Origin of the sequence: Psychrobacter sp. W2-37-MNA-CIBAN-0211, assembly GCF_040309405.1 — a bacterium.
Lineage (GTDB): Bacteria > Pseudomonadota > Gammaproteobacteria > Pseudomonadales > Moraxellaceae > Psychrobacter > Psychrobacter glaciei.
Genome location: NZ_JBEOOU010000002.1, coordinates 57672 through 115342 on the forward strand (window position 1 = coordinate 57672; position 57671 = coordinate 115342).

At 43.8% G+C, this 57671-nt stretch carries 45 protein-coding genes and 1 tRNA gene (2 of these 46 cut by a window edge); 35 read left to right on the forward strand and 11 right to left on the reverse strand.

The genetic code is table 11. The annotated features are described in order from the left end of the window. Positions 1-1259, reverse strand: partial view of an FAD-dependent oxidoreductase gene (locus AAEY72_RS03105; protein ID WP_352309411.1) — the 5' portion only. 409 nt of this gene lie to the left of the window's left edge; only the first 1259 of its 1668 coding nucleotides appear in the window; the start codon lies at positions 1257-1259; the stop codon falls past the left edge of the window. 719 nt (positions 1260-1978) lie between these two features. On the opposite strand from AAEY72_RS03105, the gene AAEY72_RS03110 reads away from it, so the two are divergent. After that, positions 1979-2413 carry a COG4315 family predicted lipoprotein gene (locus tag AAEY72_RS03110; RefSeq protein WP_010200644.1) on the forward strand — a complete coding sequence of 145 codons (435 nt, stop codon included), beginning with the start codon at positions 1979-1981 and terminating at the stop codon, positions 2411-2413. An 84-nt stretch (positions 2414-2497) separates the two neighbouring features. Here the strand turns inward: AAEY72_RS03110 and AAEY72_RS03115 are convergent, their stop codons facing one another. Beyond that, positions 2498-3103, reverse strand: a complete 606-nt coding sequence (locus AAEY72_RS03115; protein ID WP_352309412.1) for a YceI family protein — start codon at positions 3101-3103, stop codon at positions 2498-2500. Positions 3104-3865: 762 nt separating this feature from the next. Here AAEY72_RS03115 and AAEY72_RS03120 point away from each other — a divergent pair. Continuing rightward, a complete protein-coding gene (locus AAEY72_RS03120) occupies positions 3866-4165 on the forward strand; it encodes a type B 50S ribosomal protein L31 (protein ID WP_010200640.1) in 300 nt (99 codons plus the stop codon). Positions 4166-4331: 166 nt separating this feature from the next. On the opposite strand, the gene AAEY72_RS03125 is transcribed toward AAEY72_RS03120, so the two are convergent. The 4 genes from AAEY72_RS03125 to AAEY72_RS03140 all read right to left on the reverse strand — a co-directional run bounded on the left by AAEY72_RS03125 (position 4332) and on the right by AAEY72_RS03140 (position 9075). Continuing rightward, a complete protein-coding gene (locus AAEY72_RS03125) occupies positions 4332-5192 on the reverse strand; it encodes an SGNH/GDSL hydrolase family protein (protein ID WP_352309413.1) in 861 nt (286 codons plus the stop codon). A gap of 4 nt (positions 5193-5196) precedes the next feature. Next, positions 5197-6594 carry a nicotinate phosphoribosyltransferase gene (locus AAEY72_RS03130; RefSeq protein WP_352309414.1) on the reverse strand — a complete coding sequence of 466 codons (1398 nt, stop codon included), beginning with the start codon at positions 6592-6594 and terminating at the stop codon, positions 5197-5199. A gap of 299 nt (positions 6595-6893) precedes the next feature. Then, a complete protein-coding gene (locus AAEY72_RS03135) occupies positions 6894-7961 on the reverse strand; it encodes a bifunctional nicotinamide-nucleotide adenylyltransferase/Nudix hydroxylase (protein ID WP_352309415.1) in 1068 nt (355 codons plus the stop codon). A gap of 112 nt (positions 7962-8073) precedes the next feature. Next, entirely contained in the window at positions 8074-9075 is a 1002-nt protein-coding gene (locus AAEY72_RS03140) for an alpha/beta fold hydrolase (protein WP_352309416.1), read from the reverse strand. 493 nt (positions 9076-9568) lie between these two features. On the opposite strand from AAEY72_RS03140, the gene nfuA reads away from it, so the two are divergent. Continuing rightward, positions 9569-10249: a Fe-S biogenesis protein NfuA gene (gene nfuA, locus AAEY72_RS03145; protein ID WP_352309417.1), complete on the forward strand. Its 681-nt coding sequence runs from the start codon at positions 9569-9571 to the stop codon at positions 10247-10249. 228 nt (positions 10250-10477) lie between these two features. After that, positions 10478-11752 (forward strand): O-acetylhomoserine aminocarboxypropyltransferase/cysteine synthase family protein, encoded by a 1275-nt coding sequence (locus AAEY72_RS03150; RefSeq protein ID WP_352309607.1) that lies wholly within the window; start codon positions 10478-10480, stop codon positions 11750-11752. 112 nt (positions 11753-11864) lie between these two features. On the opposite strand, the gene AAEY72_RS03155 is transcribed toward AAEY72_RS03150, so the two are convergent. Further along, complete coding sequence (locus tag AAEY72_RS03155; protein WP_189586750.1) at positions 11865-12884, reverse strand: adenosine kinase; 1020 nt, start codon at positions 12882-12884, stop codon at positions 11865-11867. A 52-nt stretch (positions 12885-12936) separates the two neighbouring features. Then, positions 12937-13893, reverse strand: coding sequence for a 16S rRNA (cytidine(1402)-2'-O)-methyltransferase (gene rsmI, locus AAEY72_RS03160; protein WP_352309418.1), 957 nt, complete (start codon positions 13891-13893; stop codon positions 12937-12939). Between the two features lie 124 nt (positions 13894-14017). On the opposite strand from rsmI, the gene AAEY72_RS03165 reads away from it, so the two are divergent. The 8 genes from AAEY72_RS03165 (at position 14018) to hisC (ending at position 22343) form a co-directional block, all read left to right on the forward strand. After that, positions 14018-14542 carry a YraN family protein gene (locus AAEY72_RS03165; RefSeq protein WP_352309419.1) on the forward strand — a complete coding sequence of 175 codons (525 nt, stop codon included), beginning with the start codon at positions 14018-14020 and terminating at the stop codon, positions 14540-14542. Positions 14543-14806: 264 nt separating this feature from the next. Continuing rightward, a complete protein-coding gene (locus tag AAEY72_RS03170) occupies positions 14807-15661 on the forward strand; it encodes a BON domain-containing protein (RefSeq protein ID WP_352309420.1) in 855 nt (284 codons plus the stop codon). Between the two features lie 243 nt (positions 15662-15904). Continuing rightward, the gene (locus AAEY72_RS03175; protein ID WP_352309421.1) at positions 15905-16885 is read left to right on the forward strand and encodes an alpha/beta hydrolase; all 981 of its coding nucleotides are present in this window, start codon (positions 15905-15907) and stop codon (positions 16883-16885) included. A gap of 176 nt (positions 16886-17061) precedes the next feature. Further along, positions 17062-17313: a BolA family protein gene (locus AAEY72_RS03180; protein ID WP_010200621.1), complete on the forward strand. Its 252-nt coding sequence runs from the start codon at positions 17062-17064 to the stop codon at positions 17311-17313. Between the two features lie 117 nt (positions 17314-17430). Continuing rightward, the gene (murA, locus tag AAEY72_RS03185) at positions 17431-18699 is read left to right on the forward strand and encodes a UDP-N-acetylglucosamine 1-carboxyvinyltransferase (RefSeq protein WP_194621063.1); all 1269 of its coding nucleotides are present in this window, start codon (positions 17431-17433) and stop codon (positions 18697-18699) included. Positions 18700-18845: 146 nt separating this feature from the next. Then, complete coding sequence (hisG, locus tag AAEY72_RS03190) at positions 18846-19541, forward strand: ATP phosphoribosyltransferase (RefSeq protein ID WP_189586767.1); 696 nt, start codon at positions 18846-18848, stop codon at positions 19539-19541. A 285-nt stretch (positions 19542-19826) separates the two neighbouring features. Next, positions 19827-21122 (forward strand): histidinol dehydrogenase, encoded by a 1296-nt coding sequence (gene hisD, locus AAEY72_RS03195; protein WP_240216889.1) that lies wholly within the window; start codon positions 19827-19829, stop codon positions 21120-21122. 87 nt (positions 21123-21209) lie between these two features. Next, the gene (gene hisC, locus AAEY72_RS03200) at positions 21210-22343 is read left to right on the forward strand and encodes a histidinol-phosphate transaminase (protein WP_352309423.1); all 1134 of its coding nucleotides are present in this window, start codon (positions 21210-21212) and stop codon (positions 22341-22343) included. A gap of 100 nt (positions 22344-22443) precedes the next feature. Here the strand turns inward: hisC and AAEY72_RS03205 are convergent, their stop codons facing one another. Then, entirely contained in the window at positions 22444-24117 is a 1674-nt protein-coding gene (locus AAEY72_RS03205; protein ID WP_352309424.1) for an anthranilate synthase component I family protein, read from the reverse strand. Between the two features lie 3 nt (positions 24118-24120). Then, positions 24121-25356, reverse strand: a complete 1236-nt coding sequence (locus AAEY72_RS03210; protein WP_352309426.1) for a beta-ketoacyl-ACP synthase II — start codon at positions 25354-25356, stop codon at positions 24121-24123. Between the two features lie 594 nt (positions 25357-25950). Between AAEY72_RS03210 and AAEY72_RS03215 the strand changes: the two genes are divergently transcribed. The 15 genes from AAEY72_RS03215 (at position 25951) to AAEY72_RS03285 (ending at position 46827) form a co-directional block, all read left to right on the forward strand. Continuing rightward, positions 25951-27102 carry an EcsC family protein gene (locus AAEY72_RS03215; protein WP_352309427.1) on the forward strand — a complete coding sequence of 384 codons (1152 nt, stop codon included), beginning with the start codon at positions 25951-25953 and terminating at the stop codon, positions 27100-27102. A gap of 410 nt (positions 27103-27512) precedes the next feature. Next, complete coding sequence (rpsL, locus tag AAEY72_RS03220) at positions 27513-27887, forward strand: 30S ribosomal protein S12 (RefSeq protein WP_010200611.1); 375 nt, start codon at positions 27513-27515, stop codon at positions 27885-27887. 210 nt (positions 27888-28097) lie between these two features. Then, the gene (rpsG, locus tag AAEY72_RS03225) at positions 28098-28571 is read left to right on the forward strand and encodes a 30S ribosomal protein S7 (protein WP_010200608.1); all 474 of its coding nucleotides are present in this window, start codon (positions 28098-28100) and stop codon (positions 28569-28571) included. A gap of 363 nt (positions 28572-28934) precedes the next feature. Then, positions 28935-31061, forward strand: a complete 2127-nt coding sequence (fusA, locus tag AAEY72_RS03230) for an elongation factor G (RefSeq protein WP_010200606.1) — start codon at positions 28935-28937, stop codon at positions 31059-31061. 223 nt (positions 31062-31284) lie between these two features. After that, the gene (gene tuf, locus AAEY72_RS03235) at positions 31285-32475 is read left to right on the forward strand and encodes an elongation factor Tu (protein ID WP_352309428.1); all 1191 of its coding nucleotides are present in this window, start codon (positions 31285-31287) and stop codon (positions 32473-32475) included. A 312-nt stretch (positions 32476-32787) separates the two neighbouring features. Beyond that, positions 32788-32863, forward strand: a tRNA-Trp gene (locus AAEY72_RS03240). A 51-nt stretch (positions 32864-32914) separates the two neighbouring features. Continuing rightward, positions 32915-33403: a preprotein translocase subunit SecE gene (secE, locus tag AAEY72_RS03245; protein ID WP_194619557.1), complete on the forward strand. Its 489-nt coding sequence runs from the start codon at positions 32915-32917 to the stop codon at positions 33401-33403. Between the two features lie 57 nt (positions 33404-33460). Beyond that, the gene (nusG, locus tag AAEY72_RS03250) at positions 33461-33991 is read left to right on the forward strand and encodes a transcription termination/antitermination protein NusG (protein WP_010201718.1); all 531 of its coding nucleotides are present in this window, start codon (positions 33461-33463) and stop codon (positions 33989-33991) included. Between the two features lie 89 nt (positions 33992-34080). After that, positions 34081-34512 (forward strand): 50S ribosomal protein L11, encoded by a 432-nt coding sequence (rplK, locus tag AAEY72_RS03255; protein WP_010201717.1) that lies wholly within the window; start codon positions 34081-34083, stop codon positions 34510-34512. After that, positions 34513-35214: a 50S ribosomal protein L1 gene (rplA, locus tag AAEY72_RS03260; RefSeq protein ID WP_010201716.1), complete on the forward strand. Its 702-nt coding sequence runs from the start codon at positions 34513-34515 to the stop codon at positions 35212-35214. A 432-nt stretch (positions 35215-35646) separates the two neighbouring features. Next, a complete protein-coding gene (rplJ, locus tag AAEY72_RS03265) occupies positions 35647-36174 on the forward strand; it encodes a 50S ribosomal protein L10 (protein WP_010201715.1) in 528 nt (175 codons plus the stop codon). 126 nt (positions 36175-36300) lie between these two features. Then, positions 36301-36672, forward strand: coding sequence for a 50S ribosomal protein L7/L12 (rplL, locus tag AAEY72_RS03270; RefSeq protein ID WP_010201714.1), 372 nt, complete (start codon positions 36301-36303; stop codon positions 36670-36672). A gap of 830 nt (positions 36673-37502) precedes the next feature. Then, positions 37503-41621, forward strand: coding sequence for a DNA-directed RNA polymerase subunit beta (rpoB, locus tag AAEY72_RS03275; RefSeq protein WP_189585786.1), 4119 nt, complete (start codon positions 37503-37505; stop codon positions 41619-41621). A 185-nt stretch (positions 41622-41806) separates the two neighbouring features. After that, entirely contained in the window at positions 41807-46024 is a 4218-nt protein-coding gene (gene rpoC / locus AAEY72_RS03280) for a DNA-directed RNA polymerase subunit beta' (RefSeq protein WP_010201712.1), read from the forward strand. Positions 46025-46299: 275 nt separating this feature from the next. After that, positions 46300-46827: a DUF6586 family protein gene (locus tag AAEY72_RS03285; protein WP_189585783.1), complete on the forward strand. Its 528-nt coding sequence runs from the start codon at positions 46300-46302 to the stop codon at positions 46825-46827. 127 nt (positions 46828-46954) lie between these two features. Here AAEY72_RS03285 and AAEY72_RS03290 read toward each other — a convergent pair whose 3' ends face one another. Beyond that, positions 46955-49627, reverse strand: coding sequence for a penicillin-binding protein 1A (locus tag AAEY72_RS03290; protein ID WP_352309429.1), 2673 nt, complete (start codon positions 49625-49627; stop codon positions 46955-46957). A 193-nt stretch (positions 49628-49820) separates the two neighbouring features. Here AAEY72_RS03290 and pilM point away from each other — a divergent pair, with 193 nt between their 5' ends. The 8 genes from pilM to AAEY72_RS03330 all read left to right on the forward strand — a co-directional run. Continuing rightward, positions 49821-50876 (forward strand): type IV pilus assembly protein PilM, encoded by a 1056-nt coding sequence (gene pilM, locus AAEY72_RS03295; protein ID WP_352309430.1) that lies wholly within the window; start codon positions 49821-49823, stop codon positions 50874-50876. Next, positions 50876-51535: a PilN domain-containing protein gene (locus AAEY72_RS03300; RefSeq protein WP_352309431.1), complete on the forward strand. Its 660-nt coding sequence runs from the start codon at positions 50876-50878 to the stop codon at positions 51533-51535. The genes pilM and AAEY72_RS03300 overlap by 1 nt, the downstream gene beginning before the upstream one ends. Beyond that, entirely contained in the window at positions 51532-52263 is a 732-nt protein-coding gene (locus AAEY72_RS03305; RefSeq protein WP_010201707.1) for a type IV pilus inner membrane component PilO, read from the forward strand. Before AAEY72_RS03300 ends, AAEY72_RS03305 begins: the two co-directional genes overlap by 4 nt. After that, the gene (locus tag AAEY72_RS03310) at positions 52263-52796 is read left to right on the forward strand and encodes a pilus assembly protein PilP (RefSeq protein ID WP_194619549.1); all 534 of its coding nucleotides are present in this window, start codon (positions 52263-52265) and stop codon (positions 52794-52796) included. The genes AAEY72_RS03305 and AAEY72_RS03310 overlap by 1 nt, the downstream gene beginning before the upstream one ends. 27 nt (positions 52797-52823) lie before the next feature. After that, on the forward strand, positions 52824-55184 hold the full coding sequence (locus tag AAEY72_RS03315; protein WP_352309432.1) for a type IV pilus secretin PilQ: 2361 nt from the start codon (positions 52824-52826) through the stop codon (positions 55182-55184). 165 nt (positions 55185-55349) lie between these two features. Further along, a complete protein-coding gene (aroK, locus tag AAEY72_RS03320) occupies positions 55350-55910 on the forward strand; it encodes a shikimate kinase AroK (protein ID WP_026037374.1) in 561 nt (186 codons plus the stop codon). 138 nt (positions 55911-56048) lie between these two features. Further along, positions 56049-57158 (forward strand): 3-dehydroquinate synthase, encoded by a 1110-nt coding sequence (gene aroB / locus AAEY72_RS03325; protein WP_352309433.1) that lies wholly within the window; start codon positions 56049-56051, stop codon positions 57156-57158. Positions 57159-57241: 83 nt separating this feature from the next. Beyond that, positions 57242-57671, forward strand: the start of a protein-coding gene (locus AAEY72_RS03330; protein WP_352309434.1) for a hypothetical protein. 677 nt of this gene lie beyond the right edge of the window; the window shows 430 of its 1107 coding nt (coding positions 1-430); its start codon is at positions 57242-57244; the stop codon falls past the right edge of the window.

Consider the following 57671-nt stretch of genomic DNA (forward strand, 5'->3'; position numbering starts at 1 on the left):
TACTCAATTGCTTGCTGGCTACGGGCTTGTAGCGGTGCTTTGTCCCAGCCATCTTCGATATAATGTACATACTGAGGCGGTAATTGAGGTTGTGCACTGGCTTTATCAGAAGCGACTAAGCCATCAGTAAATAGGGTGATGGCTTTACTCATACCGTGGATTTGAAAGTAACCGCCTGGATAAGGCGTTAGCTGCGCCATACCCTCTGGCGTGCCGCGACTGCCATACACGATAATCTCGGGTATTTGTCCACCAGCGTCGCCCCAGTGCGTGATATAAGAAGATTTGAACTCAACCATACGCTCGACTTTGACACCGACCATATCGTCGATAACACCAGTGCGAAAACCGCAAGCATTGACCAAGTAATCGACTTCGATAGACTCAGGTTGAGACCGGCTCGCCTGCTGGTAATCGACGCGCCATTTTGTGACATGGTGATCAGCGTTGGTACAGTTCTCACAATCCACAGGCATGACTTGCTTAATTTCCGTATTGGTAAAGACGTGCGCATGCTCATAACCTTCTAAGGCGAGTTGAGCAGAAGCGGCTAAACGAAAAATATTCCAGCCATACTCTTGCACGACGATAAGCGGAAACTTCACTTTATTTAAGTCCAGATATTTGGCAACCGGTATCACCCATTCGTCAACCGTGCTCGGTATCGCAACTTGCTCACGTTCAGACAGAGCAATCAGTTGCTCATGACTATAGAGCTGATAGTAGTTTTCCGGTTCGCCCAGTACTTTGTTATTGCTGTCTTGTGCGATGAGCTCGCGATAAGCATCCGTCAAGATATCGAGACGCGGGAGCAAGTCTTCGGGCAAGCCTTCGTCGCGCGTTGGGACAGCAAATACAGTTGGACGTACATCGATGGTATAAGGATAAAGGCGCAGAATATCGATACATTGTTTAAGCAAAGCAACGCAGTCTTCGTCAGGAATTTCACGATATAGATTACCACCCGCGTGCAAATGGCACATTGGTGGACCATCGATAAGCGACTTTTTCTTTTCAAAGACGTAGGTCTCAAGCCCTAGTGCAGCGAGGCGAATAGCAATCGTTGCCCCTGCAGTACCGCCGCCTAGAATGCCGACGCGTTTTTTAGATAGCTCGTCCTTTGTGGCAGCCGCTGCTGTATCAAGTTTAGTCTCTAAAAATTCGATATCTTTGAGATCAATACCTTGAGCATCAGTATTCTGCGATTCAGCATCGTGCAGGATGGCTTGAGAGGCGTTTTTGCTAAAATTATCGGTCATTGTCGTTGTTATATCCTTGATAGCATCAGCGTCGGGACATGCTCTGCTTATTCATATAATTGTTTGGGCATATAAGTGTCTGATCATGTCAGTATCTTGAATCTTGTTGTAGCTATTGATATGCGTGCGGATACAGTCAAGTTCAACATTCATATGAGACCGCTATAGTCATACTTTTGATTATATCGCTCTTCTCATATACTGCTTATCATTTATAGCGCTATTTTACGAAAACCTATTGTGTATATGATGACAAATACGTAAGTAGATGCATTAGTTTTGTCAACAAATTGCCATGGACTGTCTTGACCATGAAAAACAAAAATAGAAATGAGACGCCTAGCATCGTTCAAGTATCAACAATCCTTTAAACGTCCATCAACATGAAATACCTTTGCTCATAAGATTCACGTGATGGTTTATCAATTTGTAATATTCGCAGATTTTTGTAAGTTTATATTCTGGCAAAAACGACCGTTTTAGAGCATATGCTATAGTAAAACGACTTGAAATCCTCTGTGAGAGTAAAGCGTATGAAAGTAAAGCGTATGAAAGTAAAGCGTATGAAAGTAAAGCAACTGTCTGAGCGTATGACTTAACTATCGCACAAATCAGCAGATTGCAATATTGATAATTAATGAACACCATGTTCAATAAAAATTTAGTTCAATAAAAATCTAGATTAATGAGATGTTTTTTTTAAATACAAGGAAGTGATTATGAAACGTATTCTGATGTTATCTGCCCTAGCCAGTGTGTTGACCGTAACGGGTTGTTCGACGCTAAACAATGTGTTTGGCAACGACGATTCAGGCATGCATGATGTACAAGCTACCATGAGCAATAAAGCACCAGTTGCCAGCATGAATGGCATGCTAGTGGATGCCACCAACAAAATGACGCTATATACCTTTGACAAAGACTCCATGAACAAATCAGAGTGTGGCTCGGCATGTCTATTAGCTTGGCCTGCTTTTATGGCTCCTAGCAATGCCCAAGCTTCTGGTCAGTTTGCCGCTTTCCAACGGGAAGACGGTAAATATCAATGGGCTGTCAATGGTAAGCCTTTGTACTTTTATGCCAATGATACAAAAGTTGGCGATACCGACGGTGATAACAAGCTTGGCGTTTGGCATATCGTTAAAACTAAATAAAACAAGTAGGTTTCAAGTCGAAAAAAAGCAGCCATCATAGTGGCTGCTTTTTTAGGTAAAGGATTTATAAAAAGTATTTCAGCGCTATTTTGTTGTTTTCTGTACCAATTCACCATCGATTTGAATGGGAACATCGGTAGTAATGCCGGCAGCAAACGCCGTCATACCATAGGCTGCGCGATCAATGATGCCGGTAGCACGAAAACCAATGACTGGCTCTTTCGTAAGAGGGCTGTTGGCGATTTTATTTAACGTTACGTCTAGTGTGAGGGGTTTGGTTTGGCCAAGCATGGTGAAATCACCCGTTACTTTGGCTTGTTGTGGGTTGCTAAAAGTGACTTGGGTAGATTTAAAAGTCATCGCTGGGTATTCAGCCACATTAAAAAATTCATCCGTTCTTAGATGCTTATCACGGGCATCCCAATTGGTATCGATACTATCGGTTGCAATTGTAAAACTCATATTGGTTTTGCTAGGGGCTTTGATATCGTAATTGACCACACCTTGCACATCATTAAAGCGACCCATGGTCGTTGAAAACCCTAAGTGATTGACAGAAAATCCGACACGGGTATGTGAGTCATCTAATTGCCATTGGCTAGGTAATGCCGCGCTTGCCATGGCGGTGACCGCAAGTGCTGAGCTGATGAGTAGGGCTTTCGTGGTGGTTTTTAGGGCAGTATTTATCATTATTTATTATCCTTATTTAGTGACTGTGAATGAGTAGTACTTCATTTAATAACCGTTAATTTAACGATGATTAATTTAACGATGATTAATTTACGAGTATTGAATGGTCACTGAGGTGACGTTTGTCATAATAGCAGTAAGTATTTATAAAAGCAGGCTATGGGCAACACGGCTAATATTTTATGAATCTTAATACTAAAAACTCAATACTAGGGCGTGTCCTCAATTCAATTGATCATATCTAAACGGGCTAAAAATGGCTAAATTTTGCCAAGCATCGTTAAATAGCTGGTTAATATCCTGATATTAACCAGCTATTTTCCTCGTTTGACTGCAATTTATCTCATTTTTATCACCATTTTTAAAATGAGGACACGCCCTAAAAAGTAGGTATTATTTAAATAATCTACAAATTACATCGTTATTAAGTGGTTTATCTAATCAAATATTATAATAGCATAAAATACTTATCTCAATAACATTGTCGGCTTGCTGGTGCTTTATCCTCTATGATGATCGCAACTGCTGCTTGCATCAAACGCCAAAAACCGTTAAAATCGCGGTTTAATTTTCCCGCTGGGGAAGGCTAGGTAAGCAGAGGTATGGTGTTGGGTGCTGGAATAAGCCAGTGACGCAGCTGCCAGCCTTGCAAATGTCCTTAGTGCCTCAGTTACGTATGCTCAGTTTTATAAGTGCTTTTTTATAAAAGCTTCGACATATTGTCAATAAGACTGTAAATACATCGGACATAGAGAGTTTATTATGCGTAAAGATATCCATCCTGATTACCAAGAAGTTTTGTTCCACGACACTAACGCTGACGTGTTCTTTTTGACTCGTTCAACGGCTAAAACCAAAGCCACTCGTGAATACGAAGGTAAAGAATACCCATACTACCCACTTGATATCTCAAGTGCGTCGCATCCATTCTATACTGGTGAGCAACGTAAAACTTCTACCGAAGGTCGTGTTGCTAGCTTTAACAAACGCTTTGGTGCGTTTGGTGGCCGTAACAAGAAAGCTGCTGATTCTACTGAACAAGCTGCTGATTCTGCTGAATAAATTACGCTTATCGCGTCAATTTATTTTGCTAAGCCATAAAAAACCGCTGATTATTCAGCGGTTTTTTTTGTTTAACATTCAACGGTAAGTTTTAGGTTATTAAATCTTGAGCTGTTATTTTTCAAGATGTCAGTTTTTGAGATATCAGTTTTTGAGATATCAGCTTTTAGAAAGCAGGGCGGCTCAATTTGGCAGCTGATGAATTAAGTAACTTGACAATGAGCTCTGCCAACTGCTGCGCCCAGTAGCCATACATTAAACTACTAGGGTGGAAGCCATCACTGGCAAACATCACCTTAATATCAATTGGCATGCCCTTAGAGTGCTCTTCTATCATCCGTGGAAAATCAGTGGCCATATAAGTGACACCCTCATTACTTGCACATACTTGTTGTAATGTTGCATCAAGCATTGAAGCTTTAGCACCGACGAAGTTATTCAAAGGGGCAGGTATCGCAGGCATTTGCGCCATAGGCGGCAGACTCAAAAAAATCAATTGCCGTACGCCAAATTTACGCTGAGCGATCGCAACAATATCTTCGATTTGCTGCTGCCATTTACCCACAGAGACGTTCGAGGTGGTGTCATTGACGCCAACACTTAGCACCATTACATCGATGGGGTGGTTAGGCGCGGGCAGCACATAAAGCCTGCGCAAGATATCAAAGCTGGTATGTCCGGTGGTCGCTTGCAATGACCAGGCCAAGTTAGCAAACTGAGTATTAATCACAGATTGCTGCGCTAAGATAGGCATCAAATTACCAACGAGTGCTTCATGCTGTGTCTGACTACCAACACCTGCTGCTGCTGAATCGCCAACGATCATGAGATTTAGCGTTTGCTTGGTCTTATTTTCAGTATTAGCAATGGTATCAGTCGGTTTGCCTAATTGAATATGTCCGTGTCGCTCTCCGTTTGGCTCAGGCAAGCGCACCGTATCACGCTTGATTTTGCGGCCTTGATAAAGATAAACAGGAGCGAGTAGGACGTCGCGTGCAACCGACGCCATTTTATAGCTATTTATCATATGGCTACCATCCTGCACGCTCCCGAATTGTAGTGAGGCTGTCTTCGACGAGTAATTTGCCATCGACATACACGTCACGTAACAGGTTGTCTGCATCAGCGGGTAGATCATCCGCTTTGATGGTTGTTGGCTGTCCTTTGCTGTCTTCGACCAACGCCAAGCGACCTTTTTTTGAGCGTTTTGAGCGGCTAGTGATAGGGTCTTTGTAAATGTCTTTCCATGCGCCATCGATAGAGATGGCACTGGCTTTCATCGCCCAGCTCATGGTATCGCGATTGACTTGTTGGAGTAATCCACCACCCATACCAAAGGTCACGTTTTCAGCGCTAAATCCTGCCTTCATGACCACGTCGATAATTTTGCTCAAGCTTTGCGGACTAATACCATCCCCTTGGATGACACGTACATAATCTGGCAAAACTTTGTAGCCTTTGCTATTAACCGTCGTGCCAAACTTCACTGCCAAGCGCTCCAGTGCCTCGCGGACTACTTTAGCAGGCTCACCACTATCAGGTCTGATGACTAAAGTACCGCCCATGTTTTTCACGTCGTCCTTCAAACTGCCACCCCAAATATTGTCAATGGCGTTCCATAAGTCATAGCTATCAGAGACCACTGAAAAGCTCTTACCCGCCCCACCAAACTGCTCAATCATATTGGCAAAAGCAGCAGTTTCGCCATCACGACCCCATGCAGTCATGGTGCTATGCTCAGCGGCAGGGATAGAAAAGGCAGGCATGTCTTTATCCATTTGATACCAGCGACTGGCAGCCACCAAAGCCGTCATGGAATCTGTACCAGCAAAATTTACCAAATGAGCGAGGCTACCAAGCGCCACGGACTCCTGACTAGACGCACCGCGCGAGCCAAAGTCATGCAAGCGAAAGGTTAATGACTCAGTATTGTCCGCTGATTTTTCTAGCGCTTGACGAATGATACCTTTGCAATAGTGCGAGACGCTGGCGACCGTTGATGGATACCAGATAGCACGGAGTAATGCCGTTTCGATATAGCTTGGCAGCCAATAGAATTCTGGGTCAGTATTGATAATCTGACAGACCACATTGGATACTGGAACGATGCTGCCTTCAGGTATGGCTTCGATACGTAGTGGCAAATAGCCGCCATGTTTATCAACTAAGCGTTCCCAACCTGCACGATTAAAGGTCAAGCCATGCGCTTGAATCAGTATTTCGGCTTCATCAATATCTTGGTGGGTAATAGGGGTACTCAGGTATTCTTTGATAAAGGCTTGCAGCCCAAAAAATACCACATCGTAATCGCCTTTACGCGCTTCAATATAGCTGGATAGATACTCACTACCTTTTGGATATTGCACCCAATGTGAGGTTTTATAGCTGTCGCTATTTAAGATTAAATTATTTAAATTGCTGGTATACATCACAGAACTCCTCTGCTTTGAGTGAAATGGACGACTCGCATCATTGTTGAGCCTTAAATGGACTAAAAGTGTTTTATGTACATTAGCATCAACTTATTGCTCAACAGTCTAACGGTTCATCCATTGACAGCATCTAGTAAGGATAACTAAAGGCTGCTTAGTAGCCCTTGCCGTCTATCGGCTTGGGCGGTGAAAATATAAGTGGCACTGATAAAACCAAACTTATAAGGTAAATTATATAGAGTGTCATTGATTGAAAATGAGTCATTAATGCACTAAACAGTCAATGACACAATGTCTTACAAGCCAACCATTTTGGTGATAATCGCATAGTGATCTTCGAACATCATGGTGGCATCCAATTCGGCAAGCGGTAACCAAAATGCTTTGACCGCGTCATCACCGCCTTTTACCTTGGGCAGACCTTTTGGATCGTTTTTTAGCTGAAAGTAAAAGGCTTGGGTAATCGTGCGACCACGCGCTGAGCGGTAAGGGTCGTCAAAGGTATGTTGACTATGACAAGAGCCACGTAATACTGGCTCTGGGACTTTAAGGCGCGTCTCTTCGCGTAGCTCACGGATACAGGCATCAAAGAGGGTCTCTTTTGGATTCAAGAAACCACCGGGCAGTGCCCATAGTCCGCGCCCTGGCATGCTGCGACGGTCTACCAACAGAATATGACCTGACTGGACGACCAAGGCATCTGCCGTCATAAAGGTAGGTGGATAAGGCGCAGACTCCCACTGCCTTTTATACTTATCAACGAAGTCAGCTTCTTCGTGCAGCTGCTGATAATCCTCGGTTTTTTTGAAGTCATTTAGGACGTTGCGGGTCGACTCAGGGGTGCGCTCAGGCGTTGGCGTGGCACCCATCAGATAACTATCCCGAATAGGGGTAGCCGATAGATTGTGATAATTGGGTACAGAGACCGACGCCCAGTTGGGGAATAGCGATAAATAATACGATGAGCTGTCTTTTGAATGACCAATGAGACCAATATCGGTCTGCAAGTCGCCGGTGACCGACTTCACGCCTGCTTGCACGTATTGCAGCCAGCGCGTGTCATTGTAGAGCGCATCATCGAGTCCGACGCAGTGAATACGCGCGGCATCTGCTGTTGAGTACGCGTCTTTAATCATTGCGGCGCGCTCAGCAACGCTAAAGGGGTTGCGTAAGCTACGTGGTAAGTTTGCGGAGCCGATGAGCATGATGACATTGTCGGCACGCTTCAATGCTTCATCCACGACCGCTTTGTGCCCGCAATGAAACGGCTGAAAGCGCCCAATAAACACCAAATAACGATAGTGTTTTTTGTCCTGCTTATCTGGGTTTTGTGTATCTAGATTTTGCTCTGATAATCCACTCATAGACGCCACTTTCCTACGACTTATTTTTTATTGGTTAAAAATTGATGACGCTAATACTGACACAGCCTATGACTTTCTGACAAGTATAAAGATGTGTAGGGGTGTGTCATCGTTATCTTGCATGCTTCTCTATCCATGCGGTCACCGTTGGCCAAATCTCTGTAGCAGCATTACGGCTTATCATAATGCGGCTATGGGTATAATCATCCAAGTCTCCATGGTCAAGGGAATACTCTCGAAAGACGTTTTTTGGGTTAGCAAACTTATCAAAAAACAACTGACAGCCACGGGTTGGCGAAATAAAATGGTCGCCTTTGGCACTGATCGCATAGATAGGCGTGGTAATCATTGACATGTGTTGTCGATAATCGAAGTGGCTGTTATGAGATGTAGTATGAGATGCAGCATTTTTAGATGCGATATTAGAGGGCGTATTTTCATCAATTGTCGTTGTTTCAAATTTACTTTGTTGTATAAAGCTGCTTTTAAAGTCTTTGTTCAGGTTCCAGCCGTACCACTGGTTCATCGTATAATAGCTTTCGTTAAAAGGACCCATTTTAAGCTTCTTAGCTGGGATAAAGCCTAGTAGTCTCGTAAATACTTTGGCTGCGAGAATTTTAGTGTAGCTAATCGGGTTCGATACTGCGCCATAAACTTGACAGGCAAACATACTGATGCTGTTGATGTGGTCAATATACTGGGGGTTTTGGATTAAAAACATGGTTAGGCAGGCACCGCCGCCACTGTGGGTGACACAATGTAAATTATCCAGTTTTAACTCATCAAACAAGTAACGAAAGGTGGCCTCAAAATCATAGGTTGCGACGGTTTCGAAGTTGAATTTGTCTGTTGGTATCGAGCTTGCACCATGACCGCGCCATTCCATAATGTAGCAATGATGACCAAGCTGCGCCAGATAGTGGGCGATTATTAAACAAGTTTGCTTGTCCGAAAAGGTACCGTGGGTCAATAGGATGTTTTGTACTTTTACCCTAGGTGCATTGGTGGTGAGAACATCAGTCTTCTTTTCATCTTTTGCAGTATCCACAATCTTCCAAACGGCTATTTTTTCGCCGTCTTTGGTGCTTACCAGTTTTAGGGTTTCTGTCATCATAAAGCGGTCTCGTCTAGATTGTTTTGTTATGGCATCGTTTATGACATCATTTATTGTATGGTTAATACTGAGTAGCACGATATGTCTACTCGGCAATCCCTAATACACTTTCATCCTTGATAATCAATCAAGCAGCCTTAATATAAACAATAGCAGACGCGGTGTGGGTAATTAAATAATTTTGCGTAGCATTATTAGCCCATTCTATTATCTATATTAATGTCACCTATTTATCTTTTATATGTCACCATTAAAAAAACCAATAGTGGCTATTTATAACGGTCACGCTTTAATTCGCAGTAGCGCAGTCGGAATTATTGACTGAATGCGCTATAATAGTGGTTATAAAATCATCAAACCTTTATCAAGATTGCCGTTAGAGCACTATAATATCAACCGTTATGCTTGATAACTGTTAAACCAAATTGCCCAAATTCACGACACAGCAGCTATGACAGCAGTCGCGTTTGTGTCATAACGCATAGGAAAAATTATGAGTGAGCACAATCAAGCCAGCCAATCAGATCAATCTGCAAACTATGAATCAGCGCTAGATACTGAGCAAACAGAAACGAAAAGTAATATTACCATTACCGAGTCAGCCCAAGGTTATTTGGCCGATTTATTGTCCAAGCAAGATACCGATGGCATCGGTGTGCGTATCTTCGTCGAGCATCCTGGTACGCCACGTGCCGAGTGCTGTATGGCTTATAACCAACCGGGCGAAGAAGACAGTGCTGATCTACGTTTTACCTACGATGATTTTTCTGCTTTTATTGAAGCGTCGTCAGTCCCTTATTTAGAAGATGCAGTCATTGACTACAATAAAGATCGTTTCGGTGGTCAGCTAACTTTCCGCGCGCCAAACTCTAAAATGCCAAAAGTGGGTGCTGATGCCAGCGTAGAAGAGCGTATCAACTACGTATTACAGTCTGAGATTAACCCAGGCTTAGCGGCGCATGGTGGTGACGTACAGTTGCTTGAGTTGATTGATGAAGAAGGCGTTGGTCTCACTGCTGTATTGAAATTCGGTGGTGGTTGCCAAGGCTGTTCAGCCGTTGATATGACCTTGCGTCAAGGCGTCGAAGTGCAACTTAAGCAGCAAATACCAGAGCTGACACAAGTCATCGATGAGACGGATCATACTCGTACTGAAAATGCTTATTACAAATAAGTGGTAAGTATCAATACAATCAGAAGTAGATTGAAATAGGGTCGCTTATGCTGGGTGGTTATTAATAAACCCAACATTGGCTATTCTTTTCATAAAGAAGCTGGGTTATGATTAACTCAGCTTTTTTTTATGGCTATCATTTATAAGATGGCTTTTTTAGTGACTACCGAGGAGTTTGTTATGAGTGATGGACAACCAGAGAGCAATTTAGATAACGGCACAAAACCAATGCAGCGCTTAGAGACCTTAGCGATTCATGCCGGTTATAGTGTTGAGCCAACGACCAAAGCGGTCGCTGTGCCTATTTATCACACCAGCTCGTATGCGTTTGATAATACCCAGCATGGCGCAGATTTGTTTGATTTAAAAGTCGTGGGCAATATTTATACTCGCATTATGAACCCAACCAATGCGGTATTAGAAGAGCGTGTTGCGGCGCTTGAAGGCGGTATCGGTGCGCTTGCAGTAGCATCTGGCATGGCAGCCATCACTTATGCGATTCAAACTATCTGTGAAGCGGGTGACAACATCGTTGCTGTATCGACCTTGTATGGCGGTACTTATAATTTATTTGCCCATGCTTTGCCGCGTCAGGGTATCGAAGTCCGCTTCTTTGATCACAAAAATCCTGAGGCGATTCGTGATTTAATTGATGATAAGACCAAGATGGTCTTTGCTGAAAGTATCGGTAATCCACTGGGTAACATTATTGATATTCAAGCACTCAGTGACATCGCGCACGAATATGGTGTGCCGGTGGTGATTGATAGTACGGTTGCCACGCCAGCGATTTGCCGTCCGTTTGAGTTTGGGGCGGATATTGTCATTCATTCGTTGACTAAATATATGAGTGGTACGGGCACCTCGATTGGTGGTGCGATTGTCGATAGTGGTACGTTCCCTTGGGGTGATTACCCTGAGCGTTTCCCATTGCTGAACACGCCAGATCACAGTTATCACGGTGTGAACTTCGTCAAGGACGTTGGTGCAGCGGCCTTTATCGCTCGTGCTCGCGTGGCACCGCTGCGTAATACTGGCGCGGCACTTAGCCCATTAAATGCTTTTGGTATCTTGCAGGGTATGGAGACGCTGAGCTTGCGTATGGAGCGTCATGTACAGAACGCGCAAGCAGTGGCTGAGTATCTGCGAGACCATGATAAAGTTGCTTGGGTAAAATATGCGGGTCTGCCAGATCATCCTGAGCACGAGCTTGCAAAGAAATACATGAAGGGTACGCCCTCAGCTATTTTGACCTTTGGGGTAAAAGGTGGTCTTGAAGCTGGGGCGCGCTTTATTGACGCGTTGCAGTTGATTACGCGCTTGGTCAATATTGGTGATGCCAAATCATTGGCGTGTCATCCAGCGACCACGACTCATCGTCAGCTAAACGAGCAAGAACTTGCCAATGCTGGCGTGAGTACTGATATGGTGCGTCTATCGATTGGTATTGAACATATCGATGATATCAAAGCCGATTTAGAGCAAGCTCTAGCCTCGGCTTAATGTCCAAGTTTTTGATTTATTAAAACTAAATAATTTGCAAAAGAAAAAGCCCATATCGATTCGATATGGGCTTTTTTATTAGGGTTGTGATGTCCTAAAATATGTTTAGAGATTAAGCGGACAGTACCCGTTTGGCAATCTCTTTATAATCCTGCGGCATGAGTCGTGGGCCAAATTGTTGAATCACTTGTGCGGACACTTCGCTGGCAAGATGACCACATTCTGGTAAGGTGTACTGCTGCGATAATGCGTATAAGAACGCCCCCGCATAGTTGTCGCCAGCCCCATTGGTATCGATGACATTGGCAACGACTGGCGTAGCAATATCATATACCACAATCTCTGACTCGGCATCAGGTTTATGAGCGATAACAGCGCCTTTTTCGCCATCCGTCACTACCGCAATTTGGCAATGCTCAAGTAAGGCACGCGCGGCTGCTTTGACTTGTTTTTTATCCGTAAAGAGCTTGGCTTCTTCACTATTACAAAATATCACCGCCACTTTATTGCCCAGCATATTGAGCAAACCGTCTTTGGCAAATTTAACCACCGCTGGATCAGCGAAGCTCACCGCAATCTTTGCATTATGAATGCCAGCTTGCTGACGTAACTGAGTCATTGCTGGCTGGATGCCCTCGGACATGGCCAAATAGCCTTCTAGGTATAACCAATCTGCTTGCGTTAGCGCATCAAAATCGACGTTATCAGCGACAATATCGCTTGAGGTGCCTAAATAAGTCTGCATGGTGCGTTCACCATCTTCTGTAACGGCAACCACACAAGATCCAGTTACACCGCCTTCATGGATAGATTTGTCTGAGGTGGCCACGCCTGCTTCGTGCAAGTCCCTGAGGTAAAAGGCGCCTTGATCATCATCGCCCACACGGCAAGCATAAAACGGCTTGCCACCTAAACTGGCAAAGGCGTACATGGTATTGGCTGCTGAGCCGCCACCCGCTTGTTTTGATGGCGCAATTTGTGCAAGTTGGAAGTAGGCCAATAGTTGCTGCTGCTCTTCGATACCTGCCAAGGTCATATTGCCTTTGGTCAACTCTGTCTCTTCCAACGCTGCATCAGATAGCACATATTCGTGGTCAACCAAGGCATTCCCTATCGCCATTACATCGTACATTGCTCACTTCTCCTCAATTAAATTATAAACGCTTATCTTTTATATTCGAAAGTCATTCAGCTTGTAGATCAAGCAAACGCTGATAGAGGGCATTCTTTTTGACACCCGTAATATCGGACGCCAATGCAGCGGCTTTTTTGACCGATAAATCCTCTAACAATCTTTGCAATAATTTGTCATGGATGCTGATATCGTCAGTATCTTGTGCCGCATCAACGCCAGCGACCACCACGACTATTTCGCCACGCTGCTGATTATCATCTGCTTTGACAAACTCAACCAACTCGCCTAGCGTACTCTTACGGACGGTCTCAAAGGTTTTGGTCAATTCGCGGCAAAAAGCCACGTCACGATCTGCGCCAAATATCGTCGTCATATCTTCTAAGCTGGTAATAATACGATGCGGTGCTTCATAAAATATCAATGTTTCGGTACGCGAGGTGAGGGCACTCAGTTGTTTTTGGCGACCATGGGTTTTCGCTGGTAAAAAACCAATAAAGCTAAAACGGTCTGACGGTAATCCCGCTACAGACAATGCAGCAATCGCCGCAGAAGCGCCAACGATAGGCGACACAGTAACCCCAGCAGCATGGGCAGCTTGCACCAATTGATAGCCAGGGTCACTGACCAGCGGCGTACCGGCATCACTGATTAAGGCGACCGAATAACCTTGCTGAATCATCTCAATAATTTTAGGCGTTTGAATGGCGCTATTGTGCTCATGGTATGCCCAAAGCTTATTGTGTCCTTTTTGCTTGCCTACAGCCTCAGAATCATCCAAGTTATTATGAGTGGCTGGCGCTTTGGTATCGTCCGTTTTACTGCTTTTTTTATCTTTAGTGTCGATGCCAAAATGCGACAACAGCTTACCTGATGTGCGGGTGTCTTCGCAGGCAATGATAGCGACTTGCTTTAAGATATCAACCGCATGCGGTGTCATATCGGTAAGATTGCCAATCGGCGTGGCAACGATATATAGGCAAGCTGGCATCGCAGTAGGGGTAGACATAAAACCTCGAAGTATTAAAAACTGGAATTAAAAAATAAGGTGGCGCTGGCATTTATCATATATCGTTCAGGTAAATAGCGAACAATCAATAATGACAAAAGGGCGCAAAAGTGGTTAGTTTAGCATGTTGTGCTATGATAATTATGAAATGTTGACCAGACCCATGGATGCTATGGCAGATCATAAACCTTTGACCCTTACTTCACCAAAACAGCGCCAAGGCAGCCGCTTTGAACAACGAGCGTGTGAGTTTTTACAAGCGCAAGGATTACAGCTGATTGCACAAAACTGGCAGCAGCCTAAAGTTGGTGAGTTAGATTTAATAATGCTAGAGACGGGGCAGGCGTGGTCGACGCTGGTATTTATTGAAGTACGTCAGCGTCAGCATTCAGGTTTTGGTGACGCCGCGCTTAGCGTCACGGCAAGCAAACAACGTAAAATTATAAAGACGGCTCGTTATTTTTTACAAGTGCACCCTGAGTATAGTCATTATGAGTGCCGCTTTGATGTGATTGCTTATGATACGAATAAGGTTAATACTCACAGCATTGCTGTAAATAATACGGATAAAAATAACAGGGATTTTACGAATAAATTGAAGAGTCAGACAGAATGGCTAAAAGGCGCTTTTATAGCCAGCGCATGGTAATAGTGCGTTTTGACTGTGTTAGCAAACAGGCAAAGAAAGTACGACCCCATGTTATCGTTACCAAAAACCTAACCGCCCACCGTAAAAATTAAGTAAAGTGATTGAAAGAAAATGGCTAGTCGTAGAAACAACGACGTTAGCGATTACTCAGTCGATAATTCTTATTTTGATATTTGATATTTGATATTTGAGAGTTACTCAGTTAAAACGGCTAAACCAATTGATCTCATACAATCGTCACCATCATGCTTTAAGAGGTAAATAATGACACGGATGCATTTGCGCACTGCTATTTTTGGTTCATCACGTCGCACAGCGATAGGCGTTATGCTAATAACTGGTTTCGTTCTCGTCAGTACAGGTTGCAGCACCAATTATCTGACCAATAGTACCGAGGGTACCTATGGCGTGCCGATGACCGAGCGCACGATTCCACAGCGTTTGCTCGATCGTAGTATTGAGCATACGGTCAAAATTAATGTTTATGGGCTCAAAGAAGACCTTCAGCAAATCAGCCGTATGGGTATTGATAGTTTTAACAGTGAAGTGTTATTGACAGGCGAAGTGCCAACTGAGGCAATCAAAGCAGAAGTCGAAAAAGTTGTCAGCTCCATGCCAGATGTGCGCCGTGTCTACAACGAGCTGAATGTTAGTGCCTCGAAGGGTTATAGCTCAACCGTTCACGATGGTTATATTACCTCAAAGCTATTGGCAAAAGTCGCAGCGAATGACGGCGTCAAAGCCTCACAAATCAAAGCGGTGACTGATAATGGTGTGGTCTATATTATGGGGCGCATGACGCCTACCCAACAAAGCCATCTGATTGATATCGCTAACGACACAATCGGTATTACAGAGCTGGTATTGCTGACCACCGTCGTCGATGATAGAGGGGTGAAGTTGGCTGAAGACGATATTATGTATGAAAATAATTTGGCCAATCCTACGATGGTGCCTGCTATTGACTCTAATGTAGCGTCTAACGCTAACCCTAATGTAAACAACACTGTGACGCCTAATGCTACTAGTACTGCGACACCTATTGTCATAACAGAGGAAGGGGAGTCGGTTAATCAGCCGTCATCCAGCCCTTATATTGATCTTTATCAGGGTCAATAAGTATTTAATCAATAAGCGCACTGTTAAGTAATCACAATAATCCTAAACAGTGGCAACAGTAAAAGCACGATAATGCTTCAGCCAGCCAGTAAGATATAAAAAGTAAAAAACAACTGTGACAGCGTGAGGCTCATTCATCACAAAACGTCGTTATGTTTTATGGTGAATGAAGTACAGAACCCATACGGCTGTTATAAGGCAATCCATTGTTGATTGAAAATAAATATAATAGGAATACTGGCTATGAAGGATTCAAGCACGCGCGCTCCAGCTATTGATTCATGCAATACCGAACAACCAAATATTAAAGCCCGCACGCTCAAACTCTCAGGGGCAGGCGTTACTGCTGCATTGGCGATAGGCGGCATTGTACTCGCTGCCCAAAATGCACAAGCTTTGTCACCACTTGCTGTGGTCAATGGTATTACGTCAAGTGGCGGCGTTGGGGTCAGTAAAAACATTCTATATGGTGATGAGCCATCGCAAGACTTAGATATTTATTATCCCAAGCCATTGGCACAAGCGATGAAAGCCCAAAGCGCTATCAACGACAGTTATCCAATGGTGGTTTTCGTCCATGGTGGTTCGTGGGAGAGTGGTAATAAAGAACAGTATGCCTTTGTCGGTCAAAGCTTGGCGCAGGCAGGCTATGTCACCGCCGTGATTAATTATCGTAAAGCACCTGAACATGTTTATCCTGATTATGTCGAAGATGCGGCACAAGCGATTGCTTGGAGCATCGACAATGCAACCAGTCTGCATGCCGATCCAAAGCGCTTGGCGGTGGTTGGACACTCTGCAGGTGCATTCAATGCGGTTGCTGCTGTTGCCAATGAGGATTTTTTAGCGCCTTATGGTGTTAAGCCAAAAGACATTAAAGCGGTTGTCGGTATTGCTGGTCCTTATAGTTATGACTTTCGTAAATTTGACAGCGCAACAGCCTTTGCTGCTGATGCCACACCAGACGAGGTAATGCCAGATCGTCAAATCAAAGGTGAGCAGCCGCCATATTTATTGCTGACTGCCGAAAAAGATAAAGTGGTGTATGCAACCAATACGATTAAAATGACCAAAGCGCTGCAAGAGGCGGGTGTTACTGTGGAAAACGGTGAAATCAAAGGGGCTAGCCATGCCACCAGTATCGGTGCCATGGCACCGCCGCTACGGTGGGTCAATGATGTGCGTGCGCAAGTATTAACGTACTTGGATAAAAAGCTTAAATAGTCAGGTCTGCTCATACTGCGCCTATTTAAATATTTGGCATTTAACCGTGTTGTTAGTGCTGGCTGGATTGCTTAGGCGCAGTTGCGTAAGACAGTACTGTAAGATGCTTCAACTCTTGTTATAATGTCGTCACTTTACCTCTATACCCTATCTGAAACTTTAAGGCAGAATATTTTATGAGCATGAACGCTGACGATTTGATTGCATTTTTACAGACTCACTTCCCAGACGCTTTTATTCAAGCTGCCAATCAAGGTAATAAGTTTGATGTACGCGTGGTTGATGCCAGTTTTGAGGGCAAACGCGCCGTGCAACGTCAGCAAGCGATCTATGCGTTAGTCAATGACAAGATTGCCAGTGGTGATATTCACGCACTCAATATTCAAGCGCTGACACCTGCTGAATGGGATGTTCAGTCAAAAGGTTAAATTTTTTATATACGATTGGCTTGTACAGAACTGATTGTTTTAACAATTATTACAATGATTGGTTCGATAAGTCTGATTTTCACTATTTTTAATACTCATCGCTAGGTTGTCACTTCTATGGATCAATTTTTAATCACTGGTAGTAGTCGTATCGCAGGGGAAGTCACTATCTCAGGCGCCAAAAATGCTGCTTTGCCATTATTGGCAGCTATGATATTGGCCGAGACCCCAACGACATTGCACAATGTGCCCTCATTACAAGATGTGCGGACGTTGATTGAATTGATCGGTGGCATGGGTATCAAAATCCAAAAGCAGGACGATACTGTCACTTGTGATACCAAGAATATCGATAACTTCTATGCACCGTATGATTTGGTAAAGACCATGCGTGCCTCGATTTTAGTCCTTGGGCCATTGCTGGCACGTTTTGGCGAGGCAGAAGTCTCATTGCCCGGTGGCTGTGCGATTGGGTCGCGCCCTGTCGACCAACATCTAAAAGCCTTTGAGGCGATGGGTGCTGAGATTAGTGTCGAGAATGGCTATGTAAAAGCACAAGCGCCAAAAGGTGGCAAGCTGATTGGCTGTAACTACTCTTTTGACATGGTGACCGTTGGCGGTACTGAAAACGTCATTATGGCAGCGGCTTTAGCCAAGGGCACGACTGTTTTGGGTAACTGTGCGCTTGAGCCAGAAGTGGTTGATTTGGCCAATATGTTGGTCGCGATGGGTGCCAAAATAAGCGGTATTGGTACTTCTATCATGACTATCGAAGGCGTTGAACGCTTGCACGGTTGTGAGTATTCAGTGGTGCCAGATCGTATCGAAACTGGCTCTTACCTTGCTGGCGCGTTGATGACTCGCGGCGATGTATTGACCAAAAACACTTCTGCACTATTATTAACGCCTGTGTTAGAAAAATTCGAAGACATGGGTGCCGTGATTACCAGTGGCGATGATTGGATTCGCGCCCAAATGAAAGGTCGTCCACTGCCTGTTGATATCCGTACCCAGCCACACCCTGGCTTTCCCACTGACATGCAAGCGCAAGTCATGGCGATTGCTTGCTTGGCGAATGGCACCAGTACTTTTATCGAAAATATCTTTGAAAACCGCTATATGCATGTACCTGAGCTCAATCGTTTAGGCGCATCTATTCAAGTAGATGGTCATACGGCTGTGGTTAAAGGCGTCGAAAACTTCACAGCCGCCCCTGTCATGGCGACTGATTTACGTGCGTCTATGTCATTGGTGATGGCGGCGGCGACTGCTGAAGGCAAAAGCTTAATCGACCGTATTTATCATATCGATCGTGGCTATGAGCATGTTGAAGAAAAACTGCGTGCGCTTGGGGTCAATATCGAACGTATCAATACCAACGATTAAATCAGCGATTAAGCTTGATTGGCTGATGAGATTTTGTAGCGCCAACTATTGTTAGGATTGGCGTTATAAAATTGAACGTTTGGCGTTATAAATTTAAAAAATCCTCTTTAGTGGGGATACTCACTGTACATGGACACGATGTCATTATGACTGAAGCAAGCAACAATCTACCGAGTAATGGTTTATTAAACGAAGTAAATGATGAGTTTTCAGGCTTAACACTCGCCTTATCAAAAGGCCGTATTCTAGAAGAGACCATGCCATTGCTACGCGCAGCTGGTGTTGAGTTGCTAGAAGATCCTGAAGCCTCACGCAAACTTATTTTCCCGACCTCAAATCCTAATGTGCGCGTTTTGATTCTGCGTGCCAGCGATGTACCAACCTACGTTGAACATGGCGCTGCTGACTTTGGGGTAGCGGGCAAGGATGTGTTGCTAGAGCATGGTGCCAATCATGTCTATGAGTTGCTTGATTTGAAAATTGCTCAATGCAAGCTGATGACCGCTGGCGTAAAAGATGCGCCACTGCCCAATCGTCGCCTACGTATTGCCACCAAGTATGTCAATGTTGCCCGTGCTTACTTTGCCAGTCAAGGTCAGCAAGTCGATGTCATTAAGCTATACGGTTCGATGGAGCTTGCCCCACTAGTCGGTTTGGGTGATTTGATTGTCGATGTGGTTGATACTGGCAATACATTGCGTGCCAATGGTCTGGAAGCTCTCGATCATATTTGTGATGTGTCATCACGTTTGATTGTCAATCAGGTTAGCTACAAGCGAAAATTTGCACTACTTGAGCCGATCTTGGATAGCTTTAAAGACAGTGTTGCTAGCAACTCATAAAACAGAAATGTATAAAGATGCCTATCATCGATAATATGACGTATGTATTGATAATATAAAGCATGGTCATGCAGATTTTTAAACCAGTTTAGCGCTCTATGATAGACATAGCATGCTAAACTGGTTTTATTGTGTTGGCTTGTCAAATAGTAAGTGTTCAGTATAATCTGAATAAAATAATTATAGATAAGCTGACGAAAGCTTTTGCCACATTTATACCATTGGTTTTATTTTTCCATCGTTTATTTTTTAGCAGTATTTTATGCCCAGACATAGGATGAGATCATGCGCCAGTTAAGTACCCAAGATGCCAGTTTTGATAGTGAATTGACACAGTTGCTTGCTTTTGAAACGGTCAATGATGCCGATTTACTAAAAACCGTTGATGATATCATCGCCCGAGTGCGCCACGATGGCGATAGCGTCGTATTGGCGTTAACCCAGCAGTTTGACCAGCATCCAGCGACGACAATGCAAGAGCTCGAGCTCTCTAAAGAATCGCTTGCTGAGGCGTTTGCTAACCTTGACGAAAAAGTAAAAACAGCATTGACGACGGCAGCGACACGGGTACAGACCTTCCATGAGCGCCAAGTACAAGAAACTTGGCAATACGAAGATGAGCTGGGCAATCGCTTGGGTCAAAAGGTGACTGCGCTCGATCGCGTCGGTATCTATGTACCCGGTGGTCTGGCGTCTTACCCATCCTCTGTATTGATGAATGCCATTCCTGCCAAAGTAGCCGGCGTCAATGAAGTGATCATGGTGGTGCCAGCGCCTAAAGGTATACTCAATCCATTGGTATTGGCAGCGGCGCATTTGGCACAAGTTGACCGTGTCTTTACCATCGGCGGTGCGCAAGCAGTGGCGGCATTGGCATACGGTACTGAAACGATTCCAGCGGTAGATAAAATCACCGGACCTGGTAACAAGTACGTGGCAGCGGCGAAGCGTGCGGTATTTGGGCAAGTTGGTATTGATATGATTGCTGGCCCTTCTGAAGTATTGGTCTATGCAGAAGGTGAGGCGCAAGATCGCGCTGATTGGCTAGCCATGGATTTATTGTCACAAGCTGAGCATGACCGTATCGCCCAAGCCATCTTTGTCACGACTAGTGAACAGCAGCTCGCAGAAGTGGCCGCTGAAATTGAAAAAGCACTTGCAGAATTACCAAAAGCTGATATCGCTCGTGATTCGCTAAAAAACCGTGGTGCGTTGATACTAGTAAAAGATAGAGCTGAAGGGTTGGCGCTCATTAATCGTATTGCCCCTGAGCATTTAGAGTTGTCTGTTGATAATCCTGATGCGCTATTAAGTGACATTCGTCATGCTGGGGCTATTTTCATGGGACGTCACACGCCTGAAGCGATTGGTGACTATTGCGCAGGGCCCAATCATGTGTTGCCAACATCTGGCACCGCACGTTTTTCTTCGCCACTCGGCGTTTATGATTTCCAAAAGAAGTCTTCGATTATTTATTGTAGTGAAGCAGGCAGCAAGCCATTGGCTGAAACGGCAGATATCTTAGCGCAGCGTGAGGACTTAGAAGCCCATGCACGTTCAGCTCGCTATCGTTATCAGTAAGATAGTTTGGATGGTTGAAGAGTTGTTTTTGACATTTTTTTAGACATTTACTTTTAATAGTCTTCATGGCTAATTTTAGGATAATTTATGAGTGAGTCAAAGGTAGATACCAGACTTTGGTCATCTAAAGCGCGTAACTTGTCACCTTATGTCCCTGGTGAGCAGCCGCAACACGACAATTTATGTAAATTAAATACCAATGAAAACCCATTCCCACCTTCCCCGAAAGTAGGGGAGGCAATCGCAAAAGTCTTAGAGCAGCAAGCAGATGATTTACGCTTGTATCCTGCGCCCGAATCTGATGATTTGCGTGCCGCATTGGCACAGCTTTATAGTATTGAAGCAAACCAAGTCTTTGTCGGTAACGGCTCAGACGAAGTGTTGGCACTCGTTTTTGCCAGTTTTTTCCTAAAAGAGCGTCCTGTTTTAGCCCCTGATATCAGTTATAGTTTTTACCCTGTATATGCGCAGACTTTTGGTATCGATTTGATACAAATTGCGCTAGAAGAGGATTTCAGTATCGACCCTGATGCATATCGTCAGCCTTGCAGCGGTATCATCATTGCCAATCCTAATGCGCCAACCGGTTTATTATTATCGCTTGACGCCATTCGTAAGTTGGCGGGCGAGCACACTAATGCAGTGATTGTGATTGATGAGGCGTATATTGATTTTGCTGGGGCAGCTGATGGCAGCTCAGATTCAGAAATTTCAGCAGTGAGCTTGATCAATGAGTTTGACAACATTCTTGTGACGCAAACCTTTTCGAAATCACGCTCACTCGCGGGTTTACGCGTCGGTATGGCCTTTGGAAATATCTCATTAATCGAAGCACTGACACGCATGAAGAATAGCTTTAATAGCTATCCACTCGATAAACTGGCGCAAGCCGGGGCGACGGCCAGTGTCTTAGATACTGAATATTTTGAGCAAACGCGTCAGCAGGTTATTGATCTGCGTGAGTCACTAACAGCGGACTTAGTGGCATTGGATTATCAAGTGCTGCCGTCACATGCCAACTTTGTATTTGTGCGTCCAAAAGAGGGCAATGCGAGTGCGGTAGCGAATGCATTACGAGAGCAAGGCATCATCGTCCGTCATTTTGACAAACCGCGCATCAGTGAGTACTTGCGTATTACGACCGGTACAGCTGAGCAAAACAATCGTTTAATCGAGGCTTTGCAAGTATTACAGAAAAAGGCTGAAATCGTTGCTGATTAATATCTCGTTCGCGGTTTTGATGGTTTGAAATTGTATTAATAAAAAATCCTGCTCAACATAACGTTAGCAGGATTTTTTTAGTCGTCTTTTTGAGTGACGCTTAAGTGTGTTTATAGAGATGTTCTTGACTTAAGACACTTAACAGATTACCTACCTTATCGAGACATTCTTGATATTCAGCATCACAATCAGAAGCGACAGTGATACCACCACCTGCCCATAAACTGACTTCTCTAGCGCCGCTCAACGATTCATTTGCTTGCAACGTGCGAATGAGTACATTCCATTGACCACTACCATCAAAGTTCATATAACCCATGGTGCCACAATAAGCACCACGCGGTGCAGTTTCCAGTTCAGATATAATCTCAACCGCCCGCTTTTTTGGTGTGCCGGTAATAGAGCCAGCAGGCAAACTGCCAAATAACACGGCTAATGGATGAGTATCTGGCTTTAACTCAGCCGTGATGGTACTAACCATATGATGCACATTGCTAAAGGTCTCAATCGCAAATAACTGTGGCACTTTGACGCTACCAGTTTTGGCATATTTACCCAAATCATTGCGCAGTAAATCAACGATCATAACGTTTTCGGCACGATCTTTTTCACTATCAATCAGTTGCTGTTTATAAGCATTATCTTGTGCAGTATTCAATCCGCGCGGCATCGTTCCTTTGATCGGTTTGGTGCGAATATGATGTTTGCTGGTGTTAGTGTCTTTTGTAAAAGTAAAAAATAACTCAGGTGAGCAGCTTAATAATTCGAACGGATGCAGTGACGTAAGGTCTTTGATGTCATGGTTAAAATGATGGGCGGCCAAATACCCTGCAAAGGGAGCCTTTGTATTCCGATGTAGGGCAGGTAAATAATCAATAAGCGTTGGTAAAATGTCATCATTGTTGAGGTTGTTATCAAAAGAACCTTGCCACTCTTGGGTCAGATTGATTTGATAGCAGTCACCCTGCTGTAGATAATCTTGGGTTTTTGCAAAAGCCCTTTGATAATCATTTTTATGCCATCGCTCGTTCAATATTAAGGGCGCTAACGATGATGCACTGTCATTAGAGGGTTTTTTTCTATTGAATAATTCATGGTCTAGCATGTCTAAGTACGATATAAGCGCTGATAGTGTTGCGTCTGTTGCCTCACTATCAGTATTTAAACCTAGTGTATTTAGTCCCCAGCCATTTTCTTTATCAGACGGAGTTAGGTAGATATCATAATGACCTAGTACCGCACAAGGCTGCGCTGCCAGCTCGATATTTGCAGCTGGGCTGAGCTCATGAGCAGCAATATCATAACCGATAAAGCCTATCAGACCATGATGATAACTTGGCTTCTCATTTACATCGCTTGCTGGCTTTGAGTCTTTATTAGCATCCTCACAAGCTTGGCTATAAGCAATTAATTCATCCTGCCATTTAGCATAGCTCATATATGTCGTTGTTGACGTAGGGCTATCATCAAGACAAGAACCACGGCAATTTTTAATAACTTTATAAGCGCCTGACGGATCGTCAGTTGGCTTATTATTGGCAGCATCATAGTGGACAGACCAGCTTACTTTAGGGAGCAAACCAATCACTGGTCGGTCATCATTATTTAGCCAAACCAATTGCCAGTTGGCTTCAGTATCTTTTGCTATTAGATGACTTTGCAGTTGTGGTATCAATTCGGCAGCCATTAGCTCACCAAAACGCCAGCTAGGTTGAGTAGCTGGCGATAGGGCAGAAACTGTCTGCTCAGTATTCTTATGATTTTCTACGGGCATAGTTTACGCGTCAAAATTTTTGATAATTAAGGTAGCATTCGTACCACCAAAGCCAAAGCTATTACTCATCAAGGTTTTGAGATTGGCATCACGTTTTTCGGTGACGATATCAAAGCCTTCAGCCGCAGGGTCTAAATTTTCAACATTAATACTTGGCGCGATAAAGCCTTCTTGTAGCATCAATAGGCAATAGATTAATTCTTGAGCACCAACAGCACCTAAGCTGTGACCGGTCATCGATTTGGTCGAGCTGATAGGCGGTACTTTGCTGACATCATTACCGAATACTTTAGCAATCGCTTTAAGCTCAGTGATATCACCTAGTGGCGTACTCGTACCATGGCTGTTGATATAATCGACGCTTTCTAGACCAGCTTCGGCTAGTGCTTGCTGCATACAGCGTACTGCGCCTTCACCGCTTGGTGCGACCATTTCTGCACCATCAGAGCTGGCACCGTAGCCGACGATTTCAGCCAATATATTGGCACCGCGTGCTTGAGCATGTTCTAGGCTTTCTACAACAACCATCGCGCCACCAGCAGCAATCACAAAACCATCACGGTCTTTGTCATAAGCTCTTGAGGCAAGTTCTGGCGTGTCATTATACTGTGTACTCACTGCGCCCATCGCATCAAACATACAAGACTGCGTCCAGTGTTCCGCTTCACTACCACCAGCGAGGACGATATCAGCTTTGCCTAATTGAATAAGCTCAGCGGCATGGCCAATACAGTGGGTTGACGTCGCGCAAGCAGAGGCAAGAGAGTAGGACACTCCTTGAATTTTTAGACCAGTGGCTAATGCGGCGGATACCGAGCTGCCCATGGTTTTTGGTACTGCCATCGCACCGACACCGCGTAGACCTTTTTCACGCATCGCATCTATCGCATTGACGATATTTTCTGTCGATGCACCACCCGAGCTGGCTACGACGCCCACTCGTGGATTGCTATTGATAGTCTCAAGCGATAAGCCAGCGTGCTCAATCGCATTTAGGGCGCTGACATATGCATAAAGGCTGGCATCACTAAAGAAGCGCTTTAACTTACGATCTATAGCGGAGGTGTCGAGTTCTGCTTTATCGATACTGCCACTAACGTGTGATTTAAATTCATGTTCAGCATAAGAGTCATTAAATGTAATGCCAGACTGCCCTTGCTTAAGAGCGGCAGTAACCGTGGCTAAGTCATGTCCGATACAAGAGACAATCCCTGCTCCAGTGATAACAACGCGGCGCATATTCTATTCCTTATTAATAACGATTTTTGATAATTACCTTTAATAATCGCTTTTGAGTCCATCATTCTATTATGTAGCGGTTGGCATGGCTGTTTTATGATAGCAGCAGCTGGTTAAAGGTAGTCTAGACAATTAAATAAATGTTAACTCTAAAAAGTTTTTTAAATTTTAAAGGCTACTTAACTTCTAAAGGTTTCTTTAAAGTGATTCTTTTTATCATCATAGAACCAAATACATGATTGCCAGCTAATGCCTTAGCCTATGTCATATGATAACGTATCAAGGGTTCAAAATCTTTGGATAAGTGCAAAATAACCACAAAACATTGATTGCGGTTAAAAGTAGCCATGACAGACTTTTTTGCGATATGATAATCGTGGGTTTAGCTGTTAAGATACCGCTATTTTTATACAGATAAAAGTAGGGCAGAGACGCAGGAAAAGGTCGATAACTACGAATAAGCTGTACTTTTAGATACAAAATTTGTGAGAGCGATAACATTGTTCGCACTGACAGCTGTTTGCCTAATTGGCTAAAATGACCCATTCATTACTACTATAAAAAATGACCAATCATCATATTAAGGACATAACGATGGCAAAGCGTAGCACTCTCTCTAAGGGTATCAATACTATTGGCTATTTTGCTCGCAACAACCTAGAACGTATGGGTGCAGCGATTGATAGCATGAATGCAAAGACGGGTAAACCGAGTCATTATAAAGCGGTAGATTTAGGTGATGAAGACTATCAGCAAGATTTATTTCGTGAACAAACCCTAAAGGCGACTCAGCAATTATTAGGCACTCGTTTTGCCACCTATGGTAAGTATGCCAAAAAAGTAGTGCCGAATAGCCTATTTCAATCGACAGTTGATGGCGCTTTTGCGCAAATTGCTAAGCTCGCCGCTACTTGGAGTCAAATTGACCTGCCCAATGAGCATCGTTTTGCTAGCGTTGCAAGTCTAGACGATGAAGAGCGTTATGCACTGGCGACCGATATTGCCAATCAAAACCGTGCGCTTGCTACGATTGGTGGCTTAACGGGCTTGGCTGGATTACCAGGTTTGCTGGCTGATACTTTATGGTTATTGCTAGTGTCTTTGCGTACTGTTTATCAATTGGCTGCGGTTTATAATAAGCCGTTGACAGGCAAGCAAGGCGTCAAGATGGCGTATGAGCTGCTTGCTAACGCTGACCTAAGTAAGATGCAAGAAAAACAAGCGCTGCTTGCTGGTATTGGTATCGGTAAAGGCTTGCTGGACAACGCGCAAAGCAATGGTCTGCATAGTGAGCTTAAAAACCTAGGCCTTAAAAACAAAAATGTGAATTTCTATGCTGAACAAGTAGACAATATTGCCAGTCAGGTAGGTATCGATCTTGATCAGATTAATTTATCATGGATACGTCGTTTTTTACCAGGCACTGCGGTAGTGGTAGGCATGCGTTATAACAGCCAACTCATTGACGAAGTGATCGGTGTGGCGCAAGCGACTTTTGCCCCAGAAGCCAAACTTGCCAATCGTGCGATTACCGATGATAGCGGTAGCGAGGAAGAGGTGAGCAAACCCGCCAGTAATGATGAGAAAGGTGCTGATAAAAGTACTGATAGCAAAAATGCTGATGATAAAAGCAACGATGAGCGCAAAGACTCAGAAGACAAAGAGAGCAAAAAAGACAACTCAAACAAATCGTCAGACAGTAAATCAAAAAGCACAGACAAAGCAGCAGATAAGCAAAATAAGTAAATTGAAACAACCATCCATATTTAAATGTAGCGATATTGTCTTAGCTGTCTTGAAAAGTAAGATAATATCGCCATTTAATCGTCACGAACTGCCAGGTATCTATCTCTAAACACCTTTTATTGATAATGCTTGTGTTCATAGTATGTAAGTCTGCGAACACCACCGTATTTAACGTCTTGTTTTTCAGCTATTTATCAGTGCAGAACAGATAAAGTGTTATAGTGGTAGGCTTAATGCATATATATCGAATGTTGTAAAGTAAAACAACTCATAAGTGGTTGAATTAGCAGCAACAACTCTTTATAATATACTGTCCTAAAAATGGGTGTGCCGAAATCTGCGAATTGCGTCAGATCGATGGTGCATTTCCCCATTTTTTTGTTTTATACCAAACGGGAGAAGGATGCCTTATGGCAACAACTAACCAATTGATTCGCAAGGGTCGCAAAACCATCAAGGAAAAGTCAAAAGTTCCTGCGTTGCAAGCGTGCCCACAACGTCGCGGTGTATGTACTCGTGTATATACTACCACGCCTAAAAAACCTAACTCAGCCATGCGTAAAGTATGTCGTGTACGTTTGACTTCAGGTTATGAAGTATCAAGCTACATCGGCGGCGAAGGTCATAACCTACAAGAGCACAGTGTTGTTCTTATCCGCGGTGGTCGTGTAAAAGATCTACCAGGTGTACGTTATCACACTGTTCGCGGTGCACTAGATTGCGCAGGCGTTAAAGACCGTAGACAAGGTCGTTCTAAGTATGGTGCCAAGAAGCCTAAAGCTTAATATTAGCTTAGCTTATTTGCATCACCCAATAACTGTGCATGGGTTTGGTGTCAACAGTAGTATTGGTTAATATAAATTACTTTATATTGGCTAGCTACACCTAAACATACCACCATGCAGTAAGGCTAACTGACAACTCATTACTATGTCCTATGATGACGAGTATGATGTTGTGAATGTTGGACACTCCTGAAGACAAGGAAATTTATTATGCCAAGACGTCGCGTCGTTGCTACCCGTGAGATCCTACCGGATCCTAAGTTTGGTAGCCAAACTGTTGCAAAATTCATCAACCATGTAATGAGTCATGGTAAAAAATCTACTGCTGAGCGTATCGTTTACGGTGCCCTTGAGACAGTTAGTGAAAAACGTAAAATCGAAGATCCAGTATCTTTCTTTGAAGAAGTTTTAGAGAATGTACGCCCAATGGTAGAAGTAAAAGCTCGCCGTGTTGGTGGTGCTACCTATCAAGTACCAATGGAAGTACGCCCCTCCCGTCGTACTGCCTTGGCTATGCGTTGGTTAGCTGAAGCTGCTGCTAAGCGTTCTGAAAAATCAATGGCTTTGCGTTTGGCTGGCGAATTGAATGATGCCGCTGACGGCAAAGGCAACGCTATGAAGAAGCGTGACGAAGTTCACCGTATGGCAGATGCTAACAAAGCGTTCTCTCATTACCGTTTCTAGACTATTTTTTATACCACTTGTTAAGAGTGGTTTTAAAGCAATAGTTTATGCTAGTTAATTATTTATTCTATTGATTGCCGCCATCCTCATCAGGTTATTGACATTTTTTCATCGTAAGATAATAAAATACTCACATAATCTGGATGGCGGACATCTGTCAAGATGCTGTCCTGAAAAGGATACTGTTCTTCATAGACAGCATCCCCAATTTGATGCCGCTATATTCTAAGTATTTGCTCTTTTTTTGTCCGTATTAGGCCCAATAATCAGTAAGTAATATTACGAAGCTGACTGCTTTGTCATAGAGTATGAGGTAGAGATACAACACATTAATATATACACGAATTTCCCTAGGAAAACACTATGGCTCGTAAAACTCCCCTAAAACGCTATCGCAATATCGGCATTTCTGCGCACATTGATGCTGGTAAGACGACCACGACAGAGCGTGTCTTATTCTATACCGGTGTTAGTCATAAAATTGGTGAAGTTCATGATGGCGCAGCCACCATGGATTGGATGGAGCAAGAACAAGAGCGCGGTATTACTATTACTTCAGCGGCGACTACTTGCTTCTGGTCAGGTATGGCTAAGCAGTTTGACGAACATCGTATCAACATTATTGACACCCCAGGTCACGTTGATTTCACGATTGAAGTTGAACGTTCTATGCGTGTACTTGATGGCGCTTGCATGGTTTACTGTGCAGTAGGCGGCGTTCAGCCACAGTCTGAGACCGTATGGCGTCAGGCTAATAAATATAAAGTTCCACGTCTTGCATTCGTAAACAAAATGGATCGCGTTGGTGCTGATTTTTATCGTGTTATCGATCAAATCAAAACTCGCTTAGGCGGCAAGCCAGTACCATTGGTTATTCCAATTGGTAAAGAAGATGCCTTTGAAGGCGTAGTGGATCTTGTGACTATGAAAGCCATCTATTGGGACGAAGCGTCTCAAGGTATGGAATATGACGAGCGCGAAATTCCAACAGAACTTCAAGAAAAAGCAGAAGAATATCGTGAGTATTTGGTAGAAAACGCTGCTGAAGCTTCTGAAGAACTCATGAATGAGTATCTTGAGAATGGCGAATTGACAGTAGATCAAATCAACGCTGCTATCCGTCAATTGACTATCGATAACGAAATCATTCCACTACTTTGTGGTACTGCCTTTAAAAACAAAGGTGTACAGAAGATGTTGGATGCGGTTATTCAGTATCTGCCTGCACCAATAGATGTACCAGCTATTCGCGGTATTCTTGATGACAAAGAAGAAAGCGAAGGTACTCGTGAAGCATCAGACGACGCACCATTCTCAGCACTTGCTTTCAAAATCATGAATGATAAGTTCGTCGGTAACTTAACCTTCGTTCGTGTTTATTCAGGTGTTATCAAGCAGGGCGGCAGCGTTTATAACCCAGTTAAAATGAAGCGTGAGCGCGTTGGCCGTATCGTACAGATGATGGCAAACACGCAAGAAGAGCTTGAAGAAATCCGTACTGGTGATATCGCTGCATTGGTTGGCATGAAAGATGTAACGACTGGTGATACGCTATGTGACGAAAGCAATGTTATCACGCTTGAGCGCATGGAATTCCCAGATCCAGTTATCAGCCTAGCGGTTGAACCTAAGACCAAAGCTGACCAAGAAAGAATGTCAATCGCTTTAGGTCGTTTGGCTAAAGAAGATCCATCGTTCCGTGTACACACTGACGAAGAATCTGGTCAGACTATCATCAGTGGTATGGGTGAGCTGCATCTAGAGATTCTTGTAGATCGTATGAAGCGCGAGTTTAACGTTGAAGCCAACATCGGTGCGCCGCAGGTTGCTTATCGTGAGACGATTCGTGAGACGGTTGAACAAGAAGGCAAATTCGTACGTCAAACGGGTGGTCGTGGTAAGTTTGGTCACGTTTGGTTACGTCTTGAGCCTATGGATCCAGCTGGCGACGTTCTTTATGAATTCTCTGAAGAAGTTGTTGGTGGTACGGTACCAAAAGAGTTCCACGGTGCGGTTGATAAAGGTATTCAAGAGCGCATGAAAAATGGCGTACTTGCTGGCTATCCAATCGTTGGCGTAAAAGCGACATTGTATGACGGTTCTTACCATGACGTTGACTCGGATGAGCTATCATTCAAAATGGCTGGTTCTATTGCTTTCAAAAAAGGCTTCATGGCAGCAAACCCTGCACTACTTGAGCCAGTCATGAAAGTTGAAGTTGAGACACCTGAAGATTACATGGGCGACATCATGGGCGATTTAAACCGTCGTCGTGGTATGGTTCAAGGTATGGAAGATCTGCCTGGTGGCACTAAGCAAATCCGTGCAGAAGTACCATTAGCTGAAATGTTTGGCTATGCTACCCAAATGCGCTCAATGTCTCAAGGCCGTGCAACGTACTCAATGGAATTCCAAAAGTACGCTGAGATTCCAAAATCAGTAGCCGCTGACATCATCTCTAAGTTCAACTCTAAAGATGGTGACGAGTAAGTAAAGTCTATTTAATGGTGACAATATAGGGCAGGTCTCTATATTGTCATTGAATAATACGTCAATAATTGGTTAAAAGACTTGTTATTGGCCGTAATTTTCTTATAATATCTGCACATTAGTATGCGCGACCTTTTAACAATTATCTTAATGTGGTCAGGATTGTCTCAATTATTGTATTTATACTCGTTGAGCACTGCCACCAAAAAAAGAGGAAATACCCATGGCAAAGGCCAAGTTTGAACGCACAAAGCCACACGTCAACGTTGGTACTATTGGACACGTTGATCACGGTAAAACAACCCTAACAGCTGCTATCGCGACTGTTGCTGCAATCACTTCAGGTGGCGAAGCCAAAGACTACGCGTCTATTGACTCAGCCCCAGAAGAAAAAGCACGTGGCATCACCATCAACACCTCACACGTAGAATATGACACTCCATCACGTCACTACGCTCACGTTGATTGCCCAGGTCACGCCGATTATGTTAAAAACATGATCACCGGTGCAGCCCAGATGGACGGCGCAATCCTAGTTGTATCAGCTACTGACGGCCCTATGCCACAAACGCGTGAGCACATCCTGCTTTCACGTCAGGTTGGCGTACCGTACATCGTCGTATTCATGAACAAGTGCGACGTTGTTGATGACGAAGAATTGCTTGAACTAGTAGAAATGGAAGTTCGTGAATTACTAAGCGACTATGACTTCCCAGGTGATGACACTCCAATCATCCACGGTTCAGCTACTGAAGCCCTAAAAGGCTCACAAGAAAAGTATGGCCAACCAGCTATCGTTGAACTACTAAACGTTCTTGACACCTACATCCCAGAGCCAGAGCGTGACGTCGACAAAGCATTCCTAATGCCAATCGAAGACGTATTCTCAATCTCAGGTCGTGGTACAGTTGTAACGGGCCGTGTTGAATCTGGTATCGTACGCGTTGGTGACGAAATCGAAATCGTTGGTATCCGTGACACTCAAAAAACCACCTGTACTGGTGTAGAGATGTTCCGTAAACTGCTTGACGAAGGTCGTGCAGGCGAAAACTGTGGCGTACTACTACGTGGTACTAAGCGTGAAGACGTACAACGTGGCCAAGTACTAGCTAAGCCAGGTTCAATCACGCCTCACACCAAGTTTGACGCTGAAGTATATGTGTTGAGCAAAGAAGAGGGTGGTCGTCACACACCATTCCTAAACGGCTATCGTCCACAGTTCTACTTCCGTACTACTGACGTAACTGGCGCAATCCAATTACAAGACGGTACTGAAATGGTTATGCCTGGTGATAACGTTGAGATGGGCGTAGAGCTTATCCACCCAATCGCTATGGACAAAGGTCTTCGCTTCGCTATTCGTGAAGGCGGCCGTACGGTAGGCGCTGGTGTTGTTGCTAACGTATTGAACTAAGATTTAATCTATCAGAGTAATCTGATTGTTGTTAATAATTAGTCAAAAGCCATCCTTGAAAAAGGGTGGCTTTTTTTTGGGTGGCAGAATGTTGTTTTAGAATTTTCAGAGAGATTTAAACTGAATTTCAAATCTGCTATGTATCCTATTGTAATATAGTGCTTGGCTTGTTATATTAATGCTGCTTCTTACGAAGCATTTTTTATGAAGAGAGCGTTTGTTGATTAGAAAAATTCGCTAAAATATACAATTTTAACGCTAAAGGCTTGCATTCTATGCTCAATATTGTATAATGCTGTCCTTTACACCCATAGGCGATTGGCTCAATTGGTAGAGCATCGGTCTCCAAAACCGAGGGTTGTAGGTTCGAGTCCTACATCGCCTGCCATCTTCTTATCACATCTTTGTTACACCTCACCATCTCCGAAGCGAGTTCTTTATGAGCAATAATCAAGATAACCTCGAGAATAAGTTATCTGATGCCAAGGCGGGTGCTGGTGGAATGCTGTCTAAAGGTCAGCACATCTCAGCAGGCAATCAAACGACGGCTGTTGAAGTGGCTAAAACTGGCTCAATGAAAGATGTGATTCTGTGGCTACTTGCCGCAGCAGTTTTAATTGGGGCGACGTTAGTTAATCAATATTTACCTGGCTATTGGCAACCTGCCAATGATGTCTGGGTACGTATTGGTATTATCGTTGCCCTTATTGTATTTGCTTTAGTCTGTTTAGCATTAACGCATCAGGGTCGCGCTTTTAAAATATTATTAAAAGATGCTGCCGTTGAATTACGCCGCGTGACATGGCCAGGCAAAGACGAGACTTTTCAGTATACTTGGCAAGTTCTTGTGATGATTGCCATTGTTGGATTTCTAGTTTGGTTATTAGATAATTTCTTCAACTGGTTCGTTGGCCTCTTTATTGGTTAATAGCACGTATTAGTGCATATTAACCCAAAACTTACTTATAATGATCAGGAGCGTGACATGCGTTGGTATATTGTCCAAGCGTTTTCAGGATATGAAAAGCAAGTACAGCGTTCATTAACTGATCGTATTAATCGTAGTGACTTCGCTGAATCATTCGGTGACGTATTGGTTCCTACTGAAGAAGTCGTCGAAATGAAAGACGGCAAAAAGCGTAAAAGCGAGCGTAAATTCTTTCCAGGCTATGTATTGATTCAAATGGAAATGAATGACAACACTTGGCACATCGTCAAAGATTGTCCACGTATTATGGGTTTCATCGGTGGTACACCTGAAACACCAGCGCCAATTACCCAAGTAGAAGCAGATCGTATTTTAAACCGTTTGAATCAGACTGAAACTGACCCACGTCCTAAGACTCTGTTTGAGCCGGGCGAAGAGTTGTTGGTTATCGATGGTCCATTTACTGACTTTAAAGGGTTGGTTGAAAAAGTGGATTATGAAAAGTCTAAACTACATTTAACGGTAAACGTATTTAATCGACCGACTCAGGTCGAGCTTGAGTTTAGTAAAGTTGAGAAGCTAGACTAAACCCGTAAAAATTCATCAACCGGGGAGCTGTTAGTCAATAAGGTTTATACCACGTTGATTTGGCGCTATTACCCATTTAGGAGAGTATCATGGCTAAGAAGATTGATGGTTACATCAAACTGCAAGTGCCTGCAGGCAAAGCAAATCCTTCACCACCGATTGGTCCAGCATTGGGTCAAAAAGGCGTGAACATCATGGCATTCTGTAAAGAATTTAACGCTGCAACCTCAAACCAAGAGCCGGGTCTACCGATTCCTACTGAGATCACTGTATATAGCGATAAGTCTTTTACCTTTATCATGAAGTCACCACCGGCTGCATACTTACTACGTAAGGCTGCTGGTATCGCTAAAGGTTCTGGTACGCCAAACACCGCTAAAGTCGGTAAAGTTGATCGTGCACAATTAGAAGATATCGTTAAGACTAAAGATGCAGATTTAACTGCTGCTGATCTTGATGCTGCTGTTCGTACCATCGCTGGTACTGCACGTTCAATGGGTATTACCGTGGAGGGTGTGTAAATGAGTAAACTTACTAAGCGTCAAAAGTTAATCGCTGAGCGTGTAGAAAACGAAAAGTTATACACGATTGAAGAAGCGGTTCAAATCTTAAACGATTTGCCAGCACTAAAATTCAAAGAGTCTATCGACATTGCAGTAAACTTGGGCGTTGACCCACGTAAATCTGATCAAGTCGTTCGTGGCGCTACCAACCTACCTGCTGGTACTGGTAAAACCAAACGCGTTGCTGTATTTGCTCAAGGTGCTGCTGCTGAAGCCGCCAAAGAAGCTGGTGCTGACATCGTTGGTTTTGAAGACCTAGCAGAACAAATCAAAGCTGGCAACATGGACTTTGATATCGTTATTGCTGCTCCTGATGCAATGCGTGTTGTTGGTCAGTTAGGTACTATCTTAGGTCCACGTGGCCTGATGCCTAACCCAAAAGTTGGTACAGTAACGCCTAACGTTGCTGAAGCTGTGAAAAATGCTAAAGCTGGTCAAGCACAGTATCGTGTAGACAAAGCGGGTATCATTCATACTACTATTGGTCAAGTTGGTTTCACTGCTGAGCAAGTTATTCAAAATGCTGAAGCATTAATCACAGATCTAAAACGTGCTAAACCTGCTACGTCTAAAGGTACCTTCATTAAGAAAATCACCTTGTCTAGCACTATGGGTCCAGGTATCACTATTGATGCTGTTCCTTATCGCACTGCTAAATAATTAATTATTCACTCTTCAAATATTTTGAATAATGAGTACAAACCAATTCTAAAAAATTAGGTCAGCGTAGCATATGCTACGCTGTCTAAGACCGTAGGTAGAGAGTGGTTTAGTGTCATAGATAGCAATTTTTGAATGGTTAAATATGATAACAAGCTGCTTTTTTTAATCGACCACAGATGAAAATCTTAGTTGTCCTACGCAGACGGTGATCCACCCAGTTGTTGATAAGAGCCGATAGTTCAATCTATCACTTGATGTCATTCTGATAACGGTGCCGTAATCAGTCGTTACGAGTAGGTTTTATTTTTATAGAATTTATGAATAACGTGTCGTATCAAGTCAGTCTAATTTAGTTGTTTAATAATTGAAAATTTCGATTTTTAAGAATTAAAATACTGAGCAGACTGATAAGATTAAAGGAGTCAACTTATGGCATTAACGCTAGAGCAAAAACAACAAGTTGTGGCTGAAGTGTCTGAAGTTGCTGCTAATGCTTACTCAGCAGTAGCTGCCGAATATCACGGTATTGGTGTTGCAAAGCTTACTAAGCTGCGCGAACAAGCCCGTGAGAAAGGCGTGATTTTGAAAGTGGTAAAAAATACCCTAGCAAAACGCGCTTTTGAAGGCACTAAGTTTGAGAGCATGTCAGACCGTATGACTGGTCCACTACTTTTGGCTTTCTCTATGGAAGATTTGGGATCTGCTGCTCGAGTCGTTTTCGACTTCAGCAAAGATAACAAAGCTTTAGAGACCAAATTAGTATCAGTCGGTGGTGTTGTTTATGGTCCAGAAGAGCTAGAGCGCGTATCGAAGCTACCAACTCGCGACGAAGCAATCTCTATCTTGATGGCTACTATGAATGCACCAGTGACCAAGCTTGTCCAGACTATGAACGCTGTTCCTGGCAAGTTCGTTCGCACTGTAGCGGCAATCAAAGACGCAAAAGAAGCTGCTTAATTGCTTGTTTTAACGTAACTTTGACATCGCTGATTGTACTTTATTGCCAACACTATTTGAACATTTGGCAAACAATCAAAGCGATATTAAAATCAATTAAATTTTATCAGATAACGGAGAGTTCTCATGGCACTATCTAAAGATGATGTGTTAAACGCAATCGCTGAAATGTCAGTAATGGATATCGTTGAGTTAATCAGCGACATGGAAGAAAAATTCGGCGTAACAGCTGCTGTTGCTGCTGCACCTGCTGCTGCTGGCCCTGCTGCTGCTGCTGCTGAAGAAAAAGACGAGTTTGACGTAGTTCTTGCCAGCTTTGGCGAGAAGAAAGTTGGCGTTATTAAAGCCGTACGTGAAGCTACTGGTCTTGGCTTGAAAGAAGCGAAAGATTTGGTTGAAAGCGCTCCAGCTCCAATCAAAGAAGGCGTTAACAAAGCTGAAGCTGAAGAGTTGAAAAAGAAACTTGAAGAAGCTGGTGCAACTGTTGAACTAAAATAAGCTGAGCTTATCTTAGTGTTGTACAAAAAAAGCTGGTAATGCCTTGCATTGCCAGCTTTTTTTTATTATAATTCGTAGCTTGACCTTTTGTGTCTGCCAACATACGTATGCAACAACACGGTGGATACCCATCAAAAGGACAGACGATAGCTATGCAAATAAACACAGTGCAAGCACACATACCAGTTTTTGAAATCAGTTAATATCAGCTAAACGTCCATAGATGTTTGGCATTTTTTTGTGTCTGCATGCTTTCCCATTAACACTATAGTTTATACTGATTCTAAAAGTTATAGTTACCCCAATTATTATTAATTCTGAAAAGCTGTTAATCTTAGGTTATCCATTTAGCATGGTTTTACTGTCAGTAGGTAGGCTCGTAGACGGTATATATCAGCGACGACATTGGTTTTGATGGTAAGTAGATTAGGATAACCCTAATAGAAGTTGTTTCTTCTCAAGAGTATTGGTAAGTATTAACCTATAAATCAATTTATTATAGATTGACTTATATTGAAACTGTCGGTCTAAACCATCATATAGAGTGGCTTAGATACCGATGATAAGACTAGATTGATTTGTAAGATTAAATGCAGTTATAACATTAAATGCAGTTGTAACATTAAATGATAGTGTCATAGTGGCGCACTGATGAAGCACATACCAATGTATCACCTGTACGAATGGATAAACAGTCACTAACTGAGTATTAACACCCGTTTTATATTATCGTTTACGTTGCCAAGTTTGCATAATATTAATATCAAATAGTATTGATGCATGCTGGCCACGCTTTCAATTTGTTTCCACGTTTACTGTAAGGACTCTCGATGGCATATTCTTATACTGAAAAAAAGCGTATTCGCAAAAGTTTTGCTGAATTGCCCACTGTGATGGACATTCCCTATTTACTGTCTATTCAAGTAGATTCCTACGAGCAATTTTTGCAAGAGCATAAAAAGCCAAAAGCTCGTGAGAATAGTGGCCTGCAAGCTGCGTATTCCTCTATTTTCCCAATTGAGAGTCACTCTGGTAATGCTGAGTTACAATTCGTTGAATATTATTTGGGTGATCCTGAGTTTGATGAGCGTGAGTGTATCTTACGTGGCTCAACGTTTGCAGCACCAATGCGTGTCAAGATCCGCTTAATTATCAAAGATAAAGACAGCAAAGACAAAGACAGTAAAGCGGCAATCAAAGATATCCGTGAGCAAAGTGTTTATATGGGTGAAATCCCATTGATGACCCAAAACGGTACCTTTATTATCAATGGTACTGAGCGTGTTATCGTATCGCAATTACATCGCTCACCTGGCGTGTTCTTTGATCATGATAAAGGCAAGTCACATTCAAGTGGTAAAGTGCTTTATAACGCACGTATCATCCCTTACCGTGGTTCATGGCTTGACTTTGAATTTGATGCAAAAGACTTAGTCTTTGCTCGTATTGACCGTCGTCGTAAATTACTGGCATCTATTATCCTTCGTGCCCTAGGCTTGAGCACTGCTGAAATCTTAGATCTTTTCTTTGATAAAGTAGCGGTTTATAAAGGTGAAGAGCAGTTTGAGATTGATCTGGTTGCAGATCGTCTGCGTGGCGAGATGGCTCAGTTCGATATCGTATCACCTGAAGGTGACGTCATCGTAGAGCAGGGCAAACGTATCAATGCCCGTCGTATCCGTCAGCTTGAAGAAGCGGGTATGACCAAAATCTCTATCCCTGATGAATACTTATATGAGCGTATTTTGGCCGAAGACATCGTCGTCAACGATGAAGTCATCGCTAAAGCCAATACGTTAATTGACCATGAATTATTGGTTAAATTAAGCGCGTTTGAAGCCAGTGATTCTATCAAAGAGTTCAGCATTTTGTTCACCAACGATATCGATCAAGGCAGTTATATTGCCGATACGTTACGTGCTGACAGTACTTCAAGCCGTGAAGAAGCCTTGATTGAAATCTATAAAGTCATGCGTCCAGGTGAGCCACCAACGGTCGAAACTGCTGAAAAACTATTTGATAGCATGTTCTTTAACGCTGATCGTTATGACCTATCAAATGTTGGTCGTATGAAATTCAACCGTCGTCTTGGTTTAGAATTTGATAACACGGATGATCCAGATATCCAGCGCGAACGTAGCGTATTGACCAATGCCGATATCGTTAACGTGCTAAAAGAGCTGATCGAAATTCGTAACGGTCGCGGCGAAGTCGATGATATTGACCATCTAGGTAACCGCCGTATTCGTTCGGTTGGTGAAATGGCAGAAAACCAATTCCGTGTTGGTCTAGTGCGTGTTGAGCGTGCAGTCAAAGAGCGTTTAAGCTCAGCGGAATCTGATAACTTGTCACCACAAGATTTGATTAACTCAAAGCCTGTTGCGGCTGCGGTTAAAGAGTTCTTTGGTTCAAGCCAGTTGTCACAGTTTATGGATCAGAACAACCCGTTGTCTGAAGTTACCCATAAGCGCCGTGTATCAGCATTAGGACCCGGTGGTCTGACTCGTGAACGTGCAGGCTTTGAAGTACGTGACGTACATGATACCCATTATGGCCGTGTATGCCCAATTGAGACTCCTGAAGGTCCAAACATTGGCCTTATCAACTCATTGGCAACATTCGCTAAAACCAACAGCTTTGGCTTCTTAGAAACGCCTTATCGCCGTGTGGTTGATGGTAAAGTCACAGACGTTATTGAGTATCTATCAGCGATTGAAGAAGTTGGTACTGTCATTGCACAGGCTGACTCACCAGTAACCGCAGAAGGCGCGTTATCTGATGAAATGGTCAGTGTACGTAGCTATGGTGAATTCGTTCGCATGCCGCCAGAAAAAGTGACGCATATGGATGTGTCACCAAGTCAGGTCGTATCGGTCGCAGCAGGTTTGATTCCGTTCCTAGAGCATGATGATGCTAACCGTGCCTTGATGGGTTCGAACATGCAGCGTCAGGCTGTTCCTACGTTACGTGCTGATAAGCCGTTAGTAGGTACAGGTATGGAGCGTCACGTTGCTCGTGACTCAGGCGTTTGTGTCATCGCTAAGCGTGGTGGTGTGATCGAAGACGTTGATGCCTCACGTGTTGTGGTTCGTGTAAATGAAGATGAGATGATTGCTGGTGAAGCCGGTATTGATATCTATAACTTGGTTAAATATACGCGTTCTAACCAAAACACTTGTATCAACCAACGTATTATCGTTAACCAAGGCGATGCTATTGCTGTAGGTGATATCTTGGCTGATGGTCCGTCAACGGATCTTGGCGAGTTGGCATTGGGTCAGAACATTCGCATCGCATTTATGCCGTGGAATGGTTACAACTTCGAAGATTCAATCTTGTTATCTGAAAAAGTGGTTAAAGAAGATCGTTTCACCACTATTCATATTCAAGAATTGACCTGTGTGGCGCGTGATACCAAGCTTGGAACCGAAGAGATTACTGCGGATATTCCAAACGTTGGCGAAGCAGCTCTATCAAGCCTTGATGAAGCGGGTATCGTTTATATCGGTGCTGAAGTTGACGCTGGTGATATCTTAGTCGGTAAAGTGACGCCAAAAGGTGAAACACAACTAACGCCAGAAGAGAAACTCCTCCGGGCTATCTTCGGTGAAAAAGCCGCTGATGTTAAAGACACGTCATTACGTGTTCCAACATCAAGCAAAGGTACGGTTATTGACGTTCAAGTCTTTACCCGTGATGGCGTCGAAAAAGATGCGCGTGCAAGAGCGATTGAAAAATCACAGCTTGATAGCTACCGTAAAGATTTAAAAGAAGAACTACGTATCTTTGAAGAAGCTGCTCGTGGTCGTATTGGTAATCTGTTAGATGGTCAAAAAGTCAGTGGTGGTTCAGGTCTAAAAGCCGGTACAGTGATGGCATTGGCTGATATGAAAGATATGAGCCTTGAGACTTTGCTTGATATTCAGCCAGTTGAAGAAGAAATCTCTGAGCGTCTAACGCAAATCGCTGATTACTTAGTTGATAAGCAAAAAGACATCGATGTGAAGTTTGCTGAGAAAAAACGCAAATTGACTGCCGGTGATGACTTGCAACATGGCGTACAAAAAATCGTTAAGGTATATCTAGCGGTCAAGCGTCGTATTCAGCCTGGTGATAAGATGGCTGGTCGTCATGGTAACAAAGGTGTTGTATCGCGCATTATGCCGGTTGAAGACATGCCTTATGACGAAAATGGTAATACCGTTGACATCGTACTGAACCCACTAGGTGTTCCATCTCGTATGAACATCGGTCAGGTGCTAGAGACGCATTTGGGTATGGCAGCAAAAGGTTTGGGCGAGAAAATTGACGGCATGCTCAAAGCACAAGCCGCGATCAAAGACTTACGTGATTTCTTAGACCAAATCTATAACAAAGTAGGCGGTGAACAAGTTGATCTTGATAGCTTGAGTGATGACGACATCATGGCGCTATCAGACAACTTGCGTGGCGGTGTACCGATGGGCACGGCAGTATTTGATGGTGCGCATGAGCATCAAGTCAAAGACTTGTTAGAGCTTGCTGGTCTAGCCAGAAACGGTCAGCAAACGTTGTATGATGGTCGTACGGGTCAGAAGTTTGATCGTCAAGTAACCGTCGGCTACATGTATATGCTCAAGCTTAACCATTTGGTTGATGACAAAATGCATGCACGTTCAACCGGTTCTTATTCACTAGTGACGCAGCAGCCACTTGGTGGTAAAGCACAGTTCGGTGGTCAGCGCTTCGGTGAGATGGAAGTATGGGCACTAGAAGCTTACGGCGCGACTTACACGCTGCAAGAGATGTTGACAGTGAAATCGGATGATGTCGAAGGCCGTACCCGTATGTATAAAAACATCGTCGATGGTGAGCAATATATGGATCCAGGTATGCCTGAATCGTTTAACGTCTTGACCAAAGAAATCAAATCATTGGGTATTAACATTGAGTTAAAACAAACCCATTAAGAATGGCTGGCTGACTGAATGAAGATTATTACAGTCAGTTGTTAACCTTAGTGGTTAGCTAAAAGCAGTATGCTAAATCGCTGCTGCTTTTAGTCATTTATCTCAACCCTATTCATTGCCTTCATTCATCTTATCCGCGTTAATAGTACGCTGTCAGATGATTATAAAGATAACGGAGAAGCAACTTGAAAGATTTACTCGATATCATGCAAAGCCCTACCGGCAACGGTAATCAAGAGTTTGATAGCATTCAAATTACTTTGGCCTCACCTGACGTGATCAAGTCATGGTCGCATGGTGAAGTGAAAAAGCCTGAAACCATTAACTATCGTACGTTTAAGCCTGAGCGTGATGGTCTTTTTTGTGCCAAAATCTTTGGCCCAGTAAAAGATTTTGAATGTCTATGTGGTAAGTACAAACGCCGTAAATTCCAAGGCGTTATCTGTGAAAAATGTGGCGTTGAAGTCACTACCGCCAAAGTCCGTCGCGATCGCATGGGTCATATTGACCTAGCCAGTCCTGTGGCGCACATTTGGTTCTTAAAATCATTACCAAGCCGCATCGGTCTCTTGCTAGACATGACGCTACGTGATATTGAGCGCGTTCTATATTTTGAAAGCTATATTGTCACAGAACCTGGTCTGACTTCTTTAGAGAAGTACCAATTGCTTGACGATGAAGATTACTACCGCGCGCTTGAAGAGTTTGGCGACGAATTTACTGCCAAGATGGGTGCAGAAGCGGTACAAGACCTATTAAAAGATATCGACTTAGATTTAGAAATCGATGAGCTGCGTGAAGCGATTCCGCAAACGGGTTCTGAAACTAAGCTCAAAAAGATGTCTAAGCGTTTGAAGCTATTAGAAGCATTCCGTGATTCTAATAACAAACCTGAATGGATGGTTATGACCATCTTGCCAGTATTACCACCAGATTTACGTCCTCTAGTACCACTAGAAGGTGGTCGTTTTGCGACTTCAGATCTAAACGATTTGTATCGCCGTGTGATCAACCGTAATAACCGTCTCAAGCGTCTGCTTGAGCTGAGCGCCCCTGATATCATCGTACGTAACGAAAAACGTATGTTGCAAGAGTCAGTCGATGCGTTGCTAGATAACGGTCGTCGCGGTCGTGCGATTACTGGTAGTAATAAGCGTCCATTGAAATCTTTGGCAGATATGATCAAAGGTAAGCAAGGTCGTTTCCGTCAAAACTTACTTGGTAAGCGTGTCGATTATTCTGGTCGTTCGGTAATCGTTGTAGGTCCAACACTACGCCTACATCAGTGTGGTCTACCGAAGAAAATGGCACTTGAGTTATTCAAGCCATTTACTTATAACAAACTATTATCTCATGGTTTGGCGACTACAATTAAAGCTGCCAAAAAGATGGTTGAGCGTGAAGAGCCGCAAGTGTGGGACATGCTGGCCATGGTTATTCGTGAGCATCCAGTACTTCTTAACCGTGCACCAACGCTTCACCGTTTGGGTCTACAAGCGTTCGAGCCAGTACTAATCGAAGGTAAAGCAATTCAATTGCATCCGCTCGTATGTACTGCATTCAACGCCGATTTTGATGGTGACCAAATGGCCGTTCACGTGCCATTGACGCTAGAAGCTCAGCTTGAGTCACGTGCTTTGATGATGTCGACCAACAACATCTTGTCACCTGCGAACGGCGATCCAATCATCGTACCGTCACAGGATGTGGTATTGGGTTTGTACTACATTAGCCGCTCATCAGTGAATGCTAAAGGCGAAGGCATGATCTTTGCCACCGTCAATGAAGCATTGCGCGCGATTGGCTCAAACGATTTGCATGTAAACGCGAAAATTAAAGTTCGTGTGACTGAAACGCATTTCGATGAAGAAGGCAACGAGACCAAAGAAATCAGTATCAAAGATACGGTTGCTGGTCGTTTACTTATCTGGAACATCATGCCTAAAGGTATGACGTTTGATGAATGTAACCAAGAGATGACGAAGAAAAACATCTCACGCTTGATCAACTCTTGCTATCGTAAAGTAGGTGTTAAAGACAGTGTTATGTTTGCTGACCAATTGATGTATCTAGGTTTTGCGCAAGCAACGTTATCTGGTGTGTCTATCGGTTTGGATGACATGGTTATTCCACCGAGCAAAAAGCAAATCATCGAAGTTGCTGAAGGCGAAGTGCGCGAGATTGAAGATCAGTTTGAGCAAGGTTTTGTGACGGCTGGTGAGCGTTATAACAAAGTGGTCGATATCTGGTCACGTACCAATGACAAAGTCGCGAAAGCGATGATGGATAACTTGGCGACCGATAAAGTTATCAACGCGCAAGGTGAAGAAGAAGAGCAGAAGTCATTTAACTCTATCTTTATCATGTCAGATTCTGGTGCTCGTGGTAGTGCGGCACAGATTCGTCAGTTGGCTGGTATGCGTGGCCTGATGGCTAAGCCGGATGGCTCAATCATTGAGACACCTATTAAAGCCAACTTCCGCGAAGGTTTGACGGTACTACAGTACTTTATCTCTACGCATGGTGCACGTAAAGGTCTAGCAGATACGGCATTGAAAACTGCCAACTCGGGTTATTTGACTCGTCGTTTGGTTGATGTTGCACAAGATTTGGTTATCACCAGTGATGACTGTGGTACCGAGCAAGGCTTGCTCATGAAACCACATATTCAAGGTGGCGAAATCATTGAGAAATTGGGTGAGCTAGTACTTGGTCGTGTGACCGCGCGTGATGTCACTTATAATGATGATGCTGATAAGATATTGATTCCAGCGGGTACGTTGATCGATGAGCATTGGGTCAATGTACTTGATGAAAACGCGATCGATGATATCTGGGTACGTTCAGTTATTACTTGTAATGTTGAGCACGGTGTTTGTTCACAGTGTTATGGTCGTGATCTTGCTCGTGGTCATAAAGTAAATATCGGCGAATCAGTCGGTGTTATGGCAGCACAGTCTATCGGTGAGCCGGGTACTCAGTTAACCATGCGTACGTTCCACGTGGGCGGGGCAGCAAGCTCAGCCTCTGTAGACAACAGCATCTCTGTACGTAATGCTGGTCAAGCGCATTTCGAAAACATGAAAACGGTTCAACATACCGACGGTCACTTAGTCATCGTATCGCGTTCTGCTGAAATTGCGTTGACTGATGAGCTTGGTCGTGAGCGTGAGCGTTATAAAGTGCCTTACGGTTCAAGCGTTCTTGTGAAAGATGAAGATCAGGTCGAAGGTGGTCAAACCATCGCTAAGTGGGATCCGCACACGCATCCTATCATCACAGAATTTGCTGGTACAGCACGTTTCAGTGACATCACTGATGGCTTGACAGCGACTGTGAAGGTTGATGATGCGACTGGTATGAGCTCGTTTGAGATTCTAGCCACTCGTGACCGTTCAAGCTCAGCAAAAGACTTACGTCCTGCTATTATCTTGAACACAGACGAAGGCAAAGAAGTGGTTTACTTCTTACCTGCCGAAACCATCATTCGTGTGAGCGATGGTGAAAAAGTAGCAGCCGGTTCGATCCTAGGCCGTGTACCACAAGCATCTTCAGGTACCAAAGATATTACTGGTGGTCTACCACGTGTTGCTGATTTGTTTGAAGCACGTCGCCCGAAAGATCATGCCATCATGGCAGAAATGTCAGGTGTGGTGAGCTTCGGTAAAGAGACCAAAGGTAAAAACCGCTTTATTATCACCAATGAAGATGGTGAAGTACATGAAGAGCTGATCCCGAAATGGCGTCAAATTAACGTCTTTGAAAACGAGACAGTTGCTCGCGGTGAAGTGATCGCTGATGGTCCACAAAACCCACACGATATCTTGCGCCTAAAAGGTCAAACGGCACTTGCTGATTATATCGTTAACGAAGTACAGGACGTTTATCGTCTGCAGGGTGTAAAAATCAACGATAAGCACATCGAAGTTATTATTCGTCAGATGCTGCGCAAAGTTGAAATTACCGATGGCGGCGATTCAAGTCACTTCAAAGGCGATCAGGTCGAGTACGCTGATATCAAAGCGTTGAATGCCAAACTAGAAGCGGAAGATAAATTCCCAGTACAGTTCGAGCGTCAATTACTAGGTATCACCAAAGCCAGCTTGGCAACGGAAAGCTTTATCTCAGCAGCGTCGTTCCAGGAAACGACTCGTGTGCTAACTGCTGCTGCCGTTACTGGTAAAGTCGATGAACTACGTGGTCTGAAAGAAAACGTCGTCGTTGGTCGCTTGATTCCAGCTGGTACTGGTCTTGCTTATCATAAAGCCCGTAAAGAGAAAGCGGATCAAAAGCTACAAGACAAAGATCTCAATGCAGCGTTTGATATGACTGCTAGCACTGATAGTAAAGACTTTGCTAGCTTTGATGAAGCCTTTGCACAAGAGCTGAACCAAGATAACTAATAGTATTAGACATCTTTGATTCATTGTTAACTTAATAAAAAAGCCAGCCTACGTTGCTGGCTTTTTTACGTTTGCAAATTAGTAAGGTAGTGAGAAAAATTGGTCTAAGAGCTATATCTGGTAAGCGGATAAGTCTTAATATAGCGCCGCTATTTTTTAGCTGATATACTTTCTAGCAAGATTGCTCCAGTTAGTAGTACACTCAAAAAATCATATCATGAGTTATGGATGTGCTAACTGGTCATATTTATTATTAATATAAGGATAATTAAAGCATGGCAGGTAAAACGCGCGTTGCTAAATATCAAGCAGATCGAACCAACCAAAAGCTGTATTTTTGTCGTTTATCTTGCCAAGCGGCTGGAAGTACCAACGATAAGCAGTTATATCAAGCACACTGTGAAACTGCTATTTTTCATTTGTATGGCAGTTTTCTAGCTTTTATCCAAGAGCTTGGTCATTTTTATAGCTTAAACATGACGGCACCCACTTTGTCAGATATCGAGCAAGCACTGAGCGAACGTACTCAAGTGTCACCTGAAATTCAACGCTTGCAGCAGTTACAAGAACAAGGCTTTCTTGCCAATGTAGAGCGCGCTTATCAACGTTGCCTGTATGCGGTACTGCCAGATAATTCGGCGGCTGAAAATGCTAATATGGTTGAGATAGAGCCAAAAGATCTTATCGTTAACGTTGTCACTTTATCGAATCAATGGTTGCCAGATGAGGCGACCATACGTGAGTGGCGGCAGCAGCTTTTAGAGCTGATTGAGCAGTTGCGTGCGGGCATGGTTGAGTTTTAGTAGGGTAGGACTTAACTGATTTTATAAGCAGATCTTTAAGATTATAGTTTTAAAATAAAAAAGGGCTGGTTCAGTGATTACTGAACCAGCCCTTTAATGCTAAATAGCCGTTACCCTCGCAAAGTGTTTACTCTGGCATGGGTGGCATACGTTCGACAGGGGTGACCGTTAAAGGATTTTGTGGCACGCTATCGGCGTTATTATTGCTTGGCTGTGACACGGGCGAACGCTCAGGTTCTGATGGCTTACGTTGCTGTGTTTTGGTCTTGACGGGTTTGGCTGACGTGCTAGTATCGGCATCATCATCTTCGCTGTCAACAATGCCATCATCTGTCATCTCTAGGATTTGTTGCATCTGTTTCTTAGATTTGGCACGGTTGTTAACAGACACCCATTGATTAGGCACATCTTTAAGCTGCGCTCTCATAAAGTCCATCCATACAGGCAGCGCTGCCACGCCACCATACTCACGGCGACCCATGGTTGATGGTTGATCAAAACCCATCCATACGACAGTAGTGTTAGTAGGATGAAACCCTGCAAACCATGCGTCTTTCGCATCGTTGGTTGTACCAGTTTTACCACCAATATCATTACGTCCCAACGCTTTTGCTCGTACAGCTGTACCACGCTGCACGACATCACGCAAGATATCAGCCATATCGTAAGCCACTCTTGGCTTCAAAATACGCGGTGCTTGCATGGCAGTAATGTACTGCACGACAGGTGCTCTCAAACGATCTGAGGCTGGACTCCCATCATAAATATTTAAATCAAGCGCCTCGTTATCTTTTGCCGTATTGTCGCTATTTTCTGCATTGAGGTCAGCAGCTGATTTATTTTCTGTTGCTTTGTCTTTAGCGTTGACTTTTTCCTCTTTTTTAGCAGCAAGCGCTGCATTCTCTTTTTCTATTTTTGCCTCATAATCTACGATAAGCTTTTTATTGAGATTTTCAAGTTGTTCGTTAAAGCATACAGCACAAGCTTGCTGCGGATTGGCTTGGAATAACAATTTGTTTTCGTAGTTGTAGATCTGTTCTATAAAGTAAGGCTGAACACGGTGACCACCATTGGCGAACGTGGAGTAAGCCGTTGCCATTTGTAATGGCGTTGCTTGCCCTGCGCCTAATGCCAACGATAAAGTCGTTGGTAGCTTTTCTTTATCAAGACCGAATTCGTCCAATAGATTGCGGGCATCAGAGATACCAATAGCCTGTAATAAGCGAATAGAGACTAAGTTACGTGATAAATACAAGCCACGACGTAAAGTGATGTCACCTAAGAAACGTTGATCGGAATTTTTAGGTTTCCAGTCACCTACTTGAATCGGGCGATCCGAGACAATACTATCTGGGCGATAACCTTTTTCTAGCGCAGTGGTGTAAACCAGTGGCTTAATCGTTGAGCCTGGCTGACGCCATCCTTGCAAGGCACGGTTGAACTTACTGTGGTTAAAGTCAAAGCCACCGACCAATGCATTAACCGCTCCAGTTTCTGGATTCAAGGAGACCAGACTTCCTTGTATTTTAGGAATTTGTCCCAACTGCCAATTACCATTCGCGGTCGGTATCAAACGAATGATATCGTTTTTATTAACAATTTGGCGAGCATTGTCAGGGAAGTAACCGATACGATTGGCAGAAATATACTTGCGTGCCCAGCTCATCCCAGACCAACCAACAGTCACATTCTCACCAGAGGGCATTGTCGCCTCAAAACTGCGAGCATTCACTTTGGTGACTTTGGCAGGAGTCATATTACTATAACGACGGAAATTTTCTAGCGGTTCATCATTTGCTTCAGCCCCGCGCCAACCATGACGATGTTCGTAAGCCACCAAACCTGTCAGTATCGCCGCTTCCGCATCTGTTTGTGCTTTGCTATCAACCGTAAGGCGTACCCGCCATCCACTATGCATCACTTGCTCACCATAGCGATCAACTAAGGTAGAGCGTGTCATTTCTGCCAAATAAGGCATATTAACGTCTAGCTTTTCTTGATATAAATTGATGGCTACCGGAGAATTTACCGCTTCGTCGTGTTGCGCTTTATTGATATAGCCCAGCTCAAGCATACGACCAATGATCCAGTTACGGCGAGTAAGGGCGCGACTAGGGTTGGCAACAGGGTTGTATTTAGAAGGGGCTTTTGGCAGACCTGCTAACATTGCCATCTCAGCAATATTCAGGTTTTCTAACGATTTACTATAATATTTTTTGGCGGCGGCACGAATGCCGTAAGCGCCTTCACCGAGGTAAATTTTATTGACATAGAGAGTCAAAATATCATTTTTACTGAGTTCGTCTTCAATCTTACGAGCCAAAAACAATTCCGTCAATTTACGATTTAAGGTGCGTTCTGGGCTTAAAAAGTAATTTTTGGCAACCTGCATGGTGATGGTAGAGCCACCAGTTTGGCTGTCATCGTCAGTCACTACTTCAGTCACCGCGCGACCAAGACCTTTAATACTAATACCACTATGCTGGAAAAAAGCCGCGTCTTCTGCCGCTAAAAAAGCATGCGTGAGATCTTCAGGAATGTCATCAAAAGTAACAGGTAGGGAGAGACGATTACCATACTGACCGATTAATTTGTCATCTCGGCTATAGATCTGTAATGGCATCTCTAAATTGGCAGTTTTGATTTCTTGGGTACTAGGCAAGGTGGGTGATAGATACATCGCCATCCCATAGAAACCAATAGGCACGGCAAGCGCTAAGATAACGGCGAGCGCTAAACAGGCAATGAAAAGCCCCACCAAAAAGCGAATGAGACGAACGGTAGCATTTTTTTTAGCCATAATGAGACTTATCAATTAAAATTTGCAACAAATAAGGCATTATACCTTGAACAAAATAGGGAGGTCATAATAAATGTGTAAGTTGACCTTAATAACTTATTTAAATGCTTGAATCTATCTGGTAAGTAAAGTATTGTACTAAAATATTACAAATCACTATCAGATTGTACACTTAATATAAGGTATAGAGTTTGTGAGGCTATTTACTTCCAAGAGTCGACATTTGATTGGCATAGATATCTGTGCTACTTCGGTCAAATTGGTTGACATACAGCGCCAACAAGGGATGTTTCATCTAAAATCCTATGGTATTGAAAGACTACCGGAAGGCGTAGTCGTTGACAAACTTCTTGTAGATACTGAGGCAGTAGGTAATATTATAGCTGGCTTGGCGCGACGCTGTCAGGTAGCGGGCAGCGATGCCGCCGCCGCCGTCTCAGGCTCAGCAGTGATCACTAAAATCATTGATATGGATATGGTGCTAAGCGATGTTGAGCGCGAAGCGCAAATCCGTCTGGATGCCGATCAATATGTGCCTTATCCTTTAGAAGATGTCAATCTGGATTTTGAAGTATTGGGCCCTTCTTTAGTAAATGACGAGATGGTACAAGTGTTGCTTGCTGCCTCGCGCTCGGAAAATGTCGACCAAAGAGTTGATGCTTTAACCTTTGGTGGCTTGCAAACCAAGGTCATGGATATTGAAACACATGCCATTGAGCGTGCGTTCGGTTTGATGGCAGACAACTTGCCAAATATGCCAGAGATTGTCGCCTTGATCGATATTGGACACAACCAAACCACACTATATATCGCCAAAAATGGTGAATTTATATATAGCCGTGAACAGTTATTTGGTGGCTCTCAGCTCACAGAGGCGATACAAAATCGCTATGGACTATCGGCTGAAGAAGCAAATATTAGTAAACGTGCAGGTACATTACCTGATGATTACTATCCAGATGTATTGACCCCTTTCATAGAAAATACTATCCAACAAGTCACTCGCTCTCTACAGTTTTATTTTTCCTCGAGCCAATACAGTAGTATCGATCATATCGTACTGGCAGGCGGTAGTAGCTCTATTGCAGGTCTGGCCGGTATGGCGCAACAAAAACTGGGCGTGACGGTTAGTATTGCCAATCCTTTCACCAACATGACCATTGCGCCGCACATTGATAATGAACAGCTGGTCATTGATGCCCCGAGTTTAATGGCCGCATGCGGTCTTGCGTTAAGGAGCTTCGACTAATGGCTCGTATTAACCTACTGCCCTGGCGGCAAGAAGAACGTGCGCGTCGCAATAAAGAATTTCTTACTTTAGTAGTGGCGGTCACTTTATTTGCCTTACTAGCAGCGTTCGCTTCATGGAGCTATTTTAATAATGAGCTTGATGAACAACGCAATGCGAATGTACTGATTGAGCAAGAGAACGCTCGCTTAGACAAAGCATTGATCGAAATTGATAGCCTAGAGCAACGCCGTGAAGATATTATCTCTCGCATGCAGGTGATTCAAGATTTGCAAGGTCGACGACCTGTGCCTGTACGTCTATGGGATGATTTGGCCAAAGCCATTCCGCCTGCGCTTTATCTAAATAACCTAAAGCGCGAAGGCGATATCCTTACTTTGACGGGTCTTGCGGACAATCCAAATGTCGTATCAAGTTTGATTCGCAACCTTGATAGTAGCAAATGGATGGGCAACTCAGCGGTCAGCAATATTCAGCAAAATATTAGCGCGTATACACCAGCGCCTGCGCTTAATGAGCCGGTAACAACTGATGGACAGCCACGTCCCGTTTATCCTGAGGACAGTTACGTACAGTTTGTCGTAACGACCAAGGTGCAATCAGAAACTGCTGTAGCCGTTGATGCTGATGGTAGTACTGAGCTGGGAGGTGAGTTATGAAGCTGAGCCGTAAAAAAAGCCTAATCAAGACTAAAAAGAGCGCTGTCAATCCTAAAAAACAGTTTGACTTGAATGAGTTTCGCCGCAGTTTTGAGTCTTTGGATTCTGAAAACTACGGCAGCTGGCCAGTTCCGGTAAAGATAACGGTCATTGGATTTATCATTGCACTGATAGCGGCGCTATCGTGGGCGCTACCGATTAGCAGCAAGATTGATGAGATTACTGCAGCAGAAAGTCAGCAGCAAACCTTACTTGATAGTTACCGTGAAAAAGAATCACGTGCACGTCACTTAAAAACTTATCAAGCACAGGTTGTCCAGATGGAGACGGAATTCAACACCTTACTTGACCAACTGCCAAAAGACACCCGCGTGTCAGAGCTGGTAGAGGGTATTAACATGACGGGTGTTGGCAGTAATATACGCTTCCAAGATATTTCTGTAGAGCCTGAGATTGAAAATGAATTCTTTATCGAGCAGCCTATTCGCATTGCAGCGTTAGGCGAATATCATCAGTTTGGTAGCTTTATCAGTGGTCTTGCTGCCTTACCACGCATTATTACGATGCACGATTTTGAAGTCAGTAATCCACAGCCTACTTTAGATGTGTTGCCGGAGCTGAATTTGGTATTACAAACCAAAACGTATCGCTCAAAAGAAGCGGCGCCTGAAGGTGAAGAGGCTGTTGCTACTGATGCCGCTACGACCGATGCTGCAGGAGGCAACTAATGAATATCAAAAAACTGCCCATGCTACTGATTTTAAGCACCGCTGCTTTATCAATCACAGGTTGTAGTGATCGTATTGGTATGGCAGAAAAGGCGATGACCGATATTCGCAATCAGCCTGCTCAGCCTATCGAGCCACCGCCAAAAGCTGAGCTGGTAGAAGATTTTGTCTATAGTGCCAGTACGCAGCGCAGCCCGTTTTTGCCGCCAAGCTTAGTCAATGTACAAGGTCCTAGCACCTCTATCGATGGCGTGCGCCCTGATATCACCAGAGTAAAAGAACCGCTTGAGCAATACGAGCTCTCACAGCTGACTTTTCGTGGCGTCGTAATTTCGCCAGAAGGTCAGCAGTATGCACTTGTACAACGTCCTGATGGTTCGGTTGCTAGTGTGAGAGTAGGTGATTATCTTGGATTAAATGACGGCCGTATTGTTGAAATCACGCCGACCCAGATTAATTTGATCGAAATTGTGCCAGACAGTCGCGCCGGGTTTATTGAAAAACCCCAGTCGCTGGTCTCCCCTATAAGTTAAGTCGGCAGATTTTTTGAGGAATAAATAATGACAGTACGCAATAACAAGGTAATGATGATGAGCAACCGCGTCTCTTCTGCTTTTGCCATTTCTGCATTGGCAATCAGCATGGTAGCAGTTAGTAGCAGCGCCCATGCCGCCCAGCGCATTAATAATGTCTCTGTGGTACAGACTGCACCAGCAGTGACACAAATGCGTTTAGGTTTTGTAGGCTTGCCAGTATTACCTGCTGCTTATCAGCTCGATGATCCTAGCCGTCTGGTGTTGGATTTTGAACAGGTGCAAAACGGACTTGCCAGTCGCTTTAACGAATACAATATTGGTATGGTAAATGATGTCACGACGCTAAGCAGTGACAGTACCACGCGTCTGATTGTTGGGCTTAAACAAGCGGGTAACTATACGACAGCGATTGATGGCAATGATCTGCTGTTAACCCTTACCGATCCCAGTCGCCCAGTCATCACAAATGACCCGATTCAAGACGTACTCAATGACAATAATGGCATTACCACGACGGCAGTGGTTACACCGATTATAGAAACCAGTAGCGTGCCTGTCACTTCAGTGAGAACAGTCGCAACTAGCACGACCGTGGTGAATAACCAAGTGCCGACGGATACAATGGTAGTGCGAGTCAATCCGCTACTAAATCCACAACTTGCTGCCTCTCAAGTCAGTAAGCAGTATAGCTATGATGGCTTAACGGCGGTGAATTTTTCGGCAGGGAGTAACGGTGGTGGCAACGTTAGTGTTGCGCTTGCCAACGAAGCGATCCCGGTTGATGTACAGCGCCAAGGTAATAAACTGGTCGTACGCCTAACTGGCAGCACGGTACCGAGAAACTTATTGCGTCGCTTGAATATTAATAGTGGTCTCGTTAGTAGTATTGATACCAAAAACCAAGGTCAAAATGGGGTTATCACCATTAATATGACTGAAGATTATGAGTATCAAGCTTACCAATCGGGTAACCAGCTAAATGTCAGTATCAGTAAACCTGAGTTGCTACGAGAGCCAACACTGGAAGAGAGGGTGTACAGTGGCGAAGCGCTATCCATGGAATTTCAAGATGTTGAAATCCGTAGCGTCTTAGATATTTTAGCGCAGTTCACCGATATGAATATCGTCGCTAGTGATTCGGTGGCGGGTAACATCACCTTGCGCCTGATCAATGTGCCTTGGGATCAAGCGCTTGATATTATTCTAAAAAGTAAAAATCTGGGCAAACGCGAGAATGGCAATGTGATTTTAGTCGCGCCATCTACAGAACTTGCTGAACAAGAAGCGCGTGAGCTTGAAGCGCAGCAAGCGGTTGAATCTTATGCGCCACTGCGTACCGAATACATTCGCTTAAGCTATGCAAAAGCGCAAGATGTATTAACCCTTATTTCGCAAGGTAGTGGTTCATCTGGTGGCAGCAACACTGGCAATTCAAATGCTAATGACAACAATACCTTATTGTCTAATCGTGGAACGGTCACGGTTGATGAGCGTACCAATACTCTGATTATCAAAGATGTCGCGGATAGTATCGAAAATATCCACAATCTAATCAGCAAAATTGATATTCCGGTTCGTCAAGTGATGATTGAAGCGCGTATCGTTAGTGCGACTGATAGCTTTAGTAAAGAGATTGGCGTTCGTTGGGGTATCCTATCGAATGGCGCGGCGAATAACCGTAGCCTATTGGTCGGCGGTAGTAATCAGACTTTGGCAGATCTTAAGGATTTTGATATTGAAACGACGACTGTCAATGGTCAAACGGTTTCTTATCCTTCCTATGATATCAGCCGTCCCGATAACTTAAACGTTGATTTAGGCGTTGCCAACCCAGCGGGTAGTATCGCTTTTGGCTTGTTAAGTATGTCGGATGTGATGCTGGATCTTGAGTTGTCAGCACTGCAAGCCGACAATCGCGGTGAAGTTATTTCAACGCCAAAGATTTTGACAGCGGACAAACAAACGGCCAAAGTATCATCGGGTACGCAGATTCCTTATCAAGAAGCATCGGCCAGTGGCGCAACCACGACCAGCTTTAAAGAAGCAGCGCTAAGCTTAGAGGCGACGCCGAACATTACACCAGATGGTAAAATTGGCTTGCAACTTGTTATTACCAATGGCACGCCAACGATTATCAATAATCAGGTAGCGATCGCTGAAGATTCAATCTCGACCAATGTCATCGTTGAAGATGGTCAAACCATCGTACTAGGCGGGGTATTTAAAAACCGTACGACTAATGAGGTAAATAAAGTGCCTTTCTTAGGAGACTTGCCTTACGTCGGTCGTGCATTCCGTCGTGATGTCCGTAGTAACTCTAAAGAAGAGCTACTGATATTTGTCACGCCAAAACTGATCAACGATGGTGTGAGCCGTTTAAATTAATAATCGTGTTATCGGTTATGAATCAAAAAAAGCAAGCCCTAGTGCTTGCTTTTTTTATGGGTAAGTTTTTGTGCGTGCGTGGATTTTACTCATAATAATCACTGCTCATTACTAGCCAGAATATCAATGACGTTGTATCATACCTAATTTAGCTGAGTGAGTGTTATGGTGGAGGAATTACCGTCGGTATTTTTAGTGGGGCCGATGGGAGCGGGGAAGACCACAATTGGCCGACTGCTTGCCAAGCAGTTAGGGCGGACATTCGTAGATAGCGATTGGTATATCGAGTCGCAAACCGGCGCTGATATTGCTTGGATATTCGCTAAAGAAGGCGAAGCGGGCTTTCGTGAACGTGAGACACGTGCCATTGATGAGCTGAGCCAGCAAAAGCAGATTGTCTTGGCAACGGGTGGTGGTGCTGTCATGGCTGCTGAAAATCGTGAATTTCTTAAGCAGCGTGGTATCGTGGTTTATCTCAATGCACCAGTTGATGTGCAAATGGCACGCACTGCCAAAGATAAGTCGCGACCCTTATTACAACAGCCCAACCCCAGAAAAATATTGCAAGATTTATACAGTAAGCGCGATCCATTATACCGGCAAGTGGCTCACATCATTATGCCTACTGGTCATACGTATCCTCGCCATATGGTCAATCAATTATTACAGCAGCTCGAATCTTTGTGTTGCGCGCCTTCTATAACACCAGACTCTAAAGAAGATTGAAGATAAAAAATAATAGACTATGGCGTGTCCTCATTTTAATCCATTTAGCTCGCTATCGATTAAATTGAGGACACGCTCTAGATTTATAACGATACTCAGCTAATGTTACTTCACTAAAAAATGCTCAGGGAGACTTTCATGGCAACGGCACTGTTTCATGATGGCTTAACGGTACACACGCAAAGTCATGATTATCCAATCATCATTACTGAAAAATCTGCGACAGAAGATAGCAGTATGGCGAAGCAAGTCGCACCTTATATTAGCGGTCGCCAAGTATTGATTGTCACCAATGATATTGTGGCACCTTTGTACTTAAAATCGTTAGAAGATGAGCTAGCACAGCAATTTACGGTAAAGGTCTGTGTGTTACCAGATGGTGAGCAATATAAGAACCAGACGAGTATTGACCAAATTTATGATGCCCTAATGGCTGAGCATTTCAATCGTGATGTTACGCTTATCGCACTTGGTGGCGGCGTGGTTGGTGATATGACAGGCTTTGCAGCCGCCAGCTTTATGCGCGGGGTGAATTTTATTCAAATTCCAACCACGTTATTGTCGCAAGTGGATTCAAGCGTTGGTGGCAAAACAGGCATCAATCATGCCCAAGGCAAAAATATGATTGGGGCTTTTTGGCAGCCGCAAATAGTACTTGCTGAGATGAGTACGCTAAAAACCCTACCAGCGCGTGAGCTTTCGGCAGGTCTTGCTGAAGTCATTAAATACGCGCTTATCATGGATGCAGATTTTTTGACGTGGCTTGAGCACAATTTACCGGCAATGATGGCTTTAGATTTGGCGGTACTTGGCGAGGCGGTAAAACGTTGCTGTCAGTACAAAGCCGATGTCGTCGCCCAAGATGAAAGAGAGTCGGGTGTGCGTGCGTTATTGAACTTCGGCCACACTTTTGGTCATGTGATCGAAACCCATGAAGGCTATGGTAATTGGCTGCATGGTGAGGCCGTTGCCGCTGGCATGGTACAAGCGGCTGAGCTGTCACAAAAACTAGGCTGGTTAACGAATGAGGACGTGGCTCGTATTAAGCGCGTTTTGACATTGGCCAATTTGCCTATTACCCCGCCTACTATTGACGTACAAACGGCTTTAGACTTGATGGGTCATGATAAAAAAGTGAAACACGGACAAATCCGCCTTATTTTGCTAAAATCAATAGGTGAAGCTGTGTTGACCAATGATTTTGATGCCGAGCTTCTCACTGATGTCTTGTCACAACATAGCTCATGAGAACGTCAAATTTATTGATTGTCACTATATTGGTATGAGCACAGATTTAAAGCGTTTAACTATATTTCACCAAGGATCTCCTCATGGCAGCATCTAGCTCGTCGACTCGCACCGCTGGTCAGTCATATCGTCGTCAAGCACTGATTTGGTTGTTAGTGACCCTAGTGTTGGGCGTTGCTACGGCTTTGGTTTGGATGTTTAGTCAAACACCAGCGATGGGTGCCAAGATTGAAAATGCCCCGATATCAGCCCCGCAAACATTAAGTGCCGAACTTGAGCAGCCATTAGCCATTGAGTCGCTACATGAACTAGATACGGATGTACAGCCGATCAGTTTTGATGCGACGGTTCGTGATTTACGCAGTTATCCTGATGAATTTAAAGACAAGCGTTATCTGCTGGCTAATAAAGGAAAATGGACCGTGCAGGTGATGAATGTTGCGGAAAACGAAGTGATTGTCAGTTATTTAGAAGGCCGTGAAGACCGTGAGAAGTTTTCGTACTTTCGCTATC

What these genes read in the sequence shown, in the direction of transcription:
- AAEY72_RS03110 (WP_010200644.1), top strand. Translation starts at nt 1,979, where the DNA reads ATGAAACGTATTCTGATGTTATCTGCCCTAGCCAGTGTGTTGACCGTA.
- AAEY72_RS03115 (WP_352309412.1), bottom strand. Translation starts at nt 3,103, where the DNA reads ATGATAAATACTGCCCTAAAAACCACCACGAAAGCCCTACTCATCAGC.
- AAEY72_RS03120 (WP_010200640.1), top strand. Translation starts at nt 3,866, where the DNA reads ATGCGTAAAGATATCCATCCTGATTACCAAGAAGTTTTGTTCCACGAC.
- AAEY72_RS03125 (WP_352309413.1), bottom strand. Translation starts at nt 5,192, where the DNA reads ATGATAAATAGCTATAAAATGGCGTCGGTTGCACGCGACGTCCTACTC.
- AAEY72_RS03130 (WP_352309414.1), bottom strand. Translation starts at nt 6,594, where the DNA reads ATGTATACCAGCAATTTAAATAATTTAATCTTAAATAGCGACAGCTAT.
- AAEY72_RS03135 (WP_352309415.1), bottom strand. Translation starts at nt 7,961, where the DNA reads ATGAGTGGATTATCAGAGCAAAATCTAGATACACAAAACCCAGATAAG.
- AAEY72_RS03140 (WP_352309416.1), bottom strand. Translation starts at nt 9,075, where the DNA reads ATGATGACAGAAACCCTAAAACTGGTAAGCACCAAAGACGGCGAAAAA.
- nfuA (WP_352309417.1), top strand. Translation starts at nt 9,569, where the DNA reads ATGAGTGAGCACAATCAAGCCAGCCAATCAGATCAATCTGCAAACTAT.
- AAEY72_RS03150 (WP_352309607.1), top strand. Translation starts at nt 10,478, where the DNA reads ATGCAGCGCTTAGAGACCTTAGCGATTCATGCCGGTTATAGTGTTGAG.
- AAEY72_RS03155 (WP_189586750.1), bottom strand. Translation starts at nt 12,884, where the DNA reads ATGTACGATGTAATGGCGATAGGGAATGCCTTGGTTGACCACGAATAT.
- rsmI (WP_352309418.1), bottom strand. Translation starts at nt 13,893, where the DNA reads ATGTCTACCCCTACTGCGATGCCAGCTTGCCTATATATCGTTGCCACG.
- AAEY72_RS03165 (WP_352309419.1), top strand. Translation starts at nt 14,018, where the DNA reads ATGTTGTGCTATGATAATTATGAAATGTTGACCAGACCCATGGATGCT.
- AAEY72_RS03170 (WP_352309420.1), top strand. Translation starts at nt 14,807, where the DNA reads ATGACACGGATGCATTTGCGCACTGCTATTTTTGGTTCATCACGTCGC.
- AAEY72_RS03175 (WP_352309421.1), top strand. Translation starts at nt 15,905, where the DNA reads ATGAAGGATTCAAGCACGCGCGCTCCAGCTATTGATTCATGCAATACC.
- AAEY72_RS03180 (WP_010200621.1), top strand. Translation starts at nt 17,062, where the DNA reads ATGAGCATGAACGCTGACGATTTGATTGCATTTTTACAGACTCACTTC.
- murA (WP_194621063.1), top strand. Translation starts at nt 17,431, where the DNA reads ATGGATCAATTTTTAATCACTGGTAGTAGTCGTATCGCAGGGGAAGTC.
- hisG (WP_189586767.1), top strand. Translation starts at nt 18,846, where the DNA reads ATGACTGAAGCAAGCAACAATCTACCGAGTAATGGTTTATTAAACGAA.
- hisD (WP_240216889.1), top strand. Translation starts at nt 19,827, where the DNA reads ATGCGCCAGTTAAGTACCCAAGATGCCAGTTTTGATAGTGAATTGACA.
- hisC (WP_352309423.1), top strand. Translation starts at nt 21,210, where the DNA reads ATGAGTGAGTCAAAGGTAGATACCAGACTTTGGTCATCTAAAGCGCGT.
- AAEY72_RS03205 (WP_352309424.1), bottom strand. Translation starts at nt 24,117, where the DNA reads ATGCCCGTAGAAAATCATAAGAATACTGAGCAGACAGTTTCTGCCCTA.
- AAEY72_RS03210 (WP_352309426.1), bottom strand. Translation starts at nt 25,356, where the DNA reads ATGCGCCGCGTTGTTATCACTGGAGCAGGGATTGTCTCTTGTATCGGA.
- AAEY72_RS03215 (WP_352309427.1), top strand. Translation starts at nt 25,951, where the DNA reads ATGGCAAAGCGTAGCACTCTCTCTAAGGGTATCAATACTATTGGCTAT.
- rpsL (WP_010200611.1), top strand. Translation starts at nt 27,513, where the DNA reads ATGGCAACAACTAACCAATTGATTCGCAAGGGTCGCAAAACCATCAAG.
- rpsG (WP_010200608.1), top strand. Translation starts at nt 28,098, where the DNA reads ATGCCAAGACGTCGCGTCGTTGCTACCCGTGAGATCCTACCGGATCCT.
- fusA (WP_010200606.1), top strand. Translation starts at nt 28,935, where the DNA reads ATGGCTCGTAAAACTCCCCTAAAACGCTATCGCAATATCGGCATTTCT.
- tuf (WP_352309428.1), top strand. Translation starts at nt 31,285, where the DNA reads ATGGCAAAGGCCAAGTTTGAACGCACAAAGCCACACGTCAACGTTGGT.
- secE (WP_194619557.1), top strand. Translation starts at nt 32,915, where the DNA reads ATGAGCAATAATCAAGATAACCTCGAGAATAAGTTATCTGATGCCAAG.
- nusG (WP_010201718.1), top strand. Translation starts at nt 33,461, where the DNA reads ATGCGTTGGTATATTGTCCAAGCGTTTTCAGGATATGAAAAGCAAGTA.
- rplK (WP_010201717.1), top strand. Translation starts at nt 34,081, where the DNA reads ATGGCTAAGAAGATTGATGGTTACATCAAACTGCAAGTGCCTGCAGGC.
- rplA (WP_010201716.1), top strand. Translation starts at nt 34,513, where the DNA reads ATGAGTAAACTTACTAAGCGTCAAAAGTTAATCGCTGAGCGTGTAGAA.
- rplJ (WP_010201715.1), top strand. Translation starts at nt 35,647, where the DNA reads ATGGCATTAACGCTAGAGCAAAAACAACAAGTTGTGGCTGAAGTGTCT.
- rplL (WP_010201714.1), top strand. Translation starts at nt 36,301, where the DNA reads ATGGCACTATCTAAAGATGATGTGTTAAACGCAATCGCTGAAATGTCA.
- rpoB (WP_189585786.1), top strand. Translation starts at nt 37,503, where the DNA reads ATGGCATATTCTTATACTGAAAAAAAGCGTATTCGCAAAAGTTTTGCT.
- AAEY72_RS03285 (WP_189585783.1), top strand. Translation starts at nt 46,300, where the DNA reads ATGGCAGGTAAAACGCGCGTTGCTAAATATCAAGCAGATCGAACCAAC.
- AAEY72_RS03290 (WP_352309429.1), bottom strand. Translation starts at nt 49,627, where the DNA reads ATGGCTAAAAAAAATGCTACCGTTCGTCTCATTCGCTTTTTGGTGGGG.
- AAEY72_RS03300 (WP_352309431.1), top strand. Translation starts at nt 50,876, where the DNA reads ATGGCTCGTATTAACCTACTGCCCTGGCGGCAAGAAGAACGTGCGCGT.
- AAEY72_RS03305 (WP_010201707.1), top strand. Translation starts at nt 51,532, where the DNA reads ATGAAGCTGAGCCGTAAAAAAAGCCTAATCAAGACTAAAAAGAGCGCT.
- AAEY72_RS03310 (WP_194619549.1), top strand. Translation starts at nt 52,263, where the DNA reads ATGAATATCAAAAAACTGCCCATGCTACTGATTTTAAGCACCGCTGCT.
- AAEY72_RS03315 (WP_352309432.1), top strand. Translation starts at nt 52,824, where the DNA reads ATGACAGTACGCAATAACAAGGTAATGATGATGAGCAACCGCGTCTCT.
- aroK (WP_026037374.1), top strand. Translation starts at nt 55,350, where the DNA reads ATGGTGGAGGAATTACCGTCGGTATTTTTAGTGGGGCCGATGGGAGCG.
- aroB (WP_352309433.1), top strand. Translation starts at nt 56,049, where the DNA reads ATGGCAACGGCACTGTTTCATGATGGCTTAACGGTACACACGCAAAGT.